This window comes from Paraburkholderia sp. TE9906, assembly GCF_056279605.1.
The window spans coordinates 55,902-113,572 of sequence record NZ_JBWCCT010000014.1 but is presented as its reverse complement, the minus strand read 5'-3'; the positions used below and the strand labels follow the sequence as shown (position 1 = coordinate 113,572).

48 protein-coding genes and 1 other annotated feature (2 of these 49 cut by a window edge) are annotated in these 57,671 nt (G+C 58.8%); of the genes, 23 read left to right on the top strand and 25 right to left on the bottom strand.

All coding sequences use genetic code 11. The features are described 5' to 3' along the window. The 3 genes from ACZ9H4_RS29470 to ACZ9H4_RS29460 form a co-directional block, all read left to right on the top strand. On the top strand, positions 1-94 hold the end of the coding sequence (locus tag ACZ9H4_RS29470; RefSeq protein WP_476122196.1) for an electron transfer flavoprotein subunit beta/FixA family protein. The gene continues 656 nt to the left of window position 1, outside the view; the window shows 94 of its 750 coding nt (coding positions 657-750); its start codon lies off the left edge, out of view; its stop codon occupies positions 92-94. A gap of 120 nt (positions 95-214) precedes the next feature. Continuing rightward, entirely contained in the window at positions 215-1,147 is a 933-nt protein-coding gene (locus ACZ9H4_RS29465; RefSeq protein WP_476122304.1) for an electron transfer flavoprotein subunit alpha/FixB family protein, read from the top strand. Positions 1,148-1,254: 107 nt separating this feature from the next. Continuing rightward, a complete protein-coding gene (locus ACZ9H4_RS29460) occupies positions 1,255-2,928 on the top strand; it encodes an MFS transporter (RefSeq protein ID WP_476122194.1) in 1,674 nt (557 codons plus the stop codon). Positions 2,929-3,046: 118 nt separating this feature from the next. Here the strand turns inward: ACZ9H4_RS29460 and ACZ9H4_RS29455 are convergent, their stop codons facing one another. The 8 genes from ACZ9H4_RS29455 to ACZ9H4_RS29420 form a co-directional block, all read right to left on the bottom strand. Further along, entirely contained in the window at positions 3,047-3,826 is a 780-nt protein-coding gene (locus tag ACZ9H4_RS29455) for an IclR family transcriptional regulator (RefSeq protein WP_476122192.1), read from the bottom strand. Between the two features lie 52 nt (positions 3,827-3,878). After that, positions 3,879-4,742: an IclR family transcriptional regulator gene (locus ACZ9H4_RS29450; RefSeq protein ID WP_476122190.1), complete on the bottom strand. Its 864-nt coding sequence runs from the start codon at positions 4,740-4,742 to the stop codon at positions 3,879-3,881. 943 nt (positions 4,743-5,685) lie between these two features. Next, on the bottom strand, positions 5,686-6,453 hold the full coding sequence (locus ACZ9H4_RS29445) for a glucose 1-dehydrogenase (protein WP_476122188.1): 768 nt from the start codon (positions 6,451-6,453) through the stop codon (positions 5,686-5,688). Positions 6,454-6,531: 78 nt separating this feature from the next. Further along, a complete protein-coding gene (locus ACZ9H4_RS29440; RefSeq protein ID WP_476122186.1) occupies positions 6,532-7,299 on the bottom strand; it encodes an SDR family oxidoreductase in 768 nt (255 codons plus the stop codon). A gap of 94 nt (positions 7,300-7,393) precedes the next feature. Beyond that, a complete protein-coding gene (locus tag ACZ9H4_RS29435; RefSeq protein WP_476122184.1) occupies positions 7,394-7,756 on the bottom strand; it encodes a nuclear transport factor 2 family protein in 363 nt (120 codons plus the stop codon). A gap of 254 nt (positions 7,757-8,010) precedes the next feature. Then, on the bottom strand, positions 8,011-8,955 hold the full coding sequence (locus ACZ9H4_RS29430; protein ID WP_476122182.1) for a 2-hydroxyacid dehydrogenase: 945 nt from the start codon (positions 8,953-8,955) through the stop codon (positions 8,011-8,013). Further along, positions 8,952-10,238 (bottom strand): phosphopyruvate hydratase, encoded by a 1,287-nt coding sequence (eno, locus tag ACZ9H4_RS29425; protein WP_476122180.1) that lies wholly within the window; start codon positions 10,236-10,238, stop codon positions 8,952-8,954. The genes ACZ9H4_RS29430 and eno overlap by 4 nt, the downstream gene beginning before the upstream one ends. Continuing rightward, a complete protein-coding gene (locus ACZ9H4_RS29420) occupies positions 10,235-11,251 on the bottom strand; it encodes a phosphotransferase family protein (protein WP_476122178.1) in 1,017 nt (338 codons plus the stop codon). Before ACZ9H4_RS29420 ends, eno begins: the two co-directional genes overlap by 4 nt. A gap of 267 nt (positions 11,252-11,518) precedes the next feature. Between ACZ9H4_RS29420 and ACZ9H4_RS29415 the strand changes: the two genes are divergently transcribed. Next, complete coding sequence (locus tag ACZ9H4_RS29415) at positions 11,519-12,295, top strand: fumarylacetoacetate hydrolase family protein (protein WP_476122176.1); 777 nt, start codon at positions 11,519-11,521, stop codon at positions 12,293-12,295. A 154-nt stretch (positions 12,296-12,449) separates the two neighbouring features. Further along, a complete protein-coding gene (locus ACZ9H4_RS29410) occupies positions 12,450-13,460 on the top strand; it encodes a LacI family DNA-binding transcriptional regulator (protein ID WP_476122174.1) in 1,011 nt (336 codons plus the stop codon). Between the two features lie 73 nt (positions 13,461-13,533). Here the strand turns inward: ACZ9H4_RS29410 and ACZ9H4_RS29405 are convergent, their stop codons facing one another. The 7 genes from ACZ9H4_RS29405 to ACZ9H4_RS29375 form a co-directional block, all read right to left on the bottom strand. Next, on the bottom strand, positions 13,534-14,121 hold the full coding sequence (locus tag ACZ9H4_RS29405) for a VOC family protein (protein WP_476122172.1): 588 nt from the start codon (positions 14,119-14,121) through the stop codon (positions 13,534-13,536). A gap of 67 nt (positions 14,122-14,188) precedes the next feature. Next, positions 14,189-15,022 carry a polysaccharide deacetylase family protein gene (locus ACZ9H4_RS29400; RefSeq protein WP_476122170.1) on the bottom strand — a complete coding sequence of 278 codons (834 nt, stop codon included), beginning with the start codon at positions 15,020-15,022 and terminating at the stop codon, positions 14,189-14,191. A gap of 406 nt (positions 15,023-15,428) precedes the next feature. Beyond that, positions 15,429-16,328, bottom strand: coding sequence for a SphA family protein (locus tag ACZ9H4_RS29395; protein ID WP_476122168.1), 900 nt, complete (start codon positions 16,326-16,328; stop codon positions 15,429-15,431). 166 nt (positions 16,329-16,494) lie between these two features. Then, entirely contained in the window at positions 16,495-16,899 is a 405-nt protein-coding gene (locus tag ACZ9H4_RS29390; RefSeq protein WP_476122166.1) for a carboxymuconolactone decarboxylase family protein, read from the bottom strand. A 35-nt stretch (positions 16,900-16,934) separates the two neighbouring features. Then, positions 16,935-17,414: a DMT family transporter gene (locus ACZ9H4_RS29385; RefSeq protein ID WP_476122164.1), complete on the bottom strand. Its 480-nt coding sequence runs from the start codon at positions 17,412-17,414 to the stop codon at positions 16,935-16,937. 30 nt (positions 17,415-17,444) lie between these two features. Further along, positions 17,445-18,863, bottom strand: a complete 1,419-nt coding sequence (locus ACZ9H4_RS29380) for an amidohydrolase family protein (protein WP_476122162.1) — start codon at positions 18,861-18,863, stop codon at positions 17,445-17,447. 76 nt (positions 18,864-18,939) lie between these two features. Beyond that, a complete protein-coding gene (locus ACZ9H4_RS29375; RefSeq protein WP_476122160.1) occupies positions 18,940-19,659 on the bottom strand; it encodes an SDR family oxidoreductase in 720 nt (239 codons plus the stop codon). A gap of 148 nt (positions 19,660-19,807) precedes the next feature. Here ACZ9H4_RS29375 and ACZ9H4_RS29370 point away from each other — a divergent pair, with 148 nt between their 5' ends. Beyond that, the gene (locus ACZ9H4_RS29370) at positions 19,808-20,806 is read left to right on the top strand and encodes a LysR family transcriptional regulator (protein WP_476122158.1); all 999 of its coding nucleotides are present in this window, start codon (positions 19,808-19,810) and stop codon (positions 20,804-20,806) included. 913 nt (positions 20,807-21,719) lie between these two features. On the opposite strand, the gene ACZ9H4_RS29365 is transcribed toward ACZ9H4_RS29370, so the two are convergent. Further along, positions 21,720-22,598: a TetR/AcrR family transcriptional regulator C-terminal domain-containing protein gene (locus ACZ9H4_RS29365; RefSeq protein WP_476122156.1), complete on the bottom strand. Its 879-nt coding sequence runs from the start codon at positions 22,596-22,598 to the stop codon at positions 21,720-21,722. A gap of 55 nt (positions 22,599-22,653) precedes the next feature. Between ACZ9H4_RS29365 and ACZ9H4_RS29360 the strand changes: the two genes are divergently transcribed. The 6 genes from ACZ9H4_RS29360 to ACZ9H4_RS29335 all read left to right on the top strand — a co-directional run bounded on the left by ACZ9H4_RS29360 (position 22,654) and on the right by ACZ9H4_RS29335 (position 30,622). Next, positions 22,654-23,820, top strand: coding sequence for a porin (locus tag ACZ9H4_RS29360; protein ID WP_476122154.1), 1,167 nt, complete (start codon positions 22,654-22,656; stop codon positions 23,818-23,820). Between the two features lie 56 nt (positions 23,821-23,876). Further along, positions 23,877-25,166 carry an MFS transporter gene (locus ACZ9H4_RS29355; RefSeq protein WP_476122302.1) on the top strand — a complete coding sequence of 430 codons (1,290 nt, stop codon included), beginning with the start codon at positions 23,877-23,879 and terminating at the stop codon, positions 25,164-25,166. Between the two features lie 36 nt (positions 25,167-25,202). Next, the gene (locus ACZ9H4_RS29350; protein WP_476122152.1) at positions 25,203-27,521 is read left to right on the top strand and encodes a N,N-dimethylformamidase beta subunit family domain-containing protein; all 2,319 of its coding nucleotides are present in this window, start codon (positions 25,203-25,205) and stop codon (positions 27,519-27,521) included. A 50-nt stretch (positions 27,522-27,571) separates the two neighbouring features. Continuing rightward, entirely contained in the window at positions 27,572-28,984 is a 1,413-nt protein-coding gene (locus ACZ9H4_RS29345) for an aminotransferase family protein (RefSeq protein WP_476122150.1), read from the top strand. Positions 28,985-29,044: 60 nt separating this feature from the next. After that, positions 29,045-29,956, top strand: coding sequence for a beta-keto acid cleavage family enzyme (locus tag ACZ9H4_RS29340; RefSeq protein ID WP_476122148.1), 912 nt, complete (start codon positions 29,045-29,047; stop codon positions 29,954-29,956). Positions 29,957-30,478: 522 nt separating this feature from the next. Further along, complete coding sequence (locus ACZ9H4_RS29335; RefSeq protein ID WP_476122146.1) at positions 30,479-30,622, top strand: hypothetical protein; 144 nt, start codon at positions 30,479-30,481, stop codon at positions 30,620-30,622. 1,476 nt (positions 30,623-32,098) lie between these two features. Here ACZ9H4_RS29335 and ACZ9H4_RS29330 read toward each other — a convergent pair. Continuing rightward, entirely contained in the window at positions 32,099-32,686 is a 588-nt protein-coding gene (locus tag ACZ9H4_RS29330) for a VOC family protein (RefSeq protein WP_476122144.1), read from the bottom strand. 522 nt (positions 32,687-33,208) lie between these two features. Here ACZ9H4_RS29330 and ACZ9H4_RS29325 point away from each other — a divergent pair. After that, positions 33,209-34,288: a porin gene (locus tag ACZ9H4_RS29325; RefSeq protein ID WP_476122142.1), complete on the top strand. Its 1,080-nt coding sequence runs from the start codon at positions 33,209-33,211 to the stop codon at positions 34,286-34,288. A gap of 106 nt (positions 34,289-34,394) precedes the next feature. After that, entirely contained in the window at positions 34,395-34,739 is a 345-nt protein-coding gene (locus ACZ9H4_RS29320; RefSeq protein ID WP_476122300.1) for a BON domain-containing protein, read from the top strand. A gap of 652 nt (positions 34,740-35,391) precedes the next feature. Here the strand turns inward: ACZ9H4_RS29320 and ACZ9H4_RS29315 are convergent. Beyond that, complete coding sequence (locus tag ACZ9H4_RS29315) at positions 35,392-36,324, bottom strand: EAL domain-containing protein (protein ID WP_476122298.1); 933 nt, start codon at positions 36,322-36,324, stop codon at positions 35,392-35,394. Positions 36,325-36,799: 475 nt separating this feature from the next. Then, complete coding sequence (locus tag ACZ9H4_RS29310) at positions 36,800-37,006, bottom strand: hypothetical protein (protein ID WP_476122140.1); 207 nt, start codon at positions 37,004-37,006, stop codon at positions 36,800-36,802. A gap of 464 nt (positions 37,007-37,470) precedes the next feature. On the opposite strand from ACZ9H4_RS29310, the gene ppc reads away from it, so the two are divergent. Continuing rightward, positions 37,471-40,446 carry a phosphoenolpyruvate carboxylase gene (gene ppc / locus ACZ9H4_RS29305; RefSeq protein WP_476122138.1) on the top strand — a complete coding sequence of 992 codons (2,976 nt, stop codon included), beginning with the start codon at positions 37,471-37,473 and terminating at the stop codon, positions 40,444-40,446. Between the two features lie 864 nt (positions 40,447-41,310). Here ppc and ACZ9H4_RS29300 read toward each other — a convergent pair. After that, the gene (locus ACZ9H4_RS29300) at positions 41,311-42,531 is read right to left on the bottom strand and encodes an IS110 family RNA-guided transposase (RefSeq protein WP_201108821.1); all 1,221 of its coding nucleotides are present in this window, start codon (positions 42,529-42,531) and stop codon (positions 41,311-41,313) included. A 703-nt stretch (positions 42,532-43,234) separates the two neighbouring features. Between ACZ9H4_RS29300 and ACZ9H4_RS29295 the strand changes: the two genes are divergently transcribed. Both ACZ9H4_RS29295 and ACZ9H4_RS29290 read left to right on the top strand, forming a co-directional pair. Continuing rightward, on the top strand, positions 43,235-44,185 hold the full coding sequence (locus ACZ9H4_RS29295; RefSeq protein ID WP_476122136.1) for a PadR family transcriptional regulator: 951 nt from the start codon (positions 43,235-43,237) through the stop codon (positions 44,183-44,185). 94 nt (positions 44,186-44,279) lie between these two features. Then, positions 44,280-45,104 (top strand): siderophore-interacting protein, encoded by an 825-nt coding sequence (locus ACZ9H4_RS29290; protein ID WP_476122134.1) that lies wholly within the window; start codon positions 44,280-44,282, stop codon positions 45,102-45,104. Positions 45,105-45,249: 145 nt separating this feature from the next. Continuing rightward, positions 45,250-45,373 (bottom strand) — a sequence feature (AL1L pseudoknot). A 424-nt stretch (positions 45,374-45,797) separates the two neighbouring features. Here the strand turns inward: ACZ9H4_RS29290 and ACZ9H4_RS29285 are convergent. The 5 genes from ACZ9H4_RS29285 to ACZ9H4_RS29265 all read right to left on the bottom strand — a co-directional run bounded on the left by ACZ9H4_RS29285 (position 45,798) and on the right by ACZ9H4_RS29265 (position 52,343). Then, positions 45,798-46,889 carry a porin gene (locus ACZ9H4_RS29285; protein WP_476122132.1) on the bottom strand — a complete coding sequence of 364 codons (1,092 nt, stop codon included), beginning with the start codon at positions 46,887-46,889 and terminating at the stop codon, positions 45,798-45,800. Positions 46,890-47,094: 205 nt separating this feature from the next. After that, entirely contained in the window at positions 47,095-48,138 is a 1,044-nt protein-coding gene (locus ACZ9H4_RS29280; protein ID WP_408138638.1) for a porin, read from the bottom strand. A 230-nt stretch (positions 48,139-48,368) separates the two neighbouring features. Continuing rightward, a complete protein-coding gene (locus tag ACZ9H4_RS29275) occupies positions 48,369-49,775 on the bottom strand; it encodes a uracil-xanthine permease family protein (RefSeq protein ID WP_408156873.1) in 1,407 nt (468 codons plus the stop codon). Positions 49,776-49,925: 150 nt separating this feature from the next. Beyond that, a complete protein-coding gene (locus tag ACZ9H4_RS29270; RefSeq protein WP_408138642.1) occupies positions 49,926-51,224 on the bottom strand; it encodes an MFS transporter in 1,299 nt (432 codons plus the stop codon). 435 nt (positions 51,225-51,659) lie between these two features. Further along, a complete protein-coding gene (locus ACZ9H4_RS29265) occupies positions 51,660-52,343 on the bottom strand; it encodes a GntR family transcriptional regulator (protein ID WP_408138643.1) in 684 nt (227 codons plus the stop codon). A gap of 137 nt (positions 52,344-52,480) precedes the next feature. On the opposite strand from ACZ9H4_RS29265, the gene ACZ9H4_RS29260 reads away from it, so the two are divergent. From ACZ9H4_RS29260 to ACZ9H4_RS29235, 6 genes are all read left to right on the top strand, one after another. Then, on the top strand, positions 52,481-52,882 hold the full coding sequence (locus tag ACZ9H4_RS29260; protein WP_408138645.1) for a carboxymuconolactone decarboxylase family protein: 402 nt from the start codon (positions 52,481-52,483) through the stop codon (positions 52,880-52,882). A 163-nt stretch (positions 52,883-53,045) separates the two neighbouring features. After that, a complete protein-coding gene (locus ACZ9H4_RS29255) occupies positions 53,046-53,840 on the top strand; it encodes an alpha/beta fold hydrolase (RefSeq protein WP_476122128.1) in 795 nt (264 codons plus the stop codon). 112 nt (positions 53,841-53,952) lie between these two features. Continuing rightward, complete coding sequence (locus ACZ9H4_RS29250; protein ID WP_408156879.1) at positions 53,953-54,651, top strand: SRPBCC family protein; 699 nt, start codon at positions 53,953-53,955, stop codon at positions 54,649-54,651. A 30-nt stretch (positions 54,652-54,681) separates the two neighbouring features. Then, on the top strand, positions 54,682-55,563 hold the full coding sequence (locus tag ACZ9H4_RS29245; protein ID WP_408138650.1) for an FAD binding domain-containing protein: 882 nt from the start codon (positions 54,682-54,684) through the stop codon (positions 55,561-55,563). A 19-nt stretch (positions 55,564-55,582) separates the two neighbouring features. After that, complete coding sequence (locus ACZ9H4_RS29240) at positions 55,583-56,095, top strand: (2Fe-2S)-binding protein (RefSeq protein WP_408138652.1); 513 nt, start codon at positions 55,583-55,585, stop codon at positions 56,093-56,095. A 4-nt stretch (positions 56,096-56,099) separates the two neighbouring features. After that, positions 56,100-57,671: the 5' portion of a xanthine dehydrogenase family protein molybdopterin-binding subunit gene (locus ACZ9H4_RS29235; protein WP_476122126.1), read on the top strand. It continues 795 nt past the right edge of the window; 1,572 of the gene's 2,367 nt are visible here — the first part of the coding sequence; the start codon lies at positions 56,100-56,102; its stop codon lies off the right edge, out of view.

The following is a 57,671-nucleotide window of genomic DNA, read 5'->3' as shown; positions in this document are numbered from 1 at the left end:
AGTCGCCGAGCCCACCAGGCGCTCCGCTGGAGTGAAGGTGCCGGATGTGAAAACACTCGTGAGTAAGCTGAGAACGGAAGCGAAGGTGCTTTAAGAATCGGCTTCGGATGAACTCCGCAGGCCCGGAGAATTTCGCATGCTGTGCACGTTAAACAGAGAAATTGTGGAGATGTAGTAAATGGCGAATCTGGCGAATCTGGCGAATCTGGCGAATCTGGCGAATCTTGTAATAGCTGAACACGACAACGTGTCGATTAAAGTGGCAACGTTAAACACCATCGCAGCGGCGCAGGAAATCGGCGGAGATATTCACGTGCTTGTGGCCGGTCATCACGCACGAGCCGCGGCAGACGCAGCGGCAAAGATAAAGGGTGTGGGCAAGGTGTTGCTTGCCGACGCGCCCCAACTTGAAGCAGGTCTGGCAGAAAACGTCGAAGCTACCGTGCAGAACATCGCGAAGGACTACACGCACATCCTGGCTCCCGCCACCGCGTACGGCAAGAACATCGCACCGCGTATTGCCGCAAAGCTTGACGTTGCACAGATAAGCGACATTACCGCGGTCAATGCGGCAGATACGTTCGAGCGCCCGGTCTACGCGGGCAACGCTATCGCGACGGTCCAATCCGTTGACCGGGTAAAGGTCATTACCGTCCGCACGACTGCTTTCGATGCGGTCGCGACGGAAGGTGGCAGCGCAAAGGTCGAAAAAATCGAAGCGGCAGGCGAGCGCAGTATCTCCCAGTTTGTCAGCCGTGAAGTGACAAAGCTCGACCGACCTGAACTGACGTCGGCGAAGGTCATCGTATCGGGCGGCCGGGGGCTGGCCAGCGGTGAAAACTACACGAAAGTCCTTGAACCGCTCGCCGACAGGCTCAATGCCGCGCTGGGTGCGTCGCGCGCAGCTGTCGATGCGGGCTATGTGCCGAACGACTACCAGGTAGGTCAGACCGGAAAGATCGTCGCACCGCAACTGTATGTGGCTGTCGGTATCTCGGGCGCCATCCAGCATCTTGCCGGCATGAAGGACTCGAAGGTCATCGTTGCCATCAACAAAGACCCGGAAGCACCGATTTTCAGCATTGCTGACTACGGTCTGGTGGCGGACCTGTTCGAAGCCGTACCGGAAATCGCGGCACACATTTAATCGTTGGACAGCATTCAGGCGCAGGTATCACTTCGGGCCATCCCGGCCCACACCCATGGGACCGACGGCGGCGAAGAAGCGCCCGGTTCTGAGTCAGGAGACACTTTATGAACAACCCGAGAGGTTTGGAGACCGCAACACTGGAGACCGTGCCTGAGAAGGCGGCCCCTATGTCGCGGGCGATATGGGCGGCATCCATCGGTACCGCCTTCGAGTGGTACGAGTTTGCCTTGTACGGCTCGCTGGCAACCGTTCTCGCGGCGAAGTTCTTCTCGGGCGTCGATGCCGGGACGGCCTTCATTTTTGCGCTGCTGACATTTGCTGTGGGCTTCATGATGCGGCCGCTTGGCGCGCTCATCTTTGGTCGCATCGGTGACATGATTGGCCGCAAGCGCACGTTTGTAGTCACCATCTGCATGATGGGCGTAGCCACCGTTGGCGCCGGTTTGCTTCCGACCTACGCATCAATTGGCATCGTGGCTCCCATTGTGCTCATCTGCTTGCGCATCCTGCAGGGCCTCGCGGCGGGCGGGGAATACACAGGTGCGCTGACTTATGTCGCCGAGTATTCGCCGGGGCGACGCCGCGGTTTGAACATGTCGTGGACCACAGCGGCAACGACGGCCGGGCTCCTCCTGTCGTTCCTTGTGATCCTCGCCGCGCGTGAAATTTCGGGCGATGCATTCGACGTGTGGGGTTGGCGACTTCCTTTCATTGGCTCGATCATCATGCTCATCATCTCGCTTGCAATGCGCTTGCGGATGGAAGAGTCACCAGCGTTCAAGAAACTTCGCCTAAACAAGCAACTCTCGAAGTCACCAATCAGGGACACGTTCCTTGATGCAGGCAACCTGCGTCGGCTTGCCGTCGCCTTCGGTCTCTGCGCCGGCATGACCTCCATGTACTACATGGCTGCACTCTATCCGACCTTCTTCCTGACGCAGACGTTGAAAGTGGACCCGAAAACAGTCAATACGGTCGTGCTACTCGCAACGGCCGTCTGCCTGCCGATGTTTCCACTTGCCGGTTGGCTGTGCGATCGAATCGGACGCAAACCTGCCCTTTTTATTGGCTTCATGGCAACAGCAGTACTGCTTTTCCCAGTGTTCCGCGGGTTCGAACACTTTGGCAATCCCGCACTGGCAGCCGCGCAGTCAAATGCTCCCGTCACGGTCGAGACTGATCTCTCACGCTGCTCGCTGATGTTCAACCCGCTGGGCAACCGTCGTTTTTCCTCGCCGTGCGACACAGCTAAGCAAGCCCTGGCGACGGCCGGAGTGAGCTATAGCGTCGTGGACAGCAGCAGCAGCTCAACCGCTACCGTCATTCAGGTTGGGAGTGGCAAACTGCAAGGATATGACGCCGCCGGCCTCTCGGCATCAAATGCGAAAATGCAAGCTACCCATTTCGCAGGACAGTTGCGCGAATTGCTGACGGCTCAGGGTTACCCCATCCACAGCGACCCCGCAACCTTCAATGGGCCCATGGTGTTCCTGCTGCTGGTCTTATTCTTCAGTTGTTCGATACTGACCGTCATGACGATCGGACCCGCACTTGTGGAGATGTTTCCGACCCGCATCCGGTACACGTCGATGTCGGTACCCTACAACCTGGCGACCGGCTGGGTTGGCGGACTACTTCCGACGTTTGTGTTTGCCATTTCCGCACAGACTGGCGACATTTTCTCGGGCTTGTGGTATCCGCTAGGCTGGACCTTGGTTTCGCTGATTGCCCTTATTCTCTTCTTCCGTGAAACACGCGACGTCGATATTACCGAGTAGTCACCTGCACCGCATTGCAAAAAATGGCCGCAGGTGCGCAGTGCACCCGGCCATTTCAACCTTCTACCATTGAATGAACTTACTTTCGTTAGTGCATATGAGACGTGCGATACCTTGCTCACGGTAAGCCTTCCACGTCCGCAAGCAAAGCAGTGACTTTGGCAGCGGCCATCTTCAATGACGGAACAATACGCCTGCGCAACGCCGCAATGTTCGGTTCAACCTCGACAGCGCCGCAGCTAAGCGTCATCAAGGTGCGCTCCCGGCCCACTTCGATGGGCAGCGCGATTCCATATGCATCGCGCTGATATTCGCCGATTGACATGCATACGCCAGTCTCTTCGAGATCCTTGAACGCCTCATCGATTCCAGACAGTACGCTGTTGGCGTGCCGGCCGGTTGCAGCCTTGATCAACTCGATGCACGACCGGCGTTCGGCGGCAGGCAGTCCCCATAGGTATGCACGCCCCACCGACGTTGAGCCCATTGGCAACAACGATCCAACGCCAAGTCGCAACGTTGCAATTCGCGCTCCTGTGCAGTATCCGATGTAGAGCATGTCGAGATGGTCGGCTGTCGCCAGCGCAACCGACACATTCAACTTGTCGGCCAACGATTGCATGATCGGCTGCGCCACCTGAGTAATCGGATTTACCTGAAGATAGGTGTGGCCGATGCTCAGTGCGCCCGTCGCAAGTTCGAACTGACGCCCCCCGCCTACGCGCCGTAGAAAACCCACCCGGATCAACGTGGTGGTGAGCCGCGAAATTGTCGCTTTGGAATGTCCCGTGCGGCGCACCAGTTCGGCGTTCGACAGCGGCATGCGCTCGGCATGAAAGGCGCGCAATACCGCTAGTCCGCGCTCCAACGTCATGGTCACTTTGGTCGTCTCGTCCACGTGTCAAGGATCCAACGGATCTATAAGGTCGACTCACAAGGAAAGCGCCGCGCTATTCAGTAACCAGCGCCCGGTCCTGCAACAAGGCGGCAGTCGCCACGAGGCGTGGCCCAAGCTCACGTTCCACGCGTGCGCGACCCGTTTTCGAACTGCGTCCCACGCACGCAAGAACAAGCGGAGTGTGGTCGGCAATGGTGAGAGGTGCGGCAACAATGACGAGCTCGGGCTCCCAATCACCGAACGAAGCACAGAAGCCCTGGTTCTGCACCTGCGAAATTCCTTCGCCCATTCGGCGGCGCAGATGCGACCACTGACGGCCCATTTTTCGCTCGATGTTGCCAAGCAGGTAAAACCGCTCAAGTTCCGGCAGCGCGGCGAGCAACGCCCACCCCATAGGAGAGGACGCGATGCGCAAGCGCATGCCAGCGGAGAGTTCGAGATTGGGAGATGTCAGCTTGCTCGCGCAGGTTTCCAGAACGATGACATCGAGACGATCGCGCATGGCCAGCACGAGATAGGTGTCGCTCACATCAGCAAAGCTTTGCATTTCGACACGCGCCAGTCGTTGAACGCTCGAGTGCGCGATGGCTGCATATCCTAGCGAAAGGACCGAAGCTGCGAGCCGATATTTGCGACGCTCAGCCGAGTACCGCAGATAGCCGATTGCAACAAGAGAGTGGAGCATTCGCGAAACGGTCGCAGTCGGGATACCCGTTTCGAGCGCGATCTCCTGGTTGCTCATCCATGGCTGTCGGGGCGTGAAGGAAGAAAGTATCGCGAGGCCGCGAGCGAGAGGCATCACCATCGTGCCTTCAAGGCGATGATCGCGGCTGGTCTCTTTGTCGGACGATACAGCTTCCTGCGCCCCATCTGTCAGCGCCCCGCTAGCGGAAGTTGAACTTTTGATCGACGACATTGGCGGGGTTGCTCCGATGACGGCACCGAGTCGCTGCGCGCGCACCGACTGCTCAGAATGGGTGGCGGCTGACGGACGGTGCCGGAAACTGTAGTGCTGCATTTATATGCGCTACGCACGTGGCTCGTGCGAGATTTCTACGTGATATTAACCGACGCACTCGACGGCCGGTCAATTCATTACATCAAGATGTTCCGTACAATGAAAAACTCATAGGATTGTAGGGGCCGGCAGTTGGCCGCCGTAGCGCTGGGATAAGCGGTCAATCGGGAACAAAGTCGAAGCGACGAAGTACGGAACGCCGTGCTCAAACACCATTGCGCTGAGATGGGCTTCCGGGAATGAAAATGGCAAGTCATACGAGTGACGCCTCTGGGTTGACCGTATTCGCACTTAGAGAGTCGGTACCAACGCGCCAGAGAGAGCATTGCTGAAAGGACCCATTGGTCTTGTCGCGCCGCCCGCGATGCCATATGTCGCCATGTCTCCGTCATTATTAGCCCTCCGGGTCCAACCTCGTCATCGACTACGCACTCCGTCAACGCGTCGCATTCGGCATTGCAGCCAAACGGGACTGGAGTCATGATTTTCTTCTGAGGTGAAGCAAAGATCAATCTGACAGACGCACGTTCCGCGCAACGAGAAAACTCTTTCTCTGCATAGCCGATGCGCACTCTATGTCCATCGCAAGGAAAGGATCGTGTGTGGCGTGCGAGGGTAGTTTCGCGATTGCGCTTCTACTGGCACGAGTCGGCGAATGGTTTGGTGACTTACTGGTCGAGAGCGAATGACGAAGCAGGAACGCCCGCGCTACTGACGGGCAGCGGCATCAATGCCAAGGAGGTAAGAAATGGATTCCACCAACGAGGGGGTACGCTGGCACTTCGATACACGGAAAGGCCGCATGCCGGAACACCAGCACGCGGCCGCTTTTCCGTAGCTCTTAAACAGCCGTCCAACCGCCATCAACTCCCATCGAATGACCCGTGACGAACGAAGCGGCATCCGACAGAAGCCACTCTGCTGCCTTCGCAATTTCTTCCGGCAGTCCTACGCGGCCCACTAGATGTTGCGCCTTGTATTTTTCAAAGTGCGATGCGTACTCGGGGTCGCGCAGCGCTTCCTTGACGAGCGGCGTCATGATCAAACCTGGCAACACGGCGTTGACACGGATGTTGCGACAGCCGTAGTCCACCGCCGCAGCCTTGGTGAGTCCGATTACGCCGTGCTTCGCGGCAATGTAATCCGCGGCGCTCGGCACGGCTACGACACCCAGCGCAGACGCAGTATTCACAATCGAACCGCCGCCCGTTTCCAGCATGGCTGCAATCTCGTGCTTCATGCAAAGAAACGCGCCTGTGAGATCGACGTCGACGACGCGCTGCCATTCCGTCGCGCTGATGTCGTGAAAGGATTTATGACTTGGAGCAATACCGGCGTTGTTGAAGGCTCCATCAAGTTTGCCGTATGCCGAGATCGTCTGTTTCACGAGCGCCGCCACGCTCGCTTCATTCGCAATATCTGTCTTTACGAACATCGCCGTGCCACCTTGAGCACAGATCTGGCGGACAGTTTCTTCGCCGTTCGTCGCGTCGATGTCGGAGACGACTACACGCGCGCCGGCCTCAGCGAAAATCAGGCTTGCTGCGCGCCCGATTCCGCCGCCTGCACCAGTCACGATGATTGCACGGCCGTCCAGGGTTCCTTGCATGTCTACCTCTCAATCCGTTTGTGTCGTCGAGGCCGTCAAGTCAGATTCCTGCCGGCCTTTTGAAACGAAACTTAACGCTCACACAGCTGTCCAGCCGCCGTCGACTCCCATCGAATGTCCCGTTACGAACGACGCAGCATCAGACAGCAACCATTTCACCGCCGCAGCGACCTCTTCCGGCTGCCCAGGGCGCCCCACCAGATGCTTGGCCTTGATCTCATCGAAGTGCGCGGCATAGGCCGGGGCGCGAAGTGCTTCCACGACGATGGGCGTCATGATGAGTCCCGGCAGTACTGCGTTGACCCGGATACCCCGCGTGCCGTAGTCGACCGCCGCTGCCTTAGTCAGGCCGATCACACCATGTTTGGCCGCAGTGTAGTCGCCCGCGACCGGCATGCCCACTACGCCGAGCACCGATGCGGTGTTCACAATGGCGCCGCCACCGCGTTTGAGCATCGCTTCGATTTCGTACTTCATGCACAGGAACACGCCTGTCAGGTCCACATCGATCACCCGTTGCCACTCTTCCAGGCTGATCTCGTGCAGCACTTTATGACTCTGTGCGATGCCCGCGTTGTTGAACGCGCCATCGAGCCGTCCGTAAATAGTGAGTACTTTCTCGACCATTCCCGCGACGCTGTCTTCGCTGGCAACGTCCGTCTTGATGAACATCGCCTTGCCGCCCTGCGCAGCGACCAGTTCGACCGTTTCCCCACCATTCTTTTCGTCGCGATCAGACACGACGACCCTGGCACCCGCAGCGGCAAGCGAAAGACTAGCCGCACGGCCTATGCCGCCGCCTGCGCCCGTGACAATAATTGCGCGGCCGTCCAGTTCCTTGTCCATAACTTCCTCCATGTCTCAAATCGGGATGTAATTGCACTGCGGTGACCAGCCGTGCTGCCCCATCAGCGTGGGGCGAACTCACGGCCCTGATTCGTCATTGCGGTCGATTCAGTTGCGACGCGTCGACATATACGCGGTAATCCGTGATGAGGCCATGCTCGTTCACGTTCAAAACATCGACGAACGGAGCGTCGAGCTTTTGACCGAGGCCATCGACGTACTGGACGCGTCCTTCACAAATGGCCACGCCATCAAGCGACCAGAAACGTTGCGCCGTATGTGCAATCGAAGTCAGCGACTGAAGGACTGACGTCACCACGCTCACAATCGGATCACGACCGAGAATCGCGTCGCCATTGCCAAAGACGAAACGTGCATCGTCAGCGAGGAAGGTTCCAAATTCAGCCATGTCTTGTCGATCGATAGCTGACAGCATGTCGCGAATTTTATGTTCCATAAGTCTTTCTGTCTCCATGAAGTTATAGAAATGCGGCCGGCAACCCTGTTAAAAAATGCTTCCTGAGTCCACATGAATGGCGATCGTCGTCCGGTGCGATTTATCCGTCTTTCTTCGATTGCGCAGTACTACTATTTTAATAATTGGTGAAATTCTCAATCCTTTAACGCCGACATCTTGTTCGAACAGAATCCAACTCGCGGCGCAGACCGCTGCACATCCGCTACCCGGTGCCCGGCCTGCGCTACGCCGTCTTAAACCTGATTCAGCAGCGCTTCGCCCTCTTTCAACCTGCGACAATTCTCGACCAGCACGTCGATGCTGCGCGCGAGAGTCTGAGGCGTGAGCCATGCCACGTGAGGGGTAGCAATGACATTCGGCAATCCGAGCAGCGGGTTGTTCTCGGTGACCGGTTCCGTTGCGAACACATCCAGCCCTGCGGCTGCCAGCTTGCCCGACACCAGCGCGTCGAGGAGCGCGCGTTCGTCGATCAACTCACCGCGCGCGGTGTTGATGAGAACAGCGCCGCGCTTCATTGTACTGAGGGCCGTGGCGCCTATCAGCCCACGCGTGTCCGGCGTTAGCGGAATGTGCAACGAGACTATGTCGGCCTCTTGAAGCAAAGCCTCGAGCGACGCCACCTTCCGCGCAGCGTCATCTGACGCCGTATGGCGGGCGTAATAGATGACCTCCGCGCCGAGCGCGGCTAGGGCCGCCGTCAGCTTGCTCGGTATTGAGCCATATCCAACGAATCCCACAGTACGGCCCGACAGTTCACTCACGCTGTCGTATGTGTCCGGTGGCAGTTCCCATCCGGCACCGCGACGGCTGGCATTGTCGAGAAAGCCAAGCCGCCGCAGCGACGCCAGCATTAGCGTCAGCGTGTGTTCCGCGACGGCCTGGCTGTTGCAACCAGGCATATTGGCCACTGCAATGCCAAGAGAGCGGGCTGTCTCAAGATCGATCGTATTCACGCCTACGCCGATTTTATGCACAAGCTTCAGTTTCGGCGCCGCCTTGAGGACCGCCGCAGTCACGGGCGTCAGGACGTGAAGCAGGACGTCGGCGTCTTCAAGTTCGTGGCGCAGCGCATTCGCATCGCTTTCATCCACGAAGGCGATGTCGAGCCACTCGGGCGCGCTCGCAAGCAAGGCCTCACGGAAGCCAGTGCTCGCGCGATATTGGAGCACGGCTTTCATGCATGGCTCCGCACCGGCAAAGCGGACCAGCCGGCAAAGGTGGCGCTAGCGCCGAGTTGCTCCTCAATGCGAAGGCCCTCGTTCCACTTCGCCATCCTCTCGGAGCGCGAGAACGAACCAACCTTCAACTGTCCGGTGTTCCAGCCGGTTGCGAGATGAGCGATGGTGGTGTCTTCGCTTTCACCGGACCGGGCCGACACGATCATCCCCCAGCCAAGCTTCCTCGCGGCCTCCATCGTCTCGCGGGTTTCTGTGACGGTGCCCGCCTGGTTGGGCTTAAGCAGCACGGCATTGCACTGGCCCTGCGCCGCAGCAACGCTCACCCGCGCCGCATTGGTGACGAGGAAGTCGTCGCCGATGACCTGCACGCTGTCGCCAACCGCCGCCGTGAAAGCGCGCATTCCTTCTGGGTCGTCTTCACCGAACGGGTCTTCGACAGAGACGATTGGATAGCGCTTCAGCCAGCCAAGCATGACATCGAGCCATTCGCCCGTATCGTACTCCCGGCTCTCGAGCGCCAACTTGTAGCGCCCGTTCCGGCCAAATTCGGAGGCAGCGATATCGAGTGAGATTGCCACCTCATCGTGCCGGTACCCGGCCCGCTCGATGGAACGCGTCAGCATCTCCAGCGCCTCCTCGTTCGAAGAGAACTCCGGCCACCATCCCCCCTCGTCGGCCACACCCATCCGGCGGCCGAGCGAGTCCATCAGATCGCCTGCAGCGCGATAGACTTCCGCCACCATGCAGAGCGCTTCGTCAAAGCTCTGGGCACCAAGCGGCATCACCAGAAAATCCTGAATATCGGTGCGACGACCAGCATGCGCGCCGCCGCCGAAAATCTGGATCTCCGGCAGTGGTAGGCGCACTTGCTCACCTGCTGCGAGGTATCGCCACAATGGCATACTAGCGGCCGCAGCAGCCGCATTCAACACTGCCATCGAGGTTGCGATGGTGGCGTTGCCGCCAAGGCGTGCCTTATTCGGCGTCCCATCGAGAGCGATCAATGCAGCGTCCACACCGGCTTGGTTCATCGCGTCCATGCCGGTCAGCGCGGGGGCGATGATGCCGCTGATGTTGGCCAGCGCACGCTGCACATCAAAGCCGGCCAGCTTCGCGCCACCGTCGCGCAAATCGATCGCCTCGTTGCTGCCGCGCGATGCACCCGCCGGAGCGATACCACGGCCACGTGCGCCGTCAGCCAGTTCAACATCAACTTCAACTGTGGGTCGGCCACGCGAATCCCAAATGCGACGGCCGATAATCTTCTTGATCGTTGTTTTCATATCTGTTCCTTGCTCCAACGGTTCCGGATAGCGTCTAGCGTTCGCGGCGTGTCGATCACAAATTGTTTTGCAAAGCGCCGCACTTTTGCACGGCCTTGTTCTGTCTTCAAATATTCCACGGGAGACTTCCCGTCTACCCTGGCAAGCAGCAACGCCGGCAACAGTCTCGCTGCGCGGGCTTCGAGTGCAGCAGCATCTTCCCAAGTTGCACCGGCGAAGTACGCATCGTTGAGCGCGTCGAAGCAGGCGAGATAGCCAGCGGCCGAGTCAGGGCGGATTACACATTTGAGCAGCAGATGTGTCAGGCAAAACGCAACATCGAATGCGGGGTCGCCATACCATGCGCATTCGGCGTCGAGGAACACCGGGCCGGCTTTGCCCACCAAGATGTTCTTCGGGCTTACATCTCCGTGAACGAGCGCGCGCCGCGTTCGCGCCGTGTCATCGCTCAGTTGTCTTAGAGCTTCTGCGCAGTCCGGATTGACCGTCGCGGTCGCCAAAAAGTATGGTTCCAGACGCAATGCGAAGAAGTTTGCATCAGTAGAAAACTCGCTTGCCAACGCGCTGTCGTCCGCAGTCGCACGATGAATCGTTGCGAGCGTCGTGCCCACTGCACGGGCGGTCTCCACACTTGCGACGCCACCCATCAGATCCCCCTTCCACAGGCGATAGTCGTTTGGCTCCAGAAAGGTCATTGCGAAAGCACGGCCCTCTTCATCTTCGCCCAGAATTGACGGAACGCACCCTGGAACCAAGGTTGTTGCGAGCCGCATCCATGCCACTTCTGCCGCATTGCGTTCAAGCGGCGCCGACCAGTCGGCCTCGACCTTGAGTTTGGCGAGGGCTCGCTTTACACAGAACACCCCCGTTGAAGTATCGACGCGCACGATTTCCGAGGAAACGCCGCCCGTCAACGGCGTCAGCACTGGGTGCTCAGCCGGACGGACGAGCCGCATCCTGCGTAACGATTCCAAAAGCGCGAGCGCGCTATCCGCTTCCAACGCAACTTCCATCCCACCATCTCCCGTCATTTGGTCCGTGTTGACACCACTATAGCCATGAAGGCACACGTGTGCAATAAAAATAATGCAGGCTGAGGGATCGTTGTTGACGACCGCCCGCCACCGGCGCGGCGCATCGATGACTACCTCTCTTCAGGATATTTTTCGAGAACGAACACTTTGACAAACGAAGTTTCAGCTCCGATAATGGGCACACGTGAATCCTTTGTCTTGCCTCGCTACATAAGGGGGTCAGGCCGCTTACCACTGGAGCATCGTATGAAAATTATCCGCTTCCAACAGGACGAACTCATCGCATTCGGCAACCTTCGAGATGACGGCACCATCGAATATTTCTCAGGCTCACCGTTTGAGGGAAACGCTCACCTGACCGGCGAGTTTGTTGCCCTCGACAGCGTGAAAATCTTGTCTCCGGTTGCAAGGCCGCGCATCTTCGGCGCTGGCTTTAACTATGTCTCGCACATCAAGGAGACCGGATGGAACACGCCTACGCGACCGGCGCTCTTTGTAAAACCAGAATCGTCACTGGCGGGACCGAACGACCCGATTGTGTACCCGTCATCGGGTGAGGTGGTGCACTACGAGGCCGAACTCGTCGTGGTGATCGGCCGTACCGCAAGGCGCGTGTCGGAAGCAGATGCGCTTGACTACGTGCTCGGCTACACCTGCGGCAACGACGTTAGCGAACGGGTGGTCCAGAAGGAAGAAATGGCATTTGGATGTCTGTTTGCCGGTAAGGCATTTGATACATTTGCACCGCTGGGTCCCGTCATCAACACCGAACTGGATCCGTCGAACCTGAACATCATCGGACGCCTGAACGGCGAAGTAGTGCAGAACGGCAACAGCTCCGACCTGCTCTTCTCGGTGCCGTACCTGGTTGCTTACTTGAGTTCCTTTATGACGCTGGAGCCGGGCGACGTCATCATGACGGGCACGCCTTCCGGCGTCGGAGAGATCAAACCGGGTGACGTCTTCGAAGTTGAAATTGAAGGGATTGGGGTGCTCTCCAATCCGGTGATTGCTGACCGCTAGGAGGCTGTGTCGGTTGGATCCTGCCGGCGGCCGGAATCGAGCCGCCGAGGTTCCATGCTATAAAAGCAACTATAAATAACACGGAATGCAGGTAACCAACATGTGGAGCGACGCAACGTCCGACCGCAAGGCACCCACTCGTGGCGGCTCGGGAGTGACCATTCGAGACATTGCGCAGGCGCTGAATGTCTCGCATACGACCGTTTCCCGCGCGCTCGCGGACAGCCCGAAGATCAGCGAAGAGACAAAAGCGCGCGTTCGCAACGCCGTCGAGCAACTCGGTTACGTGCCGTCCGCGTCCGCGCGCATGATGCGCGGCGGTCGCAGCTCACTCGTCGGACTTGTTATCCCGGACATCCAGAACGATTTCTATGCGACGGTCGCAAAGAGCGTTGCCGACGCACTTGCCGCGCGCTCGATGCATCTGCTGCTGTCCGTCACGGACGACAACAGTGACCGCGAGTTACGCGAATTGCGAGCCATTCTGGAAACCCGCCCTGCCGGCGTCATCATCGTCCCCACGGCCTCGCCACGCGCTGAGACGCTTGCGCTCCTCGAAAACGTCGAAACAGTCCAGCTTGTGCGGGTCGCCGCGCGCCTGACGTCGCAGGCAGTCGTCATCAACGACCGAGAAGGCATCCGGATGGCGACCCGGCATCTGCTCGCATACGGTCACAAGCGCCTTGCGTTCGTAGGCGGTGACGCTTCGCTTAGCACAGGACGTAACCGCCTCGCAGGTTTCGAAGATGCTCTCAGTGACGAAGGCCTAAAACCAGCAGCAGTGGCGCTCGGCGCGCCAAGGCCGGAGTTTGCGCGACATGCCGTCACCAGCATGATGTCGGTACGAAACCGGCCGACCGGCCTCGTGCTCGGTAGCGCCGAACTCACGTTGGGCGCACTACAAGCGCTGCGCGCGTTGCACCTCGACTGGCCACGCGATGTGTCCGTCGTCGGATATCACGACCCCGCCTGGTTCGAACTGGCGGTCGGCGGCATCACCACGGTTCGACTACCTGTACAGGACATTGCGTCTACTGCGACGAGCGTGCTGCTGTCCCGCGCGCTCGGCAACCATCCGGACGGAGAGCACGACGATCAATCGGCAAACATCGAATTCGCACCCACGCTAATTCTCCGCGGATCGACTGCCCCGTACGTCGGCTAGCGCGTCGGCAACACCTTGCATGCGCAAAGCCGGCCCATCTAGCGGCCGGTCTCGTCTGCCGTGTAACCCGAGATCAGTTGCGCGTGGTTGCCCACTTTCTAAGCTCACCGTGCGCGACCATCTCCGCGCGCAGCATGAACTCCTCGGCTGAAGGTGGCGAATAGCATAGTTCAAGATTCATACCGCTGGGATCTTTCAGGTAAAGCGAGTGAAACGCCCCGTGGTCGACGTAAGTGCATGCATAGCCCTCACCCTCGAGTTTGGCACGAAAGTACTCAATCGCTTCATCGCTGTCGACGTTGACGGCAATGTGATGGTGATAGACAGTTGGCACCGTGAACGATGGCTTGCCGTCGTAGAAATCGGGATAGTCAAAAAATGCGAGCGAACTGCCATCTCCCATTTCGAAGAAGAAATGGCAGTACGGCGATGGCTTGCCGGTGAACACTTCGTCGGGAATGCGCAAAGCGATCGTCATCGGCATTTCAAGAATGTCTTCGTAGAAATGACGTGTCTTCTCGACATCGTTGCAGTAGTACGCATGATGATTGACCCCGCGGACCCTGTTCTTCGAACGGCGGGCGATGCCACGCTCTCTATCCTTCAGGTCGATCGTGGCTTCACCGACCGCACCAAGAACGTTCTCTTCCTGATTGGACATTTCTTGTACTCCTCCGATGGACTTTAAACCCGGCCCTTTCGAGACCAGCCGTGTTGTCAAGCGGCGGCTAGGCAATCGTTCTGTTTGCGACGCTGGACGCTACCCATTCAGCCAATTCCGAACAGGTTGCGAGCCATACTTCGTTGTGAGTTTTTAGCCGTCCAAGGAACCGGCGCATGACTTGCCACAGGCGCTCGTCGGCACCGAACAAATACGGGTGAAAAATAACCGTGAGTTGCTCACCGCTGGCCAGTGCGGCGTCGAATCCGTCATTGAGAATCCGTTCCCACTCGGCGGCGGTCGCGGGCCTTGCCATGTCACCGTGCGCGACACGAAAGTCACCAAGGTCCGGGTCGATCAGGTAAGCGTCGACGTAGCGCCAGGCGAAAGGAAGGACCGTGAGTTCCTCCTCGAGGTGAACGCTGGCGTCGCTTGAAACGGGCGAGCAATAGGTGAACCCGTGCTGCCTAAGGAGCGCCATGGACGGCGCGTCTATCAGACCTCCAGGAGGCCGGAAGCCTACAGGGAAAATATCGATCGTTCGCAGCATGGCGAGGCTTTTTTCCAGGTTCGATCGCTTCTCATCGAGCGACATACGTGACCAATTTTCGTGCCCCCATGTATGCCAGCCGACTTCATGCCCAGCAGACTTCACGGCCCTCATCTGCTCTGGATACCGCAACGCGTTCACCGATTCGATGAAGTAAGTGATCCTCAGACCGTCGAGATCTTCGAGCAGCTTCGGCAAAACGTGGGTCGCAGTAAAGTGTCTGCCGACTGCATTGGCTGCAGGCCACCGGCCCATGTTGATGTCGCAAGCCTCGCCGAGGTTGTCGAACGTCACGCATACGCAGGCGCGACGACGCTGTGGCCCCCACGCTCCCGACTCGAACAGTGCCATTGCCTCTCCCGAAATAGTGATGACGAGGCGCCAAGCCTCTTTCACGTCAGTATTCAAACCAAAGAATAGGAGATAAGGCACACGTGTGCAACCGGGTATACCCGCTCTCATCCAATCGGCCATGGTCGGTGCTTTAGATAACCTGGCTTCTGTCAGCTTGACCAACAGGGCGACACCGCAGAATTAAAGCATTTTGATCAGTACCAACGGCAATAAATCAAATCCGACACGACATTTAAGCACCCCGTCCGGCCAGCACCCATCACAGCGCGTCGAGGCCCCGTGGTCGGGTCGGGATGAACGGTTCAGATATTAAAAACAATATCGAGCTGCGTTCACGTCGCGCACGAGTGCCAAGGCGGGTTGCCGCGGTCCCGGTCCACGTGCCCAGAGAATGCATCGGCAATCAGAACGGCACCACCACCCTTGCCCAGACACTCATACCTTCAGGACGATTGCGAGCGGCGAATTCCTTTAGCACTTTGAGGTCGACGCCGACCTTGCCATACTGGTAGTGGGCGGCTGGGCCGATAGCGGCCACGCGTCCCCGAAACCCATCGCCATTCACGCTACTACCAAACTGGTAGTCGTCTGAGGTCTGGTTGATGTAATAGCCATTGACACCGAGACGGAGGTCTTTCGTGACCGGATAGCTCACAGAGTAATCGAAGTGGAAGATTTGCCCCGAACGGTAATCGGTGTCCGGGTTGCGTACGTTAAATGTGTAAGTGATCTTTGCCGAAACTTCTAGTCCGTTCGCAGGCAAATACGTGAAAGCGAAAATCGGACGGAACGAATAGTAGTTTCCTCCGGTATTCAGGCCACGCGCCATGTCGTATCCCCCAACCGGCAGCACGATATCCAGTGCGACGAGGGGATGGAATGCGCCGAAGTCCCAGCCCAATGTCGGGCCGACTGTGATATCCCCTACGCCGTTGCGATGGTCCTTACTCGATGCCGAGCTGCTTTGCAGCGATGCAACCGAACCTATCGCGAAAGCGCCCACCCGGCCGCCGGCGATCTTGAAGTTCGACATATAGAAGAGTCTTGCGGCAAGCACTTCAGCCGAAAAATTGAAGCCAGGGATGGAAGAATTACCGTGGCTGTCGTTGAATCGGCTCGCGTGATAGTAGTTAGCGTAAAGCACTCCATACCAGCCCGGTGTAGGCAGCATCCCGGCAAAGAATCCTTCCGAACCCTGACCGATGTTGTCACCGCCGCCTTCCGTTGCCATCACTGATTGCGACAGTGCCGTGGTAAACACCGAAAACATAGCGACAACAATATATTTCTTGAGGGTTTTCATAAATTTAACTATGAGACGTAAATTTCAGAACAACGATTTTTAACATAATCAGGATTGCGAACTCTTTGCAAGTTGAGGCTGCGGGCAAATCGATAAGACTCGCCCACACGACGTGTTCAATGTTTCGCCGGATACAGCGGAAAATTCGGAAGAACGACAGCGACCGTCAGCCCAATTCGGCTGAGTTAAACTGTTCTTGAGCAGCGTGGATCGCCGCAAGGGCGATTGGAAAGCCTGCAGTGATGCCGAGTTGCATAAAAATGTCTATGACTTCTTCCATTGAAACGCCAGCTTTGAGTGCCGACGTGATGCGAAGTTTTAATACCGAAGCCGCCGTCGCACCAAGCATGGCTAAGGATGTAATCGCAACGATTTCGCGCGTGCGCGCGTCAATTGACGACTCGCCCACCATGTCTGCGAACTCCCACTCCATCACGTAACGCGCGAAGCGCGGCGCTACGTTGGAGAGGCTTGCGGTGAATGCGTCGGCTGGTAAGCCAAGCACTTCTTCGAATATCGCGCTGCCGCGAGCGTACCGGCTACCGGTATCGGAATGCTGGTTGTCTTTCATTTGGTACCTCACAGTCGAATCGTATTGATGTGCGCTTAGCTGTGTTTCGTCAACGCTTGCACGAGGGAATTACCGAAGAGTGTCAGGCAGACGCCCGTCAGCATGACCAGCGCGCCGGCGAGTTTGATACCTGACACTTGACGGGTCACCACGCCGATAAGCCCGAAATGGTCAATTGCGAGCGACGATAGCAACTGTCCGGCAATTACCAATGCCAACATGTTGGCTAGACCAATGCGAGGGGCGAGTAATACCGTGCAGAAAATTGCAGCTGCGCCCAGCAGGCCACCGCCAAAGCGCCAGAGCGGCTGCGACGGAAGACTGGCAACCGCGGCGTGCAATCCGCCCTTGCTCACAGCAATCGCCGCAAGCGCGACGGTACCTATCGAGAACGACACCAACGCGGCTGCCACGACGTTGCCGCCGATACCACCTGCGAGTTGACTATTGACTGCTGCCTGAATTGAGATGGCTGAACCGGCACAGAATGCGATAAGTAGAAAAATCAGATTCACGACATACCTCCTTTCGTTAGCCAACAAGCCTCACGCCTGCGCGACATCCGGCGACACATCCGCGAACTGATCAGGGGTGTAGTTGACAGCAGCGAACAGGTGCCTACGGGATGCTTCGGTCGCCTGCTTGAGTGCCGCAAAGTTCAAGCCGATGAGCTTGCCGCCAGACTTGCGAACACGGCCGCCGATAATCACCGTATCCACGTTGCTGCGTTCGGCAGCATGAACGATCGTGCCGATTGCGTTGTTTGAGGGATAGAGATTCAGATCGTCGGCGCGAATCAGAACAACGTCTGCCTTCTTGCCGGGCGCAAGAGAGCCGGTCTTTTCTTCGAGACCCGCCACACGCGCGCCGTTGATCGTTGCCGTCTCAAGGATGCTCCGTACGGAGACGGCGGCCGGTGCCGTCTCGTCGCCCTTAAAACGGCGATTTTGAGCTTGGGCGCGCTGCATGACGTATGCGGCACGCATCTCCGCGAACATATCGCCACCATACGAGGCTTCGACATCGGTGCTGATTGCCGGTGCGATACCGTTGTCAATCGCGCGCTGATAGACGCAAAGCCCTTCTTCCAGACCATATTGTGCGTCCGAGCGCGGGCACACGTCGACTTTGACGCCTGTCTCACGGAGAATCCCCCACTGCTCGTCGGTCAGACCGGTACAATGGTTGAAGATGTTATCCGGTCCAAGAAGCCCTTTTTCCTTCAGCCCCGGTAGTAACTTGCCCATGTCCTGGCCAAGGAATTCAGTGATGATGCGCAGGCCAACGGCGCGCGCGGCAGCCCATGTCTCGCGGTCCCATTGCGACATCATCGCCATCGTGACGAGTTGGTCCTCGGAATCGAAGCGTTCCTGCTTCAGGCGTCCGAGGTCCTGCGGCCAGTGCTGCGCCCATTCACCTGCTAGAGGCCTACCTGGTGCGTAGACCGCGCGTATACCTGCGTCTTCTAGCGCATCAACCGATGCATCGGAGTGCGCGGGACTACGAGCATTGTGCGAATTGTCGACCATCGTAGTAATGCCGGAGTCGATCGCACCTAATGCCGTGATCAAGTTGCCGATGTACATGTCTTCCGGACGGTAATGCGTCGCAAACGAGAAGTGCGTCGACTTCAGGTAGTCGATCAAAGTCGGCGAGTTCGGATCGATGCGGCGTAGCTGTCCTTCCCACGCATGACGGTGTGAATCGACAAATCCAGGCATGACGATCATGTCCTTCGCGTCAATGACTCCCGCTCCATCTGCCGCAATCGACGGTGCGATCGCGATAATACGGTCACCTTCAATAAGAACGTCACCGTGCGCCAAGTCGCCCACGTGCGGGTCCATACTAACGATCATTCCGCCTTTGATAAGGAGACGTCCCTTCGGATCAACCGATTTAAGCGGCTCTACAATTGCGCGAAGGTGCTCCCATGCGGTGGGAGGATAATTATCGAATGACATTGTTCAGTTCCAGCGAATAATAAAGAGATTTACCGTCGTCGGGACGGGCAAATTTTGAGAAACTCTCGCGCGCAATTCAGACGTTGGTACCGCCGTCGATTTGCAGCACAGTGCCTGTAGTGAATCCGTTGCCCATCACAAATAGCGCCGCATCAGCCAGTTCGTCGACGGTACCTACTCGTCCGATCGGCAGGCCGGCGCCTATGGATGACAAGGCATTGCTACGAGCGTGCTCCGGCAGGAAGTTCCAAACGGGGCTATCGACGACGCCAGGAGACACCACATTCACACGAACGGGCGCCAGTTCGAGCGCTAGCGTGCGAGCGAAGCCATCAAGCGAAGCGTTCAGCGCTGCAACGATGCTGGCTCCGACCGAGGCCTTGTAAGCAGCTGAGCCGCTAAACAGGGTCACAGATGCGTCTTTGCTCAGACTGCTTTGAAAATGGCGCAAGAGGTAAATGGGGCCCCAAAACTTTGCGCCCAACATCGACGTGATTTCCTCGTTGCTAACCTGTGAAAAAGGCTTAAACACAAGGTTCGCAGCTGTGACGACGAGGTGGTCGACATTTGGAATTTGGCTAGCGACTGATGCAACTTCTGACTCGACAGCAATGTCCGCAATGTGGCCGGTGAAAGCTGCACCAAGTACAGCCTTAGCGACCGCCAGCTTTTCCTCCGATCGGCCGATGATGTGAAGACTTGCGCCGGCCGCCGCGGCTTTTCGTGCAAGCGCCAAACCCATTCCTGAACTGCCACCGGCGACCACAACACTCTTATTCTTTAGAAAATTTTCCATATCGCAACTCATCCGTTTTCTAGTGAGAAAGACCCGAGGTCGTCGCATTAATCGCTCGCCTCACCCGTCACGGAATCAAATGTAGTTGCGCGCACCGAACCTAACAATCACCTATACTTTTCATACTCTATGAAGCAGGAGATACACAATGCGAGGGAGCGATTTTGCTGATGTACGTGCCTTTGTTTCCGTCGCGGAACAAGGGTCGTTCGCGCGCGCTGCGGGAACGCTGGCGGTGTCTCCGTCCGCATTGAGTCAGACTATTCGCGGATTTGAAGAGCGCTTAGGAGTGCGCTTGTTCAATCGGACGACACGAAGCACGCATCTCACCGACGCTGGGGCACGGTTGCTCTTGCGCATGCAACCTCTCCTGGCTGAATTCGATGCCGCGCTTGAAGATGCTTCGGGCAATCGGAAGCCATCGGGCACACTTCGCGTATGTGCGCCGCAAATGGCAATCATCCACTTGCTGCAACCAATGCTCGGCATCTTTCAGGAACAGTATCCCGACGTCGTTCTTGACCTCACAAGTGACGAGAGTCTGGGGGACATCGTCGCTCGTGGCTTCGATGCCGGCATTCGCCTTGGCGAGCACGTCGATCAGGATATGGTGGCAGTGCGCGTTGGCCCTGATCTACGCCAGATTGCAATCGCGTCACCTGACTACCTCGAAAAGCATGGCGTACCTCAATCGCCTCAAGATCTGCACGAACATCGGTGCATCAACTGGCGTCGAGCCGGACAGACAAGCGTATATAACTGGGAGTTTGCCCGGGATGGGCAATGGTTCGACGTTTCTGTCAAAGGGACGCTGATTGTCAACGACTGCGCTGTAGCGCTCCAGGCCGCACTAGACGGGCTTGGCATTACGGTTTGGACTGAAGACTGGATGAAGCCGCAGCTAGAATCCGGCCGGCTCGTTCCGTTGCTGCGCGAATGGTCACCGCCTTTTCCGGGTTTTTTCCTGTATCACCCGAGCCGAACGCGCATGCCGGCCGCACTGCGCGCGTTTATCGACGTCGTGAAGAGTGTTTCTATGGGCGCAGATGCAGCAGGTCCGGTATTGCCTTCGGCATTGCTCCCATCTGTCCACGCGAACCCGCTCTCGCAGGATCAAAAGTCGGAGCATAGACTTCCCACCGCTTGACATGCTTTGCAGGACCAGCTCACCCCGCTTGCCGCAAACCAACGATATGTCGGTTTTAGTGGCCAGTCTGCTTCTATGAACACGGGTTACTCGGACACTGCGACTCCCGGCTGCCATAGCTCGGTCATAGGCTCGCTCGAGGGCGCGTCTGGGACACGGTCAATCACGCGAATGTAGTGGAGTAGAATTCTATCGTCACGATCACTGTGGGTCCGCGTCGCGCGCTCGACCTGCTTCGCATGGTCAACGTGCAATTACTAAAACCCGTCACCGCTGCAGCCCATTTTTCTGTTCAGAAGTGAGGAAGACTTCGCACATCTCAAGTGCCGCGCCTTTGGCAAAATTATCGTGAAAATTCGCTTGATACGCGAACGGCGCGCGCGGGCATGATTCGCAAATTCTCACGATTTGCGCTGCTCTATTCTCAGACGAATTGCGGCACATCACCGCACCTAACGTACTGAGTTATTCACCAATCGAATACAGGTAAAATCGAACTTATCGGCGTTTGCTTCCCGGACTACGGATACCCAGTGCCTTGAAATGAGCCAACTGCGTGATGTAGACATCATGCTGTCCGCGTAGCTCCTTTGCGTGCTCCTGATGCCGATCCGATAAACTGTATCCGGAAAACGTGTTCGGGAAGTACACCTGGCTAGGCCGGTCAATCGCGAGGACGCTGACGACGGGGGCCTGATCGACTTGATGCGGGCTGCCTGCCGCGAAGCGGCATAATCCACGCCCCGTTCCTTCCCGCCGTGGAATACTACCCGCAGCCCGCCATCTTTTGGATTTCCTCGCTGTTCAATTCGAAGAATTGAGGACAGCCGAACTCATGGCGGAAACTGAATAGACAAATCAAGAGATTTGTATAAGGAAGTTCACCGACCTTGTAATGATCAAAACGAACCCTCTATTTGGCTAGCTGTTCTAAACCAGCAATAAAGGCCTCAACATAGAAATCAAAACTTTCATCGAGAGGGACGCCCACCCCGTTGTCCCATCGAAGGATAAAACTTTTGTTTTTCAAAAGCGGAAGGTGCTGGCCTAGCGTAGGAAATTTATCCGGGTCAATAGCATCAAGTCGTTCGCGCGTAAGCGTCTGCCAATCCTCGCCGCTCTCAGGCATTGGCGAGAACTCCTGAGTCGCGAAGCCGACGAGGGTTGCAATTGTTGCATTGTATGCGTCGACCAACCTCTTCTCCTCAAACCCCGCGCTGTTCAGTGCCTGCAAGATACCCTCAATAAGACCTAGATCGACTCGTGTATTTGCAGTCAGTTGGGCGCCAAGCAGCGGTGCCGTGTTCGGATGTTGCTGAATCGCTCTCCGGCAACGGCGCATCAGCGACCGAAGATAGCCCTTCCAGTCAGCCGGGTGCACATCCGGCGCTACCTCGCGCAGAACCAGACTCATAACGGCTGCGGCCACCACATCCTTCGAAGGTAGATACCAGTAGACAGCTGCCGGATAGACGCCGAGAGACGATGCCAGATTTCGCAGACTGAAGCGTTCAAGCCCCTCGCTGTCGATGAGGAGTAATGCAGCCGCGGTGATGCTGGCCTCTGTCAGGGAGCCGCTCGGCGGCTTAGGCGCCCTCTTGCCAGACTTCTTGCTGTCACTTTTGCTCTCTTTTGCGTCGGTCATTTGCACGGTCAAAAACAAAACAGTACCAGGGTTAGCGTGAACCTGATTGTACTTGAACACTGTATAAGGGCGATATAAGATTTTCTCACTTGTACAGCGTTCAAGAAATTCGACGAGAAGCTTTGTTCGTCTTCCTGCGCTGCGCACGGGCGGGTCCATCAATGCGGCCCCAATTTATCCATATGTTTTCGCAGGACATGTCATGGGAACTCCGTATCCGCGTCGTCGCCATACCCGCCAATCTGTACAGTCCATTCGGACGGGGCATGGAAGGACGCTGAAAATCATCAGAAATATTACGGCATCAAGCGCGCTTGCAGCAGCCATTCCCGCGGCCCACGCACAAAGTTCAGTGACGTTGTACGGGCTGATTGACGAAGGCATCACCTACCTGAATAACCAGGGCGGCCATTCTCTCGTCAAGGCTGAGGATTACAACCTCTCCGCTAGCCGCATCGGATTTACAGGCAAGGAAGATCTCGGGGGCGGAACGGCCGCTATCTTCAAACTTGAATCCGGCCTCAACGTAAATACCGGGGCATTGCGTCAAGGAGGCCTTCAATTTGGACGCGGCGCCTGGGTTGGCCTGACCAATGACAAGTACGGCACGCTGACCATGGGCCGAAACTGGGACCAGATGACGCTCGCGCTCGCGGTCTTTCATCCGGCAATCACTATTGGACTGAATGGGGCAACGCCCGGCGACGCGGACCGGGTGTGCGGTGAATTCCTGAACAACAGCATTACCTACACGTCGCCGAATCTGAAAGGCTTCCAGTTCAGCGCCGAGTATAGCCTCGCCGGGGATGGGACGAGCACGACAAACGGCGGCGCAGCACTGAGCGGCGGCGCGACCTACACGAACGGTTCGTTCAATGCGGGCGTTGCGTTCACGCGAGTCAACGCCGCTACGTTTGCGCCAGGAGCAGCGCTAGGTTTGAACGAGGCGTTTGGGGTACCCGTCAAGAGCACAACATCTTTTGTCCTCGACCAGTACCGAACTGTCGGAGTCGGCGCAAGCTACCAGTTCAAACCCGTGCGCGTCGCAGCGATTTATACAAATACTCACTACGAGCTTCATGCCGACGACACCATGACTCTGCAGATGTTCGGGTTGTCGGCTATCTATCAGGTTACGCCGAGCCTGAGCAGCAGCGTTGGCTATCTCCACTCCAAAATGGCGGATTCGACGTGGAATATTTACTCCGCGATTCTGGACCAGTCTCTTTCCAAGCGTACAGACGTCTATGTTTCGGCTGATTTCGAGAAAGCGACCGGGCCGCACGTAGTTGCTCAATTAGCGCTCGAAGGTCCTTCGTCCACCGGCAGTCAGCTTGCGCTGCGTGTCGGCCTGCGTCACCGCTTCTAGGAAGAGCCCTTATGACACAAGCCATCAAATCTTTCCGCGGCGAAGCAGATACATCAATGGCTTCGTCCGACGATGTTATCAGGCGACATCCATCACGCGTCATCATTCCCCTATCCATTGGTAATGCGCTCGAGTGGTTTGACATAGTTATATATGGCTACCTTGCGGTAACTATTTCACGCGTCTTCTTTCCTGCGCAAAATGAGCTCAATGGCTTGCTCATTGTGCTCGGAACCTTTGGCGCGTCGTTTGCAATGCGGCCAATTGGGTCCATCGTTCTCGGCGCATACGCGGATGCTTCAGGGCGCAAGAAGGCACTGAACCTCTCTATCATTCTCATGATGGTCGGCACGCTTGCCATTGCGGTCGCGCCGACATACGCACAGGCCGGCGTGACGGGTTCAATCATGATTGTCGGAGCGAAGCTCTTGCAGGGATTCTCCGCGGGTGGCGAGTATGGCAGCGCTACCGCTCTGCTCGCGGAGCAGGATGAGAAGCGCCGGGGGTTTTATGCAAGCTGGCAAGTCGCAAGCCAAGGGATGACCGTTTTGCTCGCCGCGTTCTTCGGCTACGTGCTTAATTCGGCCTTTACGCCCGCGCAACTGGATACTTGGGCATGGCGCATTCCATTCGTATTCGGCCTCAGCGTCGGACCGGTTGCGCTGTACATTCGACGCAATCTCGCGGAAAGCCAAGAGTTCTCGGAGTCTATTCAGAAAGCTCCTCCTGTGTTCGCATCCATTGCGGAACACCGCGGCCGGATCATCGCCTCTCTCGGTATTCTCGTCATCGCAACGACCGCCGCCTACACGATGCTTTTCATGCCGACTTACGCTGTCAAACAGCTCGGCATGCCGGCGACAGTCGGCTTCTTGCCGACCATTGTGATGGGCGCAATCCAGATGACGCTAAGCCCAGTCTTCGGCAACCTTTCCGACCGGTACGGTCGTACAAAGGTGATGCTGCCTGGCGTTGTCGCGATTCTGCTTGGCATCATTCCCGCGTATTTGCTTCTGGCGGCCCATCCAAATGCTGCAGCTCTCATCGCTGTGGAAGCCTTCATTGCTGTCGCCCTTTCCGCTTACGCCGGTCCGCTACCTGCAGCAATGGCCGACCTCTTCCCGGTGAAGTTGCGCGGCCTCGGTCTCTCAATGAGTTACAGCCTCGGCGTGGCGATTTTCGGGGGCTTCGCGCCATTCATTTCGCAATGGCTCATCAGTCGCACGGGAATGGTTATCGCACCCGCGTTTCCTCTCCTGTTCTCTGCGATAGTCAGCGTTGTCAGCCTCGGCTTTGCTCGCCGCTACGGGCTACGAGGCGCACAGGCCGTGCGCAAAGAGCGTTAAGCACACCCGCCGCCATCTTCAATTGGGTTAGAGACAATGCAATCTATCAGTCAATCAGGGCCGCTCGGTCTCCATCGCGAAGTGGTGCTGCCCGGAATACACGCATATACGGACAGGAAAAGCGTGCCTGCCGGTGAGCGTATCAATTTTCATGTGAGCAGCGATTCTGCCTACACCCTCTCTGTGAGTCGTCCCACAAAAATCGGCGACGCCAACGGCGACGTGGTTCTACATGAGTTCCCGGTCTCACAACCGCTAGTCCAACCTATCCAACCCGGCTCATATATTGCAATCGACCGCTCATTGCCGGCAAAGGAGGTGCTCGCCGCTGCGACGTTCGAAGTCTGGGTGAAACCATGGCAAATCGGCCGGACACAAACCATCCTTGGGCAGTTTGACTATCCGCACTCGTGCGGTTACGGCCTCTTCCTGAACGAACGGGGCCAAGTCGAGTTCTACGTGGGAAGTGGCGCTGAGTTCGATTCGAGGTTCGTACTAAGCGCTGATGCCCTCGAGAGCCGCAAGTGGCACCACATTGTCGGCACATGGGACGGACTCATCGCGACCCTCTGGATTGATGCACGTAAGTCGGCGTCCTGCGAGGTCGACGTGAAGCTTCAAGCCGGCGTCGCCCCATTGCGATTGGGCGCCAGCGCTGAGGAGGGCGTTGTAGACCGATTCCTAGATGCCGACATCGCAATGCCAGTGGTCTACTCTCGCGCGCTGTCGGAAGCGGACATAAAACAACGATTTGCACAGCGCGGGCTCAGAGTACCGGCCGATCGGTTCGTGCTCGGCTGCTGGCCCCTCTCTGAGCAACGAGGAGACGTGATACGTGATAGTAGTGGCCACGAACGGACTGGTCAGATCGTCAATCACGCTACATGGATGATTAATGGGCCGGCATTCCGCCCGGAGAACGTCGGCCTCTACGACGACCTCATGCCGCCGTACGATCCAAAACAAGACTTATTTCGCGGCGACGGTATCCGGTTCGCACGTGATGACCTCTACGACTGTCGCTGGAGCGTCACTCATGAATTCGACATTCCGGAAGATGCGAAATCCGGCATCTACGTTGCTCGACTTCGATACGAGAAAGACGGCGTGCCGCTTACCTACGATGTAACATTTGTCGTGACAAAAGCGGCCAATGCCGAGCCCGCTCCAATCCTCGTGCTTTGCGCAACAAGCACATGGCTTGCATACGCATCCTCTCCGTTCATGGAGAATACCTCAATGAGCGCAACTTGGCCGCGTCGTGGCGCGGGCCTTAAAAACAGTCACGAGGATGCGCCCTCGTACAACACCTATACGCGTCATAGCGGCGGACAGCCAACCTATCATGCCGGTCTGCGTATGCCGTGGCCCAATGCTAGTCCCGACGCTCGCTACGATCCGGACGACGCTGATTTTGCTCAATGGACGCGCCTAGAACTTCATCTGCATTTTTGGCTCGATCGCGAGGGATATGACTACGACGTCGTTTCCGATTTCGATCTTCATCAATGCCCCGAAATACTGAACCAGTACAAGACGGTCATTATTAACGGACATAGCGAATACTGGACGATACCTGCCTACGACGGTCTCGACCGCTATCTGCGTCACGGAGGTACCGCGCTCGTGCTATCGGGAAACTCCCTTTGCTCGAGAGTAAGCTTTGACGCAAATCTGCTTGTGATGGAGCAGCGCAAAACGCATCCAGCGGAGACTCGGTTCGTCCCAGGCTCGACCGTCGAGTTTCCTGGAGGTGATCATGGCGAGCAATATCACAGCGACGACGGGTTACGCGGAGGCGAGCTTCGGCGCGCGGGTCGATCTTCGGCGCACGTCATCGGACTCGACACCGCAGGTTGGGGTTTCGCTGAAGGAGACGACTTCGGTGTGTACAAGGTCGAGATGCCCGACCATTTTCTTTTCAAGACACCGAACGCGATAGGTGTAACACGCGGGCAGTCGTTCGGCCACGCAGTGGATGGAGGGTTGCCGCGCGCGGTCGGTCACGAGTGGGATCTGACGTTCCACACGCTAAAGAAGATGACGCATCGCGTGCCCGACGGGCAGGTACTTCCTCCCGACCACGCGGATATTCAGGTCATCGCCCACGGCGTGCGCGAAAAACCCGGCAGGATGGACGCTTACCTCGACTTTTTCTATCAGGACGCACCATCCCTGGATGGACTCTCGTGCGAAATGATTTACTGGGAGCGGCCTGAAGGTGGGACGGTGTTCAACGCTGGCGCCGTTGGCGCCAGCTGGGTACTCGGTAGCGACCCGATCTTCGAACAACTCCTCGTGAACGTCCTACATCGTTTTGGCATACCCGTTCCGAATAAGCCTTCCACTGCTTGACGAACGATAGCCAACCACGGCCTCTCAACCCTACCTTGATGCAATTCAATATGAGCAATTCCGTGACTAGCGGCAAACATCGTCCGGGCACCGTCGGTGATACACCAACGGGCGGCGGCGTCATGAATTTCTATCTCCCCAAGGGAGCAGAGCTGCCACCCCAAATTGATCGCGGCGAAGGCATTTATCTGTACGACTCCTGCGGCCGAAGCTTCCTAGACGCCACGTCTGGCGCGGTCGTGAGCAATCTTGGGCACTCCAATCCGCGCGTGGTCGCGGCGATGGCCGAGCAGGCGCGCCGCGTGACCTTCGCTTATCCCCGTTTCTTTCAGAGCGAAGCTAATGTCAGTCTCTCCAATCAAATAACAGCCCTCGCTGGCAACGGCTTTGACCGGGCATTTTTCGTGTCAGGCGGTTCAGAGGCAAACGAATCGGCTATCAAATTGGCTCGGCAATTTGCCGTGGTAAGTGGTCAGGGGAGCCGCTTCAAGGTGATTTCGCGGGACCCTAGCTACCATGGTTCAACCATGGGGGCGATGGCGATCACGGGAGACTCGTTCACCGAATCCATTTACGGACCAATGATGCGGGTTATGCCGAAAATCCCGGCACCGTTGACCTACCGTTTGCCTACTGGAACTACCGAGGTAGAGCACGTTGCAACATGCGCGAACATGCTGGAGGAAAAGATTCTTGCTGAAGGACCCGAGACTGTCCTCGCATTCATCATTGAGCCAATTGGTGGCTTGTCCAGCGGCGCACTCGTTTCACCAGCTTCCTACTACAGGGCGGTCCGCGAAATCTGCACCCGCTACGGCGTCTTGCTCATTCACGACGAAATCATGAGTGGTGCAGGCCGTACCGGAGCATTCCTTTCTTCTCAGCACTGGGCAGACAGTCGACCGGACATCGTGACGCTCGCAAAGGGTCTGGCAGCAGGATATACGCCATTTGGTGCAGTACTTGCACCGAACCATATTGTGGAAGCCATTGCTGGTCGCGGCGGATTCGTGCATGGCCATACCTACTTCTCTAATCCCTTCTCCTGTGCCGTTGCGGGCGCCGTGCTAAATGAAGTCGTCGAGCAAGGTCTTATGGAGCGCGCAGCGTCCATGGGTGAATACCTCGCTGGACAACTGAGGGAACTGCAGAAACGCTCACGTCTCGTTGGGGACGTTCGCGGTAAAGGCTTACTCATGGCAATCGAGCTTGTTGCAAACAAAGAGACACGCGAGCAATTGCCGCCGGAGTTAAATGCCCCTGCCCGATTGACTGAGCATGGACTTGAACACGGCATTGCTCTCTACAACCGACGTGCGAACCGTGGGCAGTTCGGCGACATTCAACTCATTACGCCTCCGCTCATCATCACCGAGTCGCAGGTCGATGAGCTCGTAGATAAGCTCAGAAAGGCGTTGCGTGACTTGGAGTCGAAGTTGCAACGGGCGGGCCTACTTCGGTAACTGCAAGCGGGAATTGGCCCTTGCGCGCACGCGCCAGGGCTTGGATTTCAGGAGACAGCTGTGGAAAAGCAAAAGATCATCGTCACCATCGCCCCTACAGGGGGAATGGCAAGCAAGCAGCAAAACCCCGCATTGCCGACGCAACCAACCGAAATCGCCCGGGATGTCTACGACTGCTACAACGCCGGTGCAAGCGTCGTGGCTGTACACGCGCGGCTGCCAGACGACGGTGCCACGTGCAATGCTGATATCTATCACGATATCAACACGCGCATTAGGGCCAAATGCGACATTGTTATCAACAACTCGACCGGCGGCGGCGTACACGGCGAGATGATCGGTCAGACACCCGGTGGCTATTGGGAGATCCTTTGGGAAGAGCGGCTTAAGGGGATGGATGCGGGTGCGGAGACGTGCACACTCGATGCAACCACGATTATTGCAACGTTTGGCGGCAAGGAATTGCTGATGCACACGTCGCCGGAACGTTCCAAGCATCTTGCCATCGAGATGCGAAAGCGTGGCATCAAACCCGAGTGGGAAGTGTTCAGCCCCACACATATTGTTCAGGATGTCGGCGCCCTCACCGCCGCCGGCTTTGACGAAGAGCCATACTTTATCAACATCGTCCTTGGGGTTCATCGTAATTTTCAGAACGCGATGCCGTACAGCCCCCGAATCCTTCAGTCGATGGTAGACCTTCTCCCGAAGGGGAGTATCTTCTGTGTGAGCGGCATTGGTTCCGCGCAGCTTCCCTCCGCGATGAACTCGCTGTTATTGGGTGGTCACGTACGCGTGGGACTTGAAGACAACCTGTACTACTCACAGGGCGAGCTTGCAACAAACGTCCAGCTGACCGAACGCGTAGTACGACTGGTCCGTGAAATGGGCTATGAGCCAGCGACCCCGGAGGAAGCGCGCGCAATGATCGGGTTACCTCGCAAATGCTCTCATCTAGCCCTCGCCCTGTAGTAAGAAACCGCACGGTTCCGCCGGTATAACCCGCAACGCGGCCATGCTGGGATCCCACGTCATGGCCAGCGAGTTGGCGAAAACTGGCTAGCAGCGCCGTCGCGATATGAGCCATATCAGTCGCCGGTAAATTTCTCGACAACCGCCCGCGCATTCAATGCCGTGGCATTTTCCAGAATTGTTTGCTCATCTCAACGTCGGGCAGAACAGGGATATTTTCCGATGCCAACCATTCAACGGACTGGCCGCAGATATAGCGACACCGAAACGGCGCTGACAATTGAAGTCTGGTGCCCGGCTTCCGGCGAGAGAAAGAAAACTAGTTGACTAGCGGAGAAAGTCGGACTCATTTCTCGCGACTTTGTCGACGTGTTGATTGAGTCGCTGGATACTCGTACAGTTTCGACGGAGGACGGCTATCTGCGTTTAAATGTGCTTTCTAAATGAATCGTCGCGCCGAACAATAATCTCGATGGGACATTTGGCCCTCTGGCGAATGTCGCATGGATCTCAGCCGGTCCTGTGTTGCCGAAAAATTTGGATGTTCTGCGGGACCGCGTAGCAGCCGTATACGATCACCTGACGGTGTTATCAATCGACAAATTCCCTCGATGGCCGACTACGGTGTACCCAGCGGAGTCCGCATCGTCGATGCGGACCGCGTAAGATTAGGTGCGCACCTAGCCCCGGGCACAACTGTGATGCACGAAGGTTTCGTGAACTTCAACGCGGGTTGGTCACCGACGAAGTCGATATTCGTAAGATCACAGGCTTGGAACGCAATTCCAAAAGGAACACAACGCCCGCGCCCCAATGTTGCTTCTCGTGGCCCTCGATGAGTTCGAGACGACCCCAAGCGCCAGCCCCTGGAGCCGCAATTTGCGTCGAACAGCCATTTGCTCCTTCCTCCGGGTGCTGTGGTTCGAAGAGCCATCCAGTCCTTAACGTGACCAACGGCGTCGCCCCAACTCCACGCAAGTGCCGTGACAAGCAGTCGGGCTTTGCCGAACACGGTTTGGCATCGAGCGACCCGCCTTTCTTCGGCTACGGCATGCCGTAGCCGGGCGGGATGAGTGAGCACATCAGACTTGTTTGGTCTCCAGCCTTCAAGGGAGATTCAACTGTTAGATTACCCACAGCAATTTGTCTCCCGAGTGCAGTTGCATCTGTAAGTGTCCGACGCTGACCGAGTCGACGCGATAGCTGTTCATGACCCACCATTCGCGTGATGGACATGTGACTGGATCGTGCCCACGATAGGCGATCACGGACACTATCCCTAGGACAGACGTATTTTCTACCCAAAAAAAGAAGGAGCAGTCATCATATGCATGCCCCCCGCCGGAAGTGAGGCGCGAGGCATCGACGCACGAAAGCGAGGGTGGCTGAAGTACGCCACTGATTTCAAACGTGAAGGATGTCCTCGAGGGTAGGCTTAAGGAACCGGCGCGCAACCGCACAAGCGTTGTTTCCAACCACGCATGAAAGCTGACTCCGCGCCGACAGGGTACAACCGATTCTCGTCAAGCATGCGCGTGTCCCAACGAGACAGACGTCCTTCTTTGACTTCCAAGCGCGTATCGCCACACGTCCTGAGGCTTAGCACAGCGATGGGGCTATTGCATACAGGTGTCGAATCGCCCGCGATCGCGCTTTGACGTGATCACGAATCGACTCAAACAACGCAGACTTAGAAAAAGGCCGTCTTGGCCGGACTCAAACCCTACGAGCAACTCCAGCAAATCCGTCTCCGGCGCAGCGATTATTTGCCTCGCCTTTCTGATTCGTGTTAAGGAAGACGACTATGCCGCACGGAGTATGGTCTCGGAGAACTCTGCCCGTGACAATCGCACGCGGAGTGCTCGTCGTCTAAGAGCCGCTCTGTGTAGTTCGGAACATGACAACCCGCCAAATTAAACGGCCTCAATTCCGAGGCCTGTCTACGCCACGTCATCGCTCGCAGCGCAAAGCATGGGTTCAATCAAGTCGACAAACCGTTGCCATGGCTGCTGCCGACGCGCTTCATCACAACGTCACCTGAACTCAGCGCGCGGCGTTTATCTGCTTGCTATCAACACAGCTGTCAAGAACAGCCTTCCCCGATCGGTTACGGTACAGGTGCATCGCTCAACCTGTCTTGATCTATGCGCGCGTTGCTGCCCACTTCCTAAGTTCGTCCTGCGCCACGCGTTCGGCTCGAAGAAAGAACTCTTCCGTGGCAGGCGACGAGTAGCATAGTTCGAGATTCATTCCATTCGGGTCGCGCAGATATAGGGAATGGAAAGCACCGTGATCGACATACGTAGACGGATATCCTTCGCTCTCTAGCCTCTTACGGAAATATTCTATCGATTCGTCGGAGTCGACATTAACCGCGATGTGATGATGATAGACAGTCGACACCTCAAATGGTGGCTTGCCGTCGAAGAAATCTGGATAGTCAAAAAACGCAATGCTGCTACCGTCGCCCATTTCGAAGAAAAAGTGGCAATAGGGCGCTTCCTTTCCGGTAAACACTTCCTCTGGAATACGAAGCGCGATCGTCATTCGCATCTCAAGAATGTCTTCATAAAAGTGTCGCGTCTTTTCAGCATCCGTGCAGTAGTAAGCATGGTGGTTGAGTCCGCGGACTCGAGATTTCGCGCGACGTTCGATCACCGCCCGCTTTTCGATGGGATCGACTTCTGCATCCCCTACGGCAGCAATAACGTTCTCGTCGTGATGGGACATTCTCTTATCTCCTCAAGATGGTTAGATGGCCCGCACAGGTCATCCGAAAATTTCGCCGGTGCCGACCGGCCACGAACCTGCCGTCACACGGCTTTGATGCTCGGCAACCTCGCTTCCAGTTGCAAGTCGAGCCTAGTGCCGCTCCCCGATCCACTCCACGAATGTTGCACGCCATGCCGTAGAGATTAACGAATAAGGCACACGTGTGCAACACAGGGTTTTCACTCAGGACCGTGCGTCATCACCATCCTCACAAAACTGCCAACGTGGCGGATTACCCTGGATTGCACACGTGTGCCTTAATAGATAATCTGCGCAGCATAGCAGCGAACGTGATCGCGCTCCTATCCTCGATGATGACCGACAGCAGGCGATACCGGATATTCGTCGCGAGACTGGCGACCACCTCGATGAATCGAGCGTCTTCTGCGTTGCTATTGCGCCGCTATCGGTTTTTTGCCGTAGCGCGTGCTCGCTAATTGTGTGATCACAGAATCGACAATAACAAACAAGGAGATAGGGATGCGTCACCACTCGAGAGTTGCGTCACGTTTAGCAATTTGCGCGGTAGGCATGCTGGTCGGAGGAGTCGCGCAGGCTCAGACCAACGTCACGTTATTCGGCTTGCTCGACAGCGGCTTGCTTTATACAAGCAAAACACTGAATGCTCAGAGCGGAGGCAATTCCGGGCGGCAGTTTGCGCTGATCGATGGAGGCTCATCTTATTCGCAATTCGGCATATTCGGGATCGAGGACCTCGGTGGCGGACTGAGCGCGAAATTTAAGCTCGAGAGCGGTATCAGCGTGGCGACCGGTAGTCTTGCCCACTGCAATGGCAATCTTTTCGGATGCGAAGCATGGATTTCATTGGTCAGCAAGTTCGGTGAACTCAAAGCCGGCTTGCAGTTCTCCCCGTTCTTTCTTTCGCTTTACTCATCTGATCCACGGGGCATGTCGTTCTTCGGTAGTGGTGGCGTTACACTTGTTGATAATTTTCTCGGTACTAGCATCTTTGCTCCAACCGCTTTGTCTTACACAAGCCCGGAATTCTGGGGACTTCAGGCCAGCGTGCTGTACTCGTTCGGAGGTCAACCGGGGGAGTTTCAGGCTGGCCGACAATACTCCGCGAGCATCAAATATCAGTATGGCGGGCTGATGCTCAACGCTGCAATATTTGACGGAAACCGTGGCGGAGCGAACCCGACACCCACCCCGACGAACCTGCAAGTTGAGGGACGCACGCTTGGCACAGCATACAAGTTTGGTGCCTTGACCGCGAAGGCGTCGTTCGTTAATTACAAGGTCGCCGGCTCGTTTAACAACAACGTGTACGGAGGCGGCCTATCATGGTATGTGATGCCGACACTTAGCGTCGATGGCGGCATCTGGATAACCAGCGACCGAAACCATACCGCGAACCACTCCCTACTCGCGGCAATGGGCTTGAACTACTTTCTGTCAAAGAGAACAGTCCTCTACGGCCAGGTCGCGTCCGTGGCTAATCATGGGGACATGAATACAGGCTTGTCAGTAAATGGAGCGCTTTTTGGGGCACACGGTACGACTATGGGTGCCACGTTGGGCCTTCGCCACTCGTTTTGACAACTACCGCCTTACCTCGCATTGCCCGGTGGTGATACGCCTCTGTCGGGACCGATATCGATCAATAAATTCCAGAGGGTAAAAATTGAAATCCATTCACTTCAGCATGTTATTCGTCGGCCTTTGCGTCGCATTGTGCACTGGAGCAAGCGTCCTTGCGCAAACCACTGCGGTCATTACTGATGCGTCCGCACCAGCCAGCGGTATGAGCAACCCGAAAGCAGTCAAGGCCGCCAACCGGGCGCTGAGAACAACTGTGATGCGCCAGCTCTCAAGGACCCGCGGCCTCAACGCCGATGGAATTAATGTAGTCGCTTCCTCTGGAATTGTGACACTTATGGGAACGGTACCCGACAGCCGTCAAATTGATCTCGCGACGGACGCGACACGAGACGTAGGTGGTGTTCGAGAAGTCAAAAATAGTTTGACGCTGCAGGCTAACGGGAAGTAGCGCGAACGGCCTCCGACCAGCGGGGCGCCGCTTCAACTGTCGCGTGGTCTATCTACAGCGTCCAAACCCCATTGGAAACTTGACGGGCAATTATGGTCATAGAAACTCCGGAGTAGTCCAACTCACAGCGATCGGTCGCATGCCTTTTCGCACCAATGCGTCCGATCCGCTGTGCTTGTCCGTTGCATCACTCGTGAGGGCCTTCTCCAAAGAGCGCTAATCTATTCATGTCTGACGGACTATCGCAAGCGCAAACGAGTAGTATCGGCATTAAATCTACCATCCAGCGGTCCGCGTCTTCCATGCAGACCATTCTTTAACGTCGAGCAAGTCCATCGCGTACTTTCCTGTCGCACAACGTTTTCCGTCGGTGCGACACGCACCTGAGAACCGACACGTTCTGCACATCAGCGAGTTCTATTTGATTGTGACCGATCCAGTGCGACGGACCGCTTCTGCATCACGTTGTGCTTTGCGAGAACGCTCTTTGCGCACGGCACAGTGTAAAGTCATGGCACTAACGATCTGCGACAACATCCACTGAATCATAAGCGTCACCCGTGGCACATTGCCCGCAGCGATCACCCTGACGAGGTGCAGTGAAGCGAGCAGCTTCGAAACGTCGTCGGCGCTGATCCTCATTTCAGCATTATCAGTCGGTGGTCGATATTGTTTGCGATTGCCTGGACGAAAAGACACATGTGCGCAACCTCGCCGTCTCCGGATTCGCGTTCTCCTCAACTTGCGCGCGAAACTGTCGCCACACTGAGTCCATAATCACCCGGCATGAAGCTTCGTCGCACCTCCCTGGAGCAGGACGGGCGAAGTAGAAACCTTGAACGAAATCTGCATCACACTCCATTGCAATCATAGCCTCACGCGCCGTCTCTACGCCTTCTGCCAATACCAAAGCACCTGCGTCATGCAACAGCGATATCAGTCGTGGAAGTAAGCGTGCGACGCGAGGGTTTTGGGCTGCTTGCTCAATAACACCGCGGTCGAGCTTGACAATATCGGGTTGAAGTTGCCAGACCCTATCGATGTTGGAGTGCCCCGCTCCGAAGTCATCGAGCGCTATCAGAAATCCCTGCTCCCGGAATGAGGCGATGCCCTCAACCAATTGCTGTAAATTCCCGCCAGGAACTTCGAGCACTTCCAAGACGATACGGTCGGGCGACAGATGCAGGCGCCCCAAGGTCGCTTCAACGAGGTGGCGATACTCCCTAGATACGATGAAGCCATTTGGTCTGGTGTTGAGAAACAGTCGGTCGCGGACATCCGCTATCCGCGTGAAGTTGGATGCATGTAGCAGTTGGACGCCGCGCTCAAGATTGCTCCAATGCCCGTTCGGAGAGGTGCGGCCGAGTAACGACATCGGCGGAACGTCGTTGCCGGCAGGGTCTTGTGCCCGGAGGAGGGCCTCGTAGCCAATGAGACGCCGATGCGACAAGCTGAATATTGGTTGAAACGCGCTACAAAGAGTCAAATCCCCGAAGCGCGCAAAAGAAGGAGCGCATGGCGAGTCGCTTTCGGTAAACTGCAAGAGGTATGGAGGTTCCAACTGGATAGTCCTGTGATAACGCATCGCACTTGACATCGACTCGTGACATAGCTTGACCACCGTACCCAAGCGAGGTAACCGAGCCGACGCCGATGCATCCTCGTTTGCCGCATAGCACAGCTACCAGCGATTAATAAGGATTTCCACGCGCGATCGAGAATCGATAAGGTCCGATCAAACGCATTGCTCCGCTTGGAGATCAGTAAAAATGGCACTCGAAATGCCGTGTTCTCACCGACCAGTACGATGATTACCCCTCCATAGCTTGTCTTTCTGGATAGTGGTCTGAAAATCCAATGGTGTTGTTAATCGTTAAGCACCACGGCGACATCCCGAGTTGTCGGAGCAGACCGACGCGGACCATGTCCATCAAGTACGCTAGTGATCTCTTTCGACTAATTAACAGTACCCCCCACAGTGAGCATCAATTTCCAGAAAATCCATTCACTTTTTCAGCTCAATTGATGGCCGTTGTGAAGATATAGCGTTCGGCATTTGCTTAGTGTCTACTTCCGAAACATGCCTGAACGGCATCTTCAGGCGACAGCCCAGCCCGGAAATAGCCTCGCAAACGATCCACGATCTCAACGTCTGGACGATAGGAAGCGGTGACAAATTTCGCGTCGAGTGCTTCTTCATACCAGACGCAAACCCAAGTCTCGAGCGCCGGGATGTATTCGGTTGTCGGGTCCGTTAAATCGTCCATTGCGGTGATCCTACTCATTTGTCCCGTTCGCTGAGACGTTTTGCTGCCGGCATGCCGCCCACACCATCCGCACCGCAAGACCCTGTGCGCCCAAGCGATGCAAATACATTTGATACTTCGTCGAACTCAAGTGCAGCATTCATCTCAATGCTCCCCCGGCGATTGACTATTCGTCAAAGAACGGATTGTTATGCACACGTGTGTCCCATGATAGCGCAGGGTTTTCCATTAGGCAACAATCAAACTCCCGCAGCAGGGTAAGCGAATCGTGGCCGTTCCGCGCTTGTCACATTTGTTTTTTGATGCGGAGCTACAACTCCGAAGACACATTCGGTTCGACGAATGTTGGCTAGGGCTAAGTGCACACGTGTGCATTAAAGTGCTATATAATCTCCGATCAACTGCGCATCAGAGCAACCAGCTGCTGCCAGCCCCGCCAGTTATTACCTTTGCGGAAGTTCGACGTGACGTCCATCAAACATGCGCCCTCAGCGCAATCTTATTCGGTGTCCGGAATCGCCTCCGAAGCTAGTGTCACCACTATCACCGAGCGCGACAGAGATTTTCGGGCGAAGTCGAAGAAGGCGCACCCAATTGCGGACGAGGCGCCGTCCAGCCGGCGCGCTAATCACGCCGGCGAGGATAAGGACCATCCGCTGTTCCAGGACATCCGCTATCTGGGACGCCTGCTCGGCGACGTGCTGCGCGAGCAGGAAGGCGACGCGGTGTTCGACGTCGTCGAAACGATCCGTCAGACCGCCGTGCGCTTTCGCCGCGAAGACGACAGCGCCGCCGCGCAAACGCTCGACAAGAAACTGCGCTCGCTGAGCCCGGAGCAAACGGTCAGCGTGGTGCGCGCGTTCAGCTACTTCTCGCATCTCGCGAACATTGCCGAAGACCGTCACCGCAATCGCCGCCACCGGATTCACGCGCTGGCCGGTTCGACCTCGCAACCGGGCACGATCGCCCATGCGCTCGAACGCCTCGTCGAAGCCAACGCGGCCGCCGCGCCCGTCCTGCAGCAGTTCTTCAACGACGCGCTGATTGTGCCCGTGCTGACCGCTCACCCGACCGAAGTGCAGCGCAAGAGCATTCTCGACGCGCAGCACGACGTCGCGCGTCTTCTCGCCGAACGCGACCAGCAACTGACCGACCGTGAACGCGCGCACAACGAAGCGATGCTGCGCGCACGCGTCACCTCGCTCTGGCAAACGCGTATGTTGCGCGACTCGCGCCTCACGGTCGCCGATGAAATCGAAAACGCGCTCTCGTACTATCGCGCCACGTTTCTCGAAGAGATTCCGGCGCTTTACACCGACATCGAAGACGCGCTGCGCGAGCACGGCATCGAAGCACGCCTGCCGCCGTTCTTCCAGATGGGCAGCTGGATCGGCGGCGACCGCGACGGCAATCCGAACGTAACCGCCGAGACGCTCGAACACGCCATCACGCGGCAAGCTGCGGTGATTTTCGAACACTACATGGAAGAGGTGCACAAGCTGGGCGCGGAGTTGTCCGTGTCCAACCTGCTGGCCGGCGCGAGCGACGAGCTGAAAGCGCTCGCGGAAGCCTCGCCCGATCAGTCGCCGCACCGTACCGACGAGCCGTATCGCCGCGCACTCATCGGCGTGTACACCCGGCTCGCCGCGAGCGCGCGGGTGCGTCTGGGCGAAGGCAGCGTGCCGTTGCGCAGCGCCGGTCGCGGCGCAGCACCCGTGCGGGCTCAACCGTACGACGACTCCGCCGATTTCGTGCGCGATCTGCATGTGCTGATCGATTCGCTCGGCGAGCATCACGGCGCGCCGCTCGCCGCGCCGCGTTTGTCGCCGCTCGCACGTGCCGCTGAAGTGTTTGGCTTCCATCTGGCGAGTATCGATCTGCGTCAAAGCTCCGACATTCACGAAGCCGTGATCGCCGAATTGCTGAAGCGCGCGGGCGTCGAAAGCGACTATGCGTCGCTCGCCGAAGAAGACAAGCTCAAGGTGCTGCTGGCCGAACTGGCGCAGCCGCGTCCGCTGCGTCTGCCGTACGCCGAGTATTCCGACCTCGTGAAGAGCGAGCTTGGCGTGCTCGAAGAAGCACGCGTCACGCGCGAAAAATTCGGTGCGCGTGCAGTGCGCAACTACATCATCTCGCACACGGAAACTGTGAGCGATCTGGTCGAAGTGATGTTGCTGCAAAAGGAAACCGGTCTGCTGCACGGGCGTCTGGGCGATGCGAGCGATCCCGCCAAAGCCGGCCTGATGGTGATCCCGCTGTTCGAGACGATCCCCGACTTGCGCAACGCGCCGCACATCATGCGCGATCTGATCGCGCTGCCGAGCGTCGATGCGCTGATCGAACACCAGGGCAACGAGCAGGAAGTGATGCTCGGCTATTCGGACAGCAATAAGGACGGCGGCTTCCTCACGTCGAACTGGGAGCTGTACCGCGCCGAACTCGCGCTGGTGTCGCTCTTCAACGAACGCGGCGTGACGCTGCGGCTGTTCCATGGACGCGGAGGCACCGTGGGCCGTGGCGGCGGTCCGACCTATCAGGCGATTCTGTCGCAGCCGCCGGGCACCGTCGACGGCCAGATCCGCTTGACCGAACAGGGCGAAGTGATCGCGAGCAAGTTCGGCAATCCGGAGATCGGCCGGCGCAATCTGGAGACGGTGGTCGCTGCGACGCTCGAAGCGTCGTTGCTGCCGCACGGCATTGCGCCGGCGCAACTGCCCGCGTTCGAAGAAACGATGCAGCAGTTGTCCGACGCGGCGATGGCGTCCTACCGCGCGCTGGTCTACGAAACGCCAGGCTTCAAGGAGTACTTCTTCGAGTCGACGCCGATCGCGGAGATCGCGGAGTTGAACATCGGCAGCCGGCCGGCCTCGCGCAAACTGCAGGACCCGAAGCAGCGCAAGATCGAAGATCTGCGCGCGATTCCGTGGGGTTTCTCATGGGGCCAATGCCGTTTGCTGCTGACCGGCTGGTACGGGTTCGGCAGCGCGGTGGCCGCGCATCTGGACAGCGCGCCGAGCGACGCCGAGCGCACGCGCCGTCTCGCGCTGCTGAAGAAAATGCACAAGACCTGGCCGTTCTTCTCGAACCTGCTGTCGAACATGGACATGGTGCTGGCAAAGACCGACCTCGCGGTCGCTTCGCGCTACGCCGCGCTCGTGTCCGACAAGAAACTGCGCAAGCACGTGTTCGAGCGGATCGTCGCGGAATGGGAGCGCACGTCGAAGGTGTTGTCGGAAATCACGGGCAAGAATGAACGGCTCGCGGAGAACCCGCTGCTCGCGCGTTCGATCAAGAATCGCTTCCCGTATCTCGATCCGCTGAATCACTTGCAGGTGGAACTGCTCAAGCGTCACCGCGGCGGCGACACCAACGCACGTGTGCGGCGCGGGATTCATTTGAGCATCAACGGTATTGCTGCGGGCTTGCGCAATACGGGCTAAAAGAATTCCAATAGAGGGCAGAAAAGATCGGTCAGTCGAAAGTTCGCTCCGAGGGCCGCGGAATAGCATACTGGTCCTAATTTCTACGCTGAACAGCGATCCCTATTGTGAAGTTCGCAATGCGGCACCTCGACCGGCCTCAAACCTTGGCCGTCCTAATACGTGCCTACGCGTAGCTCGATATCGCGGCAAGTTCTTTGGAGACTTCAAAGTTTACGATGGCGTAGTTCCGGAATTTGGCAGCTAAGTCGACCATTTCGCCAGCGTACTCCGGCCCTTCGATTGCGCGAGCGTCTCGACAAACGCTACGACTTCGTCGGCGCTACCCGAGTGGCCGGCCAACCTAGCGCGCTCTGCGACAAAAAGAGTTCAGACGCTCAGTTAGACGAGTTGTTTGAAGAGCGCACGCGGCAGCAGCGGGTACGTCGAGAGAGCGGCTTATCCTGCTCGCGAAACTCTTGCGGAACCGGTCGCGAATTCGTGCATTGTCATTCCAACTGGGCTGAAGCAACGGCAGTTGCCGTCACACTCGATATAGCGCGCGTGGGTCGGCCTGAAGAGCCTTGCTATTGGACTCATCCTGATCGCTCACTCTGCATCGCGGAGTGAGCGAAGCATAAGGTGGCAACCCATCCGGAGCGAAGCGCCGTCGTTAGCGAGACGTTGAATATCCCCACAGCTAGAGCGGAAAACTGCAAGCAGACGTCAGAACCTAGGCTCGCCACGGAAACCAGCAGCAACAAGAAAATGCGCAACCACTGGCCGCGCATTAAGAAGTGACGAAATGTCCTCAGCAGGCGATTCCCTGTCGGAAGACAGGTACGACGTGAACCGGCTTCTCGCCCATCTGCTAAGAAACGCGAATCAAGCGGCAGAGGGTTGAACAGAGTATCCAAGGGCGGTCAGTCGCTTAACGAGCCGCTGGATTGTCTGGCCTGCGTCACGTTGGCTGAAGTAAGCGGCGCCGAGGTCGGCATATTCGACACCATCGCGCAACATGTGCCAGGCAGAGGTGAGGATGGACGCGGCAACGGCGAGGATAGCCTTTTTGGCACCCCGCCGGGCCTTGATGCGCAGGAAACGCGCGTGCAGGTAGCTATGAGTGACGCGGACGGCCACCCAGGCAGCCGTCACCAGGGCAGTTTTTAGCCATGGCGCGCCTTTGCGCACTCGCGTGCTGCGCCGCTTGCCGGCACTTTCGTCATTGCGTGGACACATCCCGGCCCATGACACCAGGTGACCGGCATCGATGAAACGTGTCATGTCCGTACCAATCTCCGCAAGGATTACCTGGGCAGTCAGCTCGCTCACGCCGGGAATTGTGGTCAGCAGGCTGACGTGCTGCCGGATCGGGGCGAGGGCTTCTCCCACCGCAACGTCCAGGTCTGCCCGGGTGCGTTCCAGCGCCGCGATCAGATCCAGATGCAATCTGAGCAGGGTGCGGTGATGCGCGGTGACATGTCCGCGAAGCGCTTCGCGCAACTCCGAAGTTTTTTTGCGGGCGCTTCCCTGGGCGAGTGCCGCGAGGTGCTCTGGATCATCTTCGCCTGCCACAAGGGCCGCCAGAATTGCCCGTCCGCTACAACCAAGTACATTTGACAGCACGCTAGCGAGCTTGAGGTTGGCGTCCTCGAGTATCTTCTGGATTCGCAGGCTGTGCTGGGAGATTTCCCGTACGAGCTGCTTGCGGGTCCGGGTCAGGTCACGCAGCTCCTGCGTCGCAGTCGGAGGCACAAAACTGGACCGGATCAGGCCGTGCGCGACGAGGTCTGCGATCCAAGTCGCGTCGTTCACGTCGGTCTTGCGCCCGGGCACATTGCGGATGTGCTGGGCGTTGGCCAGCACCAGCTCGAAGTGGTCCTCAAGAACATGCCACACCGGCTTCCAGTACACGCCCGTTGCCTCCATCGCAACGTGCGTACAGGAATGCCCGGCGAGCCAGTCGGACAGCGCAAGCAGTCCAGTGGTGGTACTGGCAAAGCTGCGTACTTCATGATGTTTCGGCGCCGAGACGCATCGCACGCAGGCCACGATGATGTCTTTGTGCACGTCGAGTCCTGCGCAACGGGGATAGAGAATCTGCATAGGGCCTCCTGCCGGATGAATGGCAGCGGCAGCAACCCTCGTATTCGAAATCTGCTAAACGTGCTTCACGGCAACTACCGGCCAGTGATCACAATTTGGGGTACGCGTCGGGTTGCGGGTCCAACTGATAAACGGGCTCAGGGCACCATGATGATGCCGACCTCGGTCACCGCTGCCCTGCCTATCCTACGCCCCCTCTACCCCGCGCCCGTTTCATCATTCGGGGTCGGGCAAGCGCCCGATAAACAACTGATAACGTCGACGCACGGCTTAAAGCGCTCAGTAAACATCCTTGCCCGCAGGAGTTTTCAAACCGCCCTGAAATCTCCGGCTAACTGCCGCCGCTTTATTGCGCGAGCTTTGCAAAGCGCCGCAATCTCTGTTTGGACACTTCCGACTGAGTTCCCACCCGAATGGCAAAAGCCGCGATACGAGAACAAATTCGCACTTTGCGATCATGGCTAGCTTTTTCTACTGGCAGCTTGCCTCGCCGCGGGCCGCACTAAAGGCCAACCACCCCTGAAAATTGTGCGTCGCACAACGAAAATTCGTGTTGCCGCAGACTTTGTTGTCTCTGAATGGCCCTTTTCCGCTTCCCGCAGACTTTGTTGTCTGCCGATAAGTCGCGAAAAAGAAGTTTGACAAACTATCTTTAGATATATATCTTAAGACACATCTTAAGACATTCACGGGAGTGCCCAGAATGCGACATCCGCATCGATTTTCCCGTCCGAGCAAGGCGGACGAAGGTTTTCGCGCAGGCCAGGAACATGCGACCTTCCATGAGCTCTGGCATGCGTTCATCCGCGATCAGGCGCAGCGTGGCGAGCGCCACGAGTTCTACGGCGACGAATCTGGCCGGCGTGGTGAGCGTGGCCCACGTGGTGAACATGGTGAACGCGAGCTTCACGGCCACGCCGCTGATCACCACGGCCGCCGCGAATTCCACGCCGACTCACGCAACCACGGCCCGCACGGTCGCCACCGTTTCTCGCCGCAAGCGCTGCTGTGGCACGCCATCGGCCGTCATCACGACCCGCGCGGCGGTGGCCGTGGCGGGCGCTTCGGCGGTGGCCCGGGCGGCTTCGGCGGCGATGGCGACGGTTTTCCGCGCAGCCGCAAATTCAGTTCGGACGACCTGCAACTGCTGTTGCTGTCGATGATCGACGCGCAGCCGAGTCACGGCTACGAATTGATCAAGGCGCTCGAAACGCGCTCGAACGGCTTCTACAGTCCGAGCCCCGGCATGGTCTATCCGGCGCTCACGTATCTGGAAGAACTCGGCTACGTCACCGTGCAACTCGAAGGCAACCGCAAGCGTTACGAACTGGCGGACATGGGCCGCGAATATCTGGCCGCCAATCGTGAGCGCGTCGAATTGATGCTGGCGAAACTGACTCACATCGCCCGCAAGATGGATTCGGTGCGCCGCGCCTTTGCCGGCGAAGAGCCGGCCGACATCAGCGAAGGCGGCTGGCTGCCCGAGCTGAACGAAGCCCGCCGCACGCTGAAGCATGCCCTGCTGCGCCGAGACAACGCACCGGCCGCCGAGCAGCGCCGGATCGCCGCGATCCTGATGCGCGCGGCAAGAGACATCGAGGCAGCCAGCGAAGGCGCCGGCATTGACAGCAGCGGCGGCGAACCCGCCGGCTGAAATCACGCGGTCTGCTGCTTGCGTGTCCGCACGCCAGCAGCGCCCCTGCGCGACCGCCCCCGCGCGATTCGAACCCAACAGGAGCACCACCCTCATGCTGAGCAATGACAATCGACCCGACCTGGCCGTGCATCGAGTGCGCCATCCGCTGAAGTTCCGTCTGCTGCAGGTCAAGCAGGTGCGCGCGCTGACCCCGCACCTGATTCGCGTGACCTTCACGGGCGACGATCTGCACGACTTCGTTTCCGCTTCGTTCGACGACCACATCAAGGTGTTCTTCCCCGAGCCCGGCGCGGACAAACCGACGCTGCCGGAAGCCGGTCCCGACGGTCCGGTGTTTCCCGCAGGCCAGCGCCCGACCGCGCGCGATTTCACCCCGCGCCGCTTCGATCGCGAAGCGCGTGAGCTCGACATCGAATTCGCGATGCACGAGGCCGGCCCCGCCGCGAACTGGGCGGCGCAGGCCAAAGTCGGCCAGTATCTCGGCATCGGCGGCCCGCGCGGCTCGCTTGTGATTCCCACCGCGTTCGACTGGCATCTGCTGGTCGGCGACGATACCGCCCTGCCCGCAATCGCTCGCCGCCTCGAAGAACTGCCGGCCGGTACGCGCGCCGCCGCGGTGATCGAAGTGGCCGATCCGTCGGCGCAGATCGAGTTCACGACACAGGCCGAACTGCATCTGGTCTGGTGTTATCGCAGCGAAGCGGGCGAACGCGGCGCGGCGCTGTTGCAGGCAGTCCGCGATGTCTATCTGCCGGAAGACGGCGAAGGCTACGTGTGGGCCGCCGGCGAATCCGCGACAATGCGTGCGGTGCGTCAGCATCTGTGCTCGGAACGCGGTGTCGACAAGTCGCGTATTCGCGCGGCTAGCTACTGGAAACAGGGCGCGCAAGCAGTCCACGAATCGCTCGACGATTGAACGTATGCGCTCGCCGGACACCGCGTTCGCACGGGCATCGGCGAGCGCGATGAGCGAGCGATGTGGGCTCCCGCAGACGCTGCGCGTCGAACAACAATAAGGAATCGACCGAAGTACGCAATCAGCAGCCACGTCGGTAACCCGACGGGGCAATCTGCAAAACCTTGTGGATCGGCTCGTCCCCAAAGGTGCAGCGGTGCTGATCGATGAAGGCCTTCACGATTTGAAACGGCGGTCTCCCTCGCAGCCACGCTGCGCGCCTGAACGCTTCGCTTCACGCGGATGGCGACGGCTACCGCGTCGGCGCGGATTTTCCGATCCCGCAGGCGATGCTTGACCGGATGACAGAAATCGCGACGTCAGGGCGTTATATCGACCGCGTCGTTGTTGCAGACGGCCACCGGTTCCTGTTTGAAAGCCGGGTTTGCGTGACAGATACGCTGCTATACCCGACTTCGATTGCGGCGCCGGTTTAACCCGATTGCGAAGGATCGAAGTACGTCATCGACGCGTCGTTCGAAATCGGGCATCACTGCGTGATTGGCATCTGGTCGCTTCGCGGCGGTTCGTAACGGTGAGGGCGTGCGTTCGGCGCCCCACCGGAAAAAATCAGTGCATTCTGCGAGCCCGTGTTGCACGGGCTCGCGAATACTCCACGCCTGCCCTTCTCACGTCCAGCGCACGTTAGCGGGTTTAGAAAAAATGGTTCATACCGAACGAGACACCTGTCTGTTTGCCATGCCCGGACGGGTTCAGCGTTAGATTAGTCACGTAGCCACCGGTGAAATGCGTGTAGTCGATATCGGCGTAAAGCTCGGTGCTTTTCGACAGCACATAGTTGATGCCCAGAATGGCGACACCCTTTCTTCCATCCACGCCGGCCGTCGTGTTCTTGTCGTCGTAATAAGCGCCCGTGACGTTGAAGACCGACGTTGCATGATAGCGGAAGCCACCCCACAGATATTGATTGCGCGTCTCGCCGTGCACCGTGGAAGGAACCGCTTGTGTTGCGAGCGAATAGCCGCCCATCAGATCAACGGGACCGAGCGTCACGGCACCGCCCGCGGTGTATTGATTGTTGGCGAAATACGCACTCGATGTGGCCGAAAATGGGTTCGAGCGATGCGTATAGCCTGCGCCGAACCTGAACAGTTTGGTGTGGTAATTCACACCGCCCGCGAGCATGGTGCCGCTCGCGAGACTGCCTGCTACACCGCCCGGTGCATAGACCGCGCGCGCCGTCCACGGGCCGAAGTCGCCGTGGTAGTGGATCGCGTTGTCGTCGCGGCCATTAGTGCCGCCCGAAATCGCTGCCGCTTCGGTAATGCCCAGATAATGCAGGTCGAATGGTTCGAAGTCCTTGATCAGCCGGTGCTGGAGCGTGAACTGATGGCCAATGTTGACCTGGCCGAACGGTCCGCCTATCCCAACCGTCGACGTACGCTGAAACAGCTGGTTGGTCGTGCTGCTGTTGGCGCCGGTCGAGAGAATGTAGCCCGCTTCCAGATTGAAGCGGACGTAGTAACCACCGCCCAGGTCTTCGATGCCGAGGAAACCCCAGCGATTCGATTTGTAGACGCCGTTCGATGCCATCGTCAGCGCCGCACCGCCTGCCTTCGTGCCGTTCACGAGATTGCGCAGACCGCCGTCCAGCGAGCCATACAGTGTCACGCTGCTTTGCGCGTGAGCGGCGCCGCCTGAGAGCCCCAACAAGGTCATTGCGGCCAGCGAGCGCCTCAGACCGATCCTGCGCGCACCGCTACCTGCTCCTCCAATTTCAAACATATCTCCTCCATTGACATCGTTAAATTCGTGGGGCGGGGGCTGTGCGGTGCGCTGCACTTCCCATGCCGTTAACCGTGGATTGCACGAAGGTCGAGTTCGAACTGCGTGCGACGACCTGTCATTGCGCTGTCTGAACTCGCGTGCCCGCGGCGCTCCCGTGGCGTCGAATCAGCGGGTCTCGTGCGTCGTCGGCGCCGGCGTTCGATCAGAATTGCGTGCGCAAACCGCCGCCGATCGTGGTGCCGCTCGACATCCTGCTCGCGCGATCCGACAGCACCGCCGCATAGACGTCGGTGCGCCTCGACAGCGGATAGTCATACGAGAGCGCCCAGCTGTTGCGATAAACCGAGCTATGGCCGCTACTCTTCGAATACGCGTCCGAGCCGAGAATCCTGCCGACGCCCACCGGAATCGAGAAGCCGATCTGGCCGGTATCGATGCCGACGTCGCCATTCGAGATCGAATCCCAGATGTGCTGGTATTGGCCGTACAACTTCACAAAGTTCAAGTCGTACGACACGCCGAGGTTCACCACCGACTGCGTCGTCAGTCCCGGCAGCACGGTGCCGAGGTCGCCGGCATTCAGGCTGTATTTGATCTGCTGATACACAACGGACGTCGCGAAACCGCCGTTGTTGTACGAGACCTGGCCGGTCCACTTGTTCTGGCCGAGATGGCCCGGATCGTTGCCGAACGAGTACATTGCGCGGCCGACGAAGCCGTTGAACGACGGCGACGCGTAGTACACGGCGTTCCACCATTCGCCCGCATTGCCGAATACGCCCTGGCCGTTCACGCCGACGTAGCTGTGCAGCACGATCGGCGAGAACACGAATGAGTTCCAGAAGGGGTTGAATGTAATTGTCGAGAACCACAGCAGCGGCGGAATCAGACCGGCGGTCGCCGTACCGTACCGGCCGCTCACCCCAACATACGCGTTACGCGAGAACAGGCCGTCGTGCGGAAAACCGGTGCGGCCCATCGAGCCGTTCTGGATATTGAAATAGCCTTCGAGGTCGAAAATGACCTTCGTGCCGCCACCGATATCCTCTGTTCCCCGTAGGCCAAAGTACGGTGCCGTCATGCCGCCGTTGCCCGCGATCACACTCGACTGACCGTTCATCGGCTTCTTGTAGCCGACGAACGCATCGAGAAGCCCGTAGAGCTGCACGCTCGATTGCGCGTGCGCGCCCTCAGCGAACAGAACTGCGCCAAGAACGAGCGCTTTCATCCCCAAATTTATTTTCATCTATGTCTCCTGCCTTTCCAAACCCTGGATTCGCCGCTGCGAAGGGGGTCGCCTTCACACGTCGGCATGCCGAAATTCGCTCCAAATGCCCGCAATATTTATTGATATGTAGTGCAAACTATTAAATGTGTGTTGCAGAACTTCTCTCGATACCTGCGCACGATCTTCAGAAATAACAGTGCGTAAGGATCCGGACGGGCAGCCCGCCCGGACATGTTTTGCGACCTTGCCTAAGCCTGGTTCCGGGCGCGGGAAGGCGCGGTCGACGACGGGCTCGGCTGTTGCTTCGAGCAAAGCAGCGAGTGCAGTGCGACGAGCGTGAGACCGCCGGAAATCACCGGCTGTTGAAACACGAGCTGGAGCATCAACGGCATCGCATGGAGGACTTCGGGTGAAATGAAGAGACCGCCGAGGCCAACGAGAAACGCGAGCCCCGACGCGATCAGTCGCCGATCGTCCCACTCGACGTGCGCGAGAATGTGTACGCCGTGCATGAAGACGATGCCGAACAGCAGCGTCGCGGCGGCCGAGATCACCGGAATCGGCACGACGACGAGCAGCATGTCGAACTTCACGCAGCCGCCGAGTACGATCAGGAGGATGCCCGCAGCGAGCGTCACGAAGCGCGACCCGACACGCGTCGCGCGCAGGATGCCAATGTTGTCCGGATACGCGATCGTGCTGAAGCCACCCCACACTGCCGCGACGACCGAGCCGAGCGCGACGCCGAACAGCCCTTCGGACATGCGGCCCGGACTCAGCGTCTCTTCGCCCCAATCGGCGACAGTCTGATAGAGGGCCATCGATCCCATGCCCGCCGGAATCAGCACGAGCAGGAACACCGCAACGAGATCGGGGCGCACGCCGAAGCCGAACGGAAAGATTCGCGGCTCGACGACGAGCGGCGCGGCGGCCACCGCCGCGAACGAAACCGGCTCGAACAGCGTGTAGGCCAAAGTGCCGAGCGCGAGGCCGAGCAGGATCGCCACGCGCCGCAACCGGCGGCCGCCCCACAGCATCGCGAACACGATACCGGCTACTGCGGCCGCGCCGGAAAGCAGGTTCACAACCGGAAAGCCGGGGCTTTTTGGGCTGCCGATCCAGGTCGGCAGCGCAACGCTGGCGATCTGCACCACGATCAGCATGACGATCATCCCGGAGATGACAGGCAGGCGCAAATGCCGCGCGAACATGCCCGCCACGCTGCGTCCGCGGATCGGTACCGTGAGGAGGCACCAGATCAGCGAGGCGGCGAAGAATGACCCGAATGCCGTACCGAGGCCGCCCGACTGCAAATGACCGACCGTCAGGAGCGCACCGAAACTGCCTGCGTAGGGACCCTGCGCGATCGGCAGGCGCAACAGCAGCACCGATTGCAGAATCGTGATGATTCCGCACGCCATGAAGGTCATCCCGTACAGGTACGCGATCTGGGGATCGGACAAATGAAATGCGCGGCCGAGAAGTCCCGGGAACACAAACATGCCCGTCATTCCAAAGACGTTCTGCAGCGCAAGCACGGCCAGTTGCGAGAGGGGCAACCGCTCGTTGATTCCGACGTCGAAGACGCGCGCCGGCGGATTCTCGGCGATGGCCTTCTGGATTGAAGCGCCGGGTTTCGGCATGTCTGTACTCAAGGTGTGTTCCATTAGAGCAAAAACGAAATCCTGTCTGGCGACGCGGACGGCAGCCGTGGCGCTCCCTTTCCCTTCAAGCGCCATCGCACGAAGGGAACCCTTGTATCCCCGGCGCGAACGACTCGCCCGCCCAGTTATCTTCAGTGATCCTTAGTTGTCGAGCGGAACGCCCTTTGTCTCGGGACCGAACCAGATCGACACCATGCCAACGATGAAGAGCAGCGATACCGCCGCCGATGCCGCTGGAAACGAACCGAACTTCGCGACCACCGCATTGCCGGCGATCGGACCAATACTCGTCAGCGCACGGGCCATGTTCCAGCAGAAGCCCTGCCCTGTCGCACGCACGCGGGTCGGAAAGAGCTCAGGTAAATATGCGGCAAACGTGCCGAAGGCGCCAATGACGAAGTAACCGTAGATCGGCATCAGCCACAGCACTCGACCGATGTCATGCACCGTGGTGAACAGCACTAGCGACACCACGAGCGACCCTGCCGAAAAGATGAAGTAAGACATCCGGCGGCCGAGCGCGTCGAGCATCCAGATCAGCGTCAGGTAGCCGAGCGTCGCGCCGATCATCATGAGAATGAATGCGTAGCTGACCGTCCCGCTGACGTCGCGATGATCGGCGGCCACAACCGACAGCTGATGAATCCAGCTCGGCAGGAACGTGAGCCCACCCCAGCAGCCAAGCATGGCGGCCGACGAGACGATCACGCCGATGATCGTCTTGCGGCGTAGTCCGGGCGCGAAGATGGCGGTGAAGGTTTGCATCGCCGATTCGGCCAAGACGCTGTCGCGCACTTGCACCCAGCGTTGGGGCTCAGGCACGAAGCGGCGCACGAGAATCGTGACGAGCGCGGGCGCGGCGCCCACGCCGAGTACGACGCGCCAGCCGAAGCGGCCGAGCAGCAGGTTGTCGAGGGCCGCCGCTAGAAAGCCAAACGCAAACGCCATCTGCATGATCTGCATGGCGCGGGCGCGTTGCCGGCCGGGCCACGATTCGGCGACGAGCGCGGCCCCTGCCGCCCATTCGCCGCCGATGCCGAAACCGGCCAGCGCCTGCGCGATAGCAAGCTGGGTCCAGGTCCTCGAGAATGCGCTCAGCAGCGTGAAGGCCGCGTAGATGACGATGGTCCAGCCCATGATGCGCGAGCGGCCAAAGCGGTCGGCGGCCACGCCGAACAGCACGCCGCCGATGCCCCACGTGAGCAGCTTGCCCGAAATGATATAGCTGCCGATCTTGCTGATTTCGGTCGCGTCAGTGCTGTGCAGCAGCTGGCCGACGCTCGGCACGAGCACGAGCGTGAAGAGATTCAGGTCCATCGAGTCGAACATCCAGCCGAGGAACGCCGAAATCAGCGCCAGCCACTGATAGCGCGACAACCTGACTCCCTGCGATTCGGCCGAAGCCACCGACGCCGCCTTGGCGCCCTGTGTTATGCCCATCGTTCCTGTCTCCTGATCTTCTGCGCAAAGGCAAGCGACTTGCCTGACACGGATCGTATGCCCGATTCATCATTCGGCGCAGTATAGCGTAATGCAATTAGATTGCAATACAGATTATTGTATTACGGTCTAACGACACCTCAGGGGGTGAATGAGATCCATCGCGTGAGGGTGTTGAGGGGAAGATCAGAAGAAACGGGGATTTCACCGCCCGCAATGAGGCGGAATCCGGGGCCGAACCGCCCGCTGGGAAAGCGCTGAAGACGCGGATGAGCAGGAAAAGAGCGCGTCGGGTTGTATGTAAGCCGTTGGTCGGACCGGACCGGCCCGATCCGCAAGCCGAGAAGCCGACACGACACGCCGCGCCGCGAAGATCTCACCCTCTGCCTGACATGTCGGGCACGAAGGAAATCGGCAGACGCGGCGTTTGTCGACTTAGCTGGCCGGTACGGCGAGCACCTCGACAGCAAGCCGTTCAGCTTGCTCGACATGGCGCTTGCACGCCGCTGCGGCCGCGTCGGCGTCGTTGCGCATGACGGCGTCGACGATCGTTGCGATTTCGTCATAGCTTTGCGGGAGGCGCCCTTCCTGCGAGAGCGTCGTCGCGCGCAGCATCATGACGCGCGTATGGACGAGACGCAGCATCTCCGTGAGTACCGGGTTGCCGGCGCCCTCGAGTATCACGTCATAGAACCGCGCCTTCTGTTTCAGGAAGAGCATGGTGACCTCCTCGCCCCGCATGTCCCGAATCGACGCGAGTTCGTTCAACGCCTGCTTCAGCGCGACACGCTGATCGTCCGTCGCCCGCTCGGTGAACTGCCTGCCCGCCAGCGCCTCAAGTACCCCACGCACTTCATAGAGACCTCTTGCCTCTTCTCCTGTCATCACGGAGACGATCGGACCTTTGTGCGGGATGATCTGCACAAGCCCCTCGGCCACCAGTTGGCTCAGCGCCTCACGAACCAGTGTGCGGCTCACCCCAAGCATTTCGCACAACTCGCGCTCGATCAACCGGTCGCCCGGTTTGAAGGTCAAGTCGCTAATACATGCGCGCAAACCGTCGATCACTTGCTGACGCAGCGTTGCCACCGGCCGCACTACCAATCTGTTGGTGTTCATTCCATCCCTTTGTCATATCAATGAGTGGGAGCTACGCCCAATACCGTAATACAATCATATTGACATTCTGCAGCGAAGCTCCGATACTGCCTACCATTATACAATCCTACAACCGTTGGACAAACCAGAGGATACTCATGGAAGACATCACGCTGTCGGAGCGCCGTGCCATCGGCGCAAAGATCCGCAAGGAAGTGCTGGGCGGGAGCCACACGCAGAGCAATGCCAACCCCCACCTGTTCGACACGGTGTTCCTCGAATACACGGAGGACGTTTGCTGGGGCAACGTCTGGAACCGCGCGGGCCTCACGCGCGCGACGCGCAGCATGCTGAATCTCGCGATGCTGGCGTCGCTCGGCCGCTGGCACGAGTTCGAAGTGCATACGCGCGGCGCGCTGAACAATGGCGTGACGGAAGAAGAAATTGCCGAAGTGGTGCTGCAGGCCGGCGTGTATGCAGGCATTCCGGTCGCGGCCGAAGGGCTGCGTCGCGCGAAGGCTGTCGTGCTCGACCAGAAAGCAAAAGCCGCTGCTGCCTGAAGGCGGCGTGCGCGTCGTGAAGGCGCCGCGCAATTCGTCATCTCATCCCAGACGCGCATGCCTGGTGGTCCAGTGGGGCGCAGGCGTTTCGCGCCGTGGGTTGCCGACCTGGTAGCCGATGGCGCGGAGCATCTGTCGCCCCCGCGCGTTACCCGTATAGCTCATGTCTCATTCAACTTTCTGTGAAATCCCAGCTGGCCGCATCGCCTACTCCCGTCGCGGGACGGGCCGGCCGCTGGTACTGCTTCACCCGATCGGCGTCGACCGAAGCTGGTGGGACGAATACGTCGAGCACTGGGCCGCGTCGCATGACGTCGTCGCGATCGATATCCGCGGCCACGGGGACTCCAGCAGCGTTCTCGCCCCCATTACGCTCGCCGATCATGCGGCCGACGTCGCCGCGGTGCTGCGTCAGGAACGCCTGACGGGTGCCACCCTGATCGGCGTCTCGATGGGCGGCATGATTGCGCAGCGTGTTGCGATCCAGTTCCCCGAGCTCGTTGGCGCGCTGATTCTCTGCGCAACGGCCGGCGGATTCCCCGACGAAGTGCGCCCGCGCATTCTCGCGCGCGGCGACATGAGCCGGCGCGGTTCGATGTCCGAAGTGATCGACGACACCATCACGCGCTGGTTCGCCGCAAACACGCCGCGTCCCGACCTTCTCCAGAAGTGTCGCGCGCGGCTCGCAGCGGACGACTGGTATAGCTGGAGTGCAAACTGGCAGGCGATCTCGCAGCTCGACAATCTCGCCGATCTGCCGGCCGTCTCGGCGCCGGCGCTCGTCGTCGCGGGCGATGCCGATGCGAGCATTGCGCCGGCGGTATCGCAGAAGATCGCCGAGGCGCTGCCGAACAGCCGTTTCGTCGTGATTCCAGGCGCGGCGCACTTTGGAGCGTTTGACATGCGCGACGTCTTCGCCACGGTGTTCGACGATTTTCTGTCGATCCTCGCGCCATGAAATGAAACCCGGGCCGCCCGCGCGTTGGGACAGTTTCGCGCGCCGCGTGGCTCAGTAGCGACTAGATAAGTGGAGCGGCGCCCGCACGGGCCGATCGCCCCAAGGAGGCAGTATGGCAATCACAATCCGTTCGTCTTTCACCGTCGATGCACCGCCCTCGGACGTCTGGAAGACCATGATCGACATCGAGCGGTCCGCACCGTGTTTTCCGGGCGCGGAACTCAAGGAACAGCAGCCCGACGGCAGCTACAAGGGCGGCTTCACCGTCAAGCTGGGCCCGCTCACGCTGAAGTTCGCGGGCAAATTCAAGATTGCTGAACAGAACGACGCCGAGCGCACGGTCGTCGTGTCCGCGAGCGGCACCGACACCAAAGGCCGTGGCGGCGCCGATGCGCAGATCAACGCAGTGGTGACCGACGCGGGCGGTGGCAAGACCACGGTCGACGTCGTTTCGGACGTGAACCTGTCGGGCACGGTCGCGCAGTACGGACGCGGTGCCGGGATGATCGAGGCGCTCTCGCAGCAAATGCTGAACCAGTTCGCAAAGAATTTGGCTGCACTCATGGAGGCGGACGCGGCACACGCCGCCCAAGCCGCTCCGGCCGCCGAGCCGAACCTCGCTAGTGAGCAGGGCGCGTCGAACACGGCCGCTGAACCAGATGCGCCGACGCCGGCCACCGAAGCGCGCCGCCCGCCGCCCGCGGCGGCACCGGTTGCGCCGCTCGACGCCGGCGCACTCGTGCGCAAGGCGATGTGGCAGTCGATCCGGAACTTCTTCGCGCGCCTCTTCGGGGTCAAGCAGCATCACTGACGAAGCCATCGCCGCACTATCGGAGCACGCATGAAACCCAGTGAATTCCAGTACCACGCGCCGACCACCGTCGACGAAGCCGCGCAGTTGCTCGGCACGCTCGAGGATGCGCGAGTGCTCGCCGGCGGCCAGTCGCTGATGCCGATGATGAACTTCCGGTATCTGATGACAAGTCACCTGATCGACCTGAACGGCGTCGAGGCGCTCACCCGCATCGAAGAGCGCAACGGCCGCCTTCACATCGGCGCAATGGCGCGGCAACGCGACATCGAACTGTCGCCGCTCGTCACGAAACGTGCGCCGCTGATCCGCGAGGCGTACCAGCTCGTGAGCCACAAGCAGATCCGCAACCGCGGCACGCTTGGCGGCAGCCTGTGCCAGCTCGATCCGTCGTCGGAGCAGCCGTGCTTCACCGCCGCGCTCGACGGCGTGCTGACGATCGCTCGCTACGAAGACGGCGCAGTCGCGACCCGCGAGCTGCCGATGTCCGAGTGGGCGCTGATGTATATGACACCCGCGCTCGAAGAAGGCGACCTGCTCGCCGGCATCTCGCTCGACATCTGGCCCGAAGGCCATGGCTACGCATTCGAAGAGTTCGCACGGCGCCATGGCGATTACGCGATCGTCGGCGTCGCGGCACTCTGCACCGCCGATGCGCAAGGGCACCTCGACCGCATTTCGCTGACGATCTGCGGCGTGGCCCCCGGCCCCGTGCGGATGCACGACGTCGAGACCGCCCTGCGCGGCCGCCCGATGGACGACAGCGCGCTGCGCATCGCGAGCGACGCCGCGCGCGCGCTCGACGTGATGACCGACGCGCACGTGAGTACGGACTACCGCCAGCATCTCGCCGGCGTCCTGACCGAAAGAGCGCTGAAGACAGCGTTCTCGCGCGTCGCAAGACAATCCTAGAGTGACAAAGGAGATAGACATGGAGACTCATACCGTCAGAGTCGTCGTCAACGGCACCGCTTATGAGCGCGAGGTCGAATCGCGTCGCATGCTCGGTGACTTCCTGCGTCACGACCTCGATCTCACCGGCACGCACTACGGTTGCGAGCACGGCGTATGCGGTGCCTGCACCGTCTTGATCGAAGGCCGCACCGCGCGCGCCTGCCTGACGCTCGCCGCCCAGGTGAACGGCCGCTCGCTGACCACCGTCGAAGGGCTTGCCCACGCGGATGGCACGCTCAACGAGTTGCAAAAGGCCTTTACCGAAACGCACGCGCTGCAATGCGGCTTCTGTACGCCCGGCATGCTGATGACGCTGACCGAACTGTTGAACGAAACGGATTCGCCGACCGAAGCCGAGATCCGCGAAGCGATCACGGGCAATCTGTGCCGCTGCACGGGCTACCAGCCGATCGTGGCCGCGGCCCTGCTCGCCGCGCAACGCATCCGCGATCAGCGTGCCGCCGCCCCGGCCGCGCACGCCACGGAGTAACACGATGGAAATTTCCGATCTGAAAGCTACCCCCACCGACCAGCGCTACATCGGCAAGCGCGTCACGCGCACCGAGGACAAGAAGCTGCTGCAAGGCCAGGGTTCCTACGTGGACGACCTGCACTTGCCGAACATGCTGCAGGCCGCGGTGCTGCGCAGCCCGCACGCGCACGCGAAGATCATCTCGATCGACTGCACGGCCGCCCGCGAACTCAAGGGCGTGCACGCCGTCTACACGCACGCGGACCTGAGCGGTCGCGCACGCGGCCGCGCGCCGTCGATGCTGCCGAACCCGGCGATCCGCTTCGAGCGCACCCAGGAACTGCTCGTCTCTACGGAAGTCACGTTCGCGGGCGAAGCGGTGGCGTTCGTCGTCGCGGACAACCGCTATATCGCGGAAGACGCGTGCGGTCTGATCGAGATCGAGTACGAGACGCTGCCCGCCGTCGCCGACTGTCGAGACGGCCTGCGTCCCGAGTCGCCCCTTTGCCACACCGACGCGAAAGACAACGTCGTCGCGCACATCGAAATGGGTTTCGGCGACATCGACGCAGCCTTCAACGAAGCGCCGCACATCGTCGAGGAAACGTACTGGCAGAACCGCGGCTCCGCACATCCGATGGAGACGCGCGGTTATCTCGCCGAATATCATTCCACCAACGGCGAGTTGACCGTCTGGTCGTCGGGTCAGGCGCCACACCACGAGAAAAAGAATCTCGTCGAGCTACTCGAGTGGGATGCCGAGAAGCTGCGTGTGCTGATGAACGACGTCGGCGGCGGCTTCGGTCCGAAACTGCCGTTCTATCCGGAAGAGGCGCTTGTCTCGATCGCGGCGATCGCGCTCAAGCGTCCCGTCAAATGGATCGAGGACCGGCGCGAGCACTTCCTCGCGGTCACGCAGGAGCGCGACCAGTGGTGGACCGTGCGGATGGCGCTCGGAAACGACGGCAAAATCCGCGGCGTCAAGCTGGAGATGGTGCACGACAACGGCGCGTTCCTGCCGTGGGGCATCATCACGCCGTACATCTCGATCACGACGACACCCGGCCCGTATGTGATCCCCGCGATGGGCGCAAAGCTCGACGTCGTCTACACGAACAAGTGCGCAACCTCGCCGGTGCGCGGCGCAGGCCGTCCTCAGGCAGTGTTCGCCATGGAGCGGATTCTCGACAAGGCCGCGCGCGCACTCGGCATGGACCGCGCGGAGTTACGCTGGCGCAATCTGATCCAGCCGGAGCAGATGCCGTATGACGCGGGTTTCATCTACCGCGACGGCAGCCCGCTGCGCTATGACAGCGGCGATTATCCGGCCTGCCAGAAAGCAGCGCTCGAACGCGCGAACTACGCGAGCTTCGCCACACGCAAGGCTGACGCGCGCCGTGAGGGCCGCTTCGTCGGCATCGGCATGGCGAGCTTCGTCGAAGGCACCGGCATGGGCCCGTTCGAGGGCGCGACGGTGCGCGTGCAGGCGAACGGCCGTATCGCCGTGATCACCGGTGCATCGCCGCAAGGCCAGGGCCACAAGACGACCTTCGCGCAGATTTGCGCCGAACAGCTGAACGTACCGCTCGAAACG

Coding starts and splice junctions, on each gene's coding strand:
- ACZ9H4_RS29290 (WP_476122134.1), top strand. CDS start 44,280: ATGCTGAGCAATGACAATCGACCCGACCTGGCCGTGCATCGAGTGCGC.
- ACZ9H4_RS29430 (WP_476122182.1), bottom strand. CDS start 8,955: ATGAAAGCCGTGCTCCAATATCGCGCGAGCACTGGCTTCCGTGAGGCC.
- ACZ9H4_RS29420 (WP_476122178.1), bottom strand. CDS start 11,251: ATGGAAGTTGCGTTGGAAGCGGATAGCGCGCTCGCGCTTTTGGAATCG.
- ACZ9H4_RS29250 (WP_408156879.1), top strand. CDS start 53,953: ATGGCAATCACAATCCGTTCGTCTTTCACCGTCGATGCACCGCCCTCG.
- ACZ9H4_RS29395 (WP_476122168.1), bottom strand. CDS start 16,328: ATGAAAACCCTCAAGAAATATATTGTTGTCGCTATGTTTTCGGTGTTT.
- ACZ9H4_RS29245 (WP_408138650.1), top strand. CDS start 54,682: ATGAAACCCAGTGAATTCCAGTACCACGCGCCGACCACCGTCGACGAA.
- ACZ9H4_RS29240 (WP_408138652.1), top strand. CDS start 55,583: ATGGAGACTCATACCGTCAGAGTCGTCGTCAACGGCACCGCTTATGAG.
- ACZ9H4_RS29345 (WP_476122150.1), top strand. CDS start 27,572: ATGAGCAATTCCGTGACTAGCGGCAAACATCGTCCGGGCACCGTCGGT.
- ACZ9H4_RS29280 (WP_408138638.1), bottom strand. CDS start 48,138: ATGAAAATAAATTTGGGGATGAAAGCGCTCGTTCTTGGCGCAGTTCTG.
- ACZ9H4_RS29390 (WP_476122166.1), bottom strand. CDS start 16,899: ATGAAAGACAACCAGCATTCCGATACCGGTAGCCGGTACGCTCGCGGC.
- ACZ9H4_RS29370 (WP_476122158.1), top strand. CDS start 19,808: ATGCGAGGGAGCGATTTTGCTGATGTACGTGCCTTTGTTTCCGTCGCG.
- ACZ9H4_RS29445 (WP_476122188.1), bottom strand. CDS start 6,453: ATGCAAGGAACCCTGGACGGCCGTGCAATCATCGTGACTGGTGCAGGC.
- ACZ9H4_RS29355 (WP_476122302.1), top strand. CDS start 23,877: ATGGCTTCGTCCGACGATGTTATCAGGCGACATCCATCACGCGTCATC.
- ACZ9H4_RS29350 (WP_476122152.1), top strand. CDS start 25,203: ATGCAATCTATCAGTCAATCAGGGCCGCTCGGTCTCCATCGCGAAGTG.
- eno (WP_476122180.1), bottom strand. CDS start 10,238: ATGAAAACAACGATCAAGAAGATTATCGGCCGTCGCATTTGGGATTCG.
- ACZ9H4_RS29375 (WP_476122160.1), bottom strand. CDS start 19,659: ATGGAAAATTTTCTAAAGAATAAGAGTGTTGTGGTCGCCGGTGGCAGT.
- ACZ9H4_RS29300 (WP_201108821.1), bottom strand. CDS start 42,531: ATGCAGATTCTCTATCCCCGTTGCGCAGGACTCGACGTGCACAAAGAC.
- ACZ9H4_RS29450 (WP_476122190.1), bottom strand. CDS start 4,742: ATGTCGTCGATCAAAAGTTCAACTTCCGCTAGCGGGGCGCTGACAGAT.
- ACZ9H4_RS29260 (WP_408138645.1), top strand. CDS start 52,481: ATGGAAGACATCACGCTGTCGGAGCGCCGTGCCATCGGCGCAAAGATC.
- ACZ9H4_RS29380 (WP_476122162.1), bottom strand. CDS start 18,863: ATGTCATTCGATAATTATCCTCCCACCGCATGGGAGCACCTTCGCGCA.
- ACZ9H4_RS29400 (WP_476122170.1), bottom strand. CDS start 15,022: ATGGCACTGTTCGAGTCGGGAGCGTGGGGGCCACAGCGTCGTCGCGCC.
- ACZ9H4_RS29360 (WP_476122154.1), top strand. CDS start 22,654: ATGGGAACTCCGTATCCGCGTCGTCGCCATACCCGCCAATCTGTACAG.
- ACZ9H4_RS29270 (WP_408138642.1), bottom strand. CDS start 51,224: ATGGGCATAACACAGGGCGCCAAGGCGGCGTCGGTGGCTTCGGCCGAA.
- ACZ9H4_RS29315 (WP_476122298.1), bottom strand. CDS start 36,324: ATGCGTTATCACAGGACTATCCAGTTGGAACCTCCATACCTCTTGCAG.
- ACZ9H4_RS29435 (WP_476122184.1), bottom strand. CDS start 7,756: ATGGAACATAAAATTCGCGACATGCTGTCAGCTATCGATCGACAAGAC.
- ACZ9H4_RS29265 (WP_408138643.1), bottom strand. CDS start 52,343: ATGAACACCAACAGATTGGTAGTGCGGCCGGTGGCAACGCTGCGTCAG.
- ACZ9H4_RS29310 (WP_476122140.1), bottom strand. CDS start 37,006: ATGGACGATTTAACGGACCCGACAACCGAATACATCCCGGCGCTCGAG.
- ACZ9H4_RS29330 (WP_476122144.1), bottom strand. CDS start 32,686: ATGTCCCATCACGACGAGAACGTTATTGCTGCCGTAGGGGATGCAGAA.
- ACZ9H4_RS29325 (WP_476122142.1), top strand. CDS start 33,209: ATGCGTCACCACTCGAGAGTTGCGTCACGTTTAGCAATTTGCGCGGTA.
- ACZ9H4_RS29320 (WP_476122300.1), top strand. CDS start 34,395: ATGTTATTCGTCGGCCTTTGCGTCGCATTGTGCACTGGAGCAAGCGTC.
- ACZ9H4_RS29440 (WP_476122186.1), bottom strand. CDS start 7,299: ATGGACAAGGAACTGGACGGCCGCGCAATTATTGTCACGGGCGCAGGC.
- ACZ9H4_RS29460 (WP_476122194.1), top strand. CDS start 1,255: ATGAACAACCCGAGAGGTTTGGAGACCGCAACACTGGAGACCGTGCCT.
- ACZ9H4_RS29295 (WP_476122136.1), top strand. CDS start 43,235: ATGCGACATCCGCATCGATTTTCCCGTCCGAGCAAGGCGGACGAAGGT.
- ACZ9H4_RS29405 (WP_476122172.1), bottom strand. CDS start 14,121: ATGTCCAATCAGGAAGAGAACGTTCTTGGTGCGGTCGGTGAAGCCACG.
- ACZ9H4_RS29285 (WP_476122132.1), bottom strand. CDS start 46,889: ATGTTTGAAATTGGAGGAGCAGGTAGCGGTGCGCGCAGGATCGGTCTG.
- ACZ9H4_RS29415 (WP_476122176.1), top strand. CDS start 11,519: ATGAAAATTATCCGCTTCCAACAGGACGAACTCATCGCATTCGGCAAC.
- ACZ9H4_RS29255 (WP_476122128.1), top strand. CDS start 53,046: ATGTCTCATTCAACTTTCTGTGAAATCCCAGCTGGCCGCATCGCCTAC.